A 57,671-nucleotide genomic window follows, 5' to 3' on the forward strand; every position below is an offset into this window, starting at 1 on the left:
CCTGCAGGAGTTACATGTGCGGGAGACCTTGCTAAAATGGGATACGAAATAACAGTATTCGAGGCGCTTCACGAGCCAGGCGGAGTTCTTCTTTACGGAATACCAGAATTCAGACTTCCAAAAGAAGACGTTGTAAAGCCAGAGCTTCAAAACCTTGAAAAGCTTGGAGTTAAAATAGAGACAAACGTAATAGTTGGAAGAACTATAACAATAGACCAGCTTCTTGGAGAAGAAGGATTCGACGCCGTATTCATAGGATCTGGAGCGGGGCTTCCAAAATTCATGGGAATAGACGGAGAGAACCTGAACGGAGTATTCTCGGCGAACGAGGTTCTTACAAGAAACAACCTTATGAAGGCGTTCAAAGAAGACTACGACACTCCAATAAGACCAGGAAAGAAAGTTGCAGTAGTGGGCGGAGGAAACGTTGCTATGGACGCTGCAAGAACTGCGCTAAGACTTGGAGCTGAAGTACACGTAGTGTACAGAAGATCAGACGCCGAGCTTCCAGCGAGAGCTGAAGAAGTGCATCACGCTAAAGAAGAGGGCGTAATATTCGACGTTCTTACAAACCCAGTTGAAATCCTCGGAGATGAAAACGGATGGGTTAAGGGAATGAAGTGCGTGAAAATGGAGCTTGGAGAGGCTGACGAGTCAGGAAGAAGAAGACCTCAGGTTATAGAGGGATCTGAATTCATACTTGACGTAGACACAGTAATAATGTCACTTGGAACATCTCCAAACCCACTTATAACAGACACTACAAAAGGACTTGATGTAAACAAGTGGGGCTGCATAGTTGCTGACGAGGCTGACGGACAGACTTCAAGAGAAGGAATATTCGCAGGTGGAGACGCTGTTACAGGAGCGGCTACAGTTATACTTGCAATGGGCGCTGGAAAAGCGGCTGCTGAAGCTATAGACAAATACGTAAAGAGCAAGTAGTGATTATTTAAGCGTGTAAAAAATAAATGTGTAATAAACAAAAGCCAGTCGGGTATTTATAAAAATATCCGGCTGGCTTTTGTTTTGTAGCAATATTGGTTACAATAATAGGGATATATTTACTCCATAGCTGCATGTAGTTCGTACAAAAACATACAAAATAATACTAAAACATATTAAAGGTGAAAAAACAGGGGCAATTGTATGTCAAAAATTTAAATGATATATACTATAAAAGAGGTGAAAATAAAATTGAATTATGAACATATCTTTAGAACCAAGTGTTTGCAAGGCGTTCGAGGATCGGATTAAAAGTGGATAAATGTCAAAAATATATGGCATTATTGCGGCATTTATATTAAAATATAATATGTTGCGTGATACATAAACATATTTTAAGGAGTGGTCATTTTGGCAACGAGTTCGAAATTCAATAGAAAAGACATAAATTCAAAAAATCCAATATTTTCACAGATAAGGACTACCATAGAGACTGCATTTTTGGGAAATAACATCATAGATTTAAATTCGCTCAAAGAGGCGTACAAGCTTGCAAAAAATTCACCAGGCACTGTAGTAACCGATATGCCCGTACACAATCCTGAGGATTTAGGGCTCGATCCAGATGCAAAGATACTTCTTTTCAATGACGGGGCTGTAAATGGAAGATGTGCAGCGGCAAGAAGGATAATAGGGGAGCATAATGTAAGCCAGGATGAATATGCCACAAAGCTGAGGGATGCAATATACAAGTCAAGATATAAAAAGCTCTACCATGCACAGGCCTACATAGGGCTTGACAAGGACTTTATGGTAAGGGCGCATCTTTTGGTTCCGGAAGGCCATGAAAACATAGCATACAACTGGCTTTTGAACTTCCAATATGTAACTGAAGAATATGTGGATATGTATGAGGCTTCAAAGATCATCGAAAATGAAGGTGACATATACGTATTTTCAGACCCTGACTGGCAGCACGATGAGCATCCGATGGGACTTACGCTGTTTGACCCTACGCACAACTGCGCTGCGCTTCTCGGCATGAAATATTTCGGTGAACACAAAAAAGGAACTCTGACACTTGCTTGGGGCTGTGCAAACAGGAATGGGTTTGCCGCATGCCATGCAGGCCAAAAGAGATATAACCTTAAAGCTGGGAAAAAATTCGTAGCAGGAGTGTTCGGACTTTCGGGTTCAGGAAAATCAACAATAACGCATGCAAAGCACGATGGAAAATACGATGTAACGGTGCTTCACGACGATGCATTTGTGATATCCACTGAAAATGGATCTTCAGTTGCACTTGAGCCATCATATTTTGACAAGACCCAGGACTATCCCCTTACATCTGATGACAACAAGTATCTGATAACGGTTCAAAACTGCGGAGCGGCACGGGATGAAGACGGCAAGATAGTCATAGTCACAGAGGACATAAGAAATGGAAACGGAAGGGCCATAAAGTCAAAGCTGTGGGCGCCAAACAGGGTGGACAAGTTTGAAGAGCCTGTAAACGCCATATTTTGGCTTATGAAGGATCCTACACTTCCTCCGGTTCTTAAAATAAAAAGCTCAGTGCTTGCAGCGACAATGGGGGCTACGCTTGCTACAAAGAGAACCACTGCGGAAAGGCTGGCTCCGGGAGTAGATCCAAATGCGATTGTAGTTGAACCATATGCAAATCCTTTCAGGACATATCCGCTGGAGAATGACTATGAAAAATTCAAGATGTTGTTTGAAAGCAGGAATGTTGAGTGCTATATACTGAACACGGGATTTTTCATGAACAGAAAGATTCCTAAGGAAGTAACCCTGGGCATACTTGAAGAGATAGTCGAAGAAAAAGCCAGCTTCAAAAACTGGGCGGAATTTTCAAACATAGACATACTTGAAATAGACGGGTTCATTCCAAACATGAAAGACAGCGACTATGTAAGCCAGCTTTCAAAAAGGATTCATGACAGAATCAAATTTCTTAATGCAAAGTCTGTAGAGGGCGGAGGGTTCGACAGGCTGCCTGAAGAGGCCGTTGACTCGCTTATAGACATTATGAACGAACTCAATAGCATGAGATAAAAAATAATATATTTACAACACATTGAAACAGGGGTATAATTATTTTTAAGAAGAGAATAATTTTGATTTTAGAGCTGGAGGAGCCTGTAAAGACAGGCTGAGAATGTGATGTTATCGCTTACTCCCACCACCTGATTTGGTTAATGCCAACGTAGGGAAGCTTGCTGTTTGTGTTGTCATGACATAACCAGGGCTTGCCGTTTGGCAGGCCCGTTTTTAATTTACAAAACTAAATAGAAATTGCAAAAAAACTGGAGGAGTCTGTAATTACAGTCTGAGAGTGCGGTGTTACCGCTTACTCCTATCACCTGATTTGGTTAATGCCAACGTAGGGAATGTTTTTATGAACGTTGTTTAAACAGGCCCTGGAGTCTGTTTTTTTATTGGAAAAAAATGAGAGGAGATGAAAAGGTGATTGTAAACGGCAAAAACATGGAATTCGATGGAGATATAAGTGTGAAGGACTTGCTGTCACATATGAACGTGGACGAAGACGTTGTAGTTGTAGAAGTGGATTTTGAAATACTGCCAAAGGACAGTTATGAAACTCATATCCTTGACGAGTCTTCAAGGGTTGAAATAGTTGCATTTGTGGGAGGGGGCTAAATGGAAAAGAAAATCAGGGAAAAACTTTCAGGATGCACAGTAGGCATAGGAGGCCTTGGGGGGCTAGGCTCGAGCATTGCCGTGCTGCTTGCAAGAAGCGGCATTGGAAGGCTAATACTTGCAGATTTTGACGTTGTGGACGAGAGCAATATATACAGGCAGCAGTACATTAAAACTCAGATAGGTATGAAAAAGACAGATGCAATAAGGCAGATAATCGAATGGATAGACGACAGGGTTCAAGTAGACACATTTGATGAAAAACTAAGCGGCACTCGCGCCTGCGAGATATTCGAGGATGCGGACATAGTCATAGAGGCTTTTGACAACCCAAAGAGCAAGGCCGACATGGTTGGGGCGGTTCTAAAAAACACAGGCAAAAAGATTGTCTGCGCATCTGGAATTGCAGGACACGGCCCGGGAGACGAGATAGTTTCCAAAAAGGTGCTTTCAAATCTTTATGTCGTAGGAGATGGGGGCAGAGGCATAGTAGAAGGCGAAAAGCTCATGGCTACAAGAGTTGCAATAGCTGCAAGCAAGCAGGCTCATCTAGCGGTGAGGATTATGATTGGCGAAGAGGAATAATGTTGTATAACAATGTATTATAGGCAAGCGGTGATATAAACGTCCGTACGTCTTTTGCTTTGGAGCTGCTTGACATCTCATTCTGCCTGACAGCCGGGAACCGTTTGAAACTCGCTACGCTCAAACAGTCAAAGGTTCCAGTCGGCTCGCGGGCAGAATTTCAATGAGCAGCTCTTCAAAGCTCCAGAAAGCCGGACTGATTCATACCACACACATGCCTTGCTGAAGTTTTGCAGTATAAAAAAATAGAGACTATAGGAGGATTAACATGGACAAGTTGAAAATAGGCGGAGTTGAGCTTGAAAACAGGCTTTTTATAGGAACGGGAAAATTTCCAAACAAGAACATGCTGAGCAGCGTGATAGAAAGCTGCAAAAGCAAGGTAGTGACAATAGCACTTAGAAGGGTCGACACAAGCAGGCAGGAAAACAACATACTAGAATATATTCCAAAGGATATGATACTCCTTCCAAACACGTCGGGGGCGAGAACTGCGGATGAGGCCGTTAGGATAGCGCGCCTTGCGAAGGCCATGGGCTGTGGAAACTGGATAAAGATAGAGGTCATATCAGACAACAAATACCTTCTTCCAGATAATGAAGAGACTATAAAGGCGACCAGAATACTTGCGCAGGAAGGTTTTGTTGTGCTTCCATACATGAATCCGGACCTCATGAGTGCCAAAAAGCTTGTGGAGGCGGGAGCCGCAGCTGTAATGCCTCTTGGAGCGCCTATAGGAACAAATAGAGGTATAAAGATGGAAGAGATGATAAGGATAATAATAGATGAAATAAACGAGGTGCCGGTAATAGTGGATGCCGGTATAGGGGCGCCTTCGCATGCGGCGCAGGCAATGGAAATGGGTGCGGACGCAGTGCTTGTCAACACGGCGATAGCGACGGCTAACGACCCGGCTGAAATGGCAAAGGCATTTTCAATGGCGGTTGAATCGGGAAGGATTGCCTACAGGGCCGGACTTGGAAGATCTTTGGCAAAGGCCGAGGCATCTTCTCCGCTTACAGGGTTCTTACACGAATAAGAGAAGGAGGGGTAGTAATGGGATTTTATGAAATTGTGTCAAAGTACAAGGAGTTTGAATACGAAAGGTTTTTTGAAGAAATAAAGCCTTCAGACATAGAGAGAATACTCCAAAAGGAGAGCATAGACGAACTGGAATTTCTTGCATTGATTTCACCTGTAGCAAAAAAATATATTGAGCATATGGCACAAAAGGCGAGGAGCATTTCGCTCAGGCATTTTGGAAAGGCAGTGCTTCTTTATGCTCCGATATATATATCCAACTACTGTGTGAACAGGTGCGCATACTGCGGATTCAACTGCAGCAACGACATAGGGCGAAAAAAGCTTTCAATGGAAGAAATTGAAAAAGAGGCCATAGAGCTTTCGAAAACAGGGATAAGGCATGTGCTTCTCCTGACGGGGGAATCTCCAAAGGATTCTCCAGTGGAATATGTAATAGAAGCTGCAAAGGTGATGGAAAGGCATTTTGACTCTGTGGCAATAGAGGTAAACCCTTTTACGGTTGAAGAATACAGAGCTGCAGAAAGGGCCGGAGTCGATGGAATGACCGTATACCAGGAGACTTATGACGAAGTAGTATATGACAGGGTACACCTGAGCGGGCCTAAAAAGGACTACAGATTCAGGCTGGACACTCCTGAAAGGGCATGCATGGCAAACATGAGGACAGTCAACATAGGAGCTCTTTTGGGGCTTTCGGACTGGAGAAGGGATGCCTTCATGGTAGGGCTTCATGCAAAATACCTACAGGAAAAATATCCCCATGTGGAGGTTGGTATATCGTTTCCAAGGATAAGACCCCATGCCGGAGCCTTTGAAGACGTCGCCGGGGTACATGACATAGAACTTGTACAGATAATGCTTGCGGCAAGGCTGTTTATGCCGCATGTTTCACAAAACATTTCAACAAGGGAAAGCAGGGAGTTTAGGGACAACCTCATACCGCTTGGCATAAACAAGTTTTCAGCGGGAAGCTGTACCGAGGTTGGAGGTTATTCTTCAAGTGATTCCGAGGTTGAAGCGCAGTTTCAAATATCGGATGAGAGAAGTGTAAAAGAAGTTGAAAATGCAATACTAGGCAGGGGGTACCAGCCACTGTACAAGAACTGGCAGAGGATATGATTGGAGATACGGGCATGATAATTGTGGTGTCAAGCAGCTCCATTTGCAAGGTGGATATTTCAAAGTGTCTTTTGGAGTCGGCAAAAGGCGGAGCTGATTATATCATGATAAGGGAAAAAAGACTAAGCAAAGAAGCACTCTTGGAGCTTTCACTTGAGGTTTCAAAGGCAATTGGGGAGCATGGAACAAAGCTCATAGTAAACTCCGATGTATATGCCGCAAAGCAGGTAGGGGCGCATGCTGTCCACCTTTCATTCGGAGATTTCATGAGTCTTGATAGAGACCGAATGATGAACATTAAAAAATTCATGAAAATAGGGGTGTCAATTCACTCAGCAGAGGAGGCCTCGAGAGCCGAGCATTTTGGGGCCGACTACATACTTGCCGGACACATATTCCATACAAACTGCAAAGCGGGCATTGAGCCGAGAGGGATTGAATTCATAAAGGATATAAAAGACATTGTAAACATACCCCTGTTTGCAATAGGCGGAATAAACAGCAGCAATATAACGAGTGCTATTGATGCAGGGGCTGACGGTGCCGCTGTAATGAGTATTGTGATGGAGTCAAATAGTCCGCGGGGCGAAGTGGAAAAGCTCAAAACTGCCTGCAGAGCATCGGGAAAAATAGACACAGCCAATGTGTAAAAACTTTCTTTTGGAGTATATATAGTATATGCAAATATATATGTACGGACATAATTGGCTGGGGGAATCCATATGTTTTACGAGGAAAAGACATTCGAATATCTTATATATACAATACTTACCCTAATAATAGTATTTCTTCTGGGAAGGCTTGACTTTGTCCTTATTCCGCTTAAGGATGCGGCATCTCTCATACTTGTCCCAATACTCGTGGGAGGGCTTTTTTACTATATGCTCAGACCCGTTGTGCATATGGTCGAAAAAAGGCGAATAGGAAGAAAGCATGCCGTTACGATAGTGCTTTTAGGCATGATGATAATACTTACGGGCATAGCCATATACGGGGGGAACTCAATAAGAAAAGAGTTTGCAGACTTTTACGATTATTTCAATGAGCAGATCAGCGGCGCAAGGCAAAGCACAAGGGGCATATTCGGGGAAGGAGACATACCGGTTTTATTGATTGAAAACATAACCGGATACATTGTGTCCATACTTGAAGTGATGTTTTCGAAATTCGGAAAGAACATACTAGGCCTTTTCCCGACAATCGCTGGAATAGGAACGCAGCTAATACTGATACCGTTTGCACTGTTTTACTTTTTAAAGGACGGACACAGGTTTTTGCCCATAATGCTGAATGTTTTTCCTGAAAGGCACAGGGACGATGCGAAAAAAATACTGATAGACATAGACCGGGTTATAGCTGGATATACCACAGGCCAGCTCATGGTAGCGTTTGTAATAGGGGTTCTCATGTATATAGGGTACATTATCATAGATCTTCCGAATGCGCTCGTACTTTCGATATTTGCAATGATAACCTCCATAATACCTTTTTTAGGCGCATTTTTAGGGGTACTGCCTGCACTTCTTGTCGGGATAACAATAGACATGTTTTATATAGTCAAAATAGGAATACTTTCTTTAGTGGTACAGCAGATAGAAAGCAAGTTCATATCACCCAATATAATAGGGACAAAGCTTGAGGTGCATCCTCTGACAATAATATTCATTATAATAATAGCAATATCACTTTTTGGAATCATAGGGGCTTTCATAGCGGTGCCGGCATATGCGGTAATAAAGATGCTTGCAAAATACTATATAAGAATTAAAAAGACTTCTAAGGAATAGGCGAATCGGCAAAAAAGCTGGTTTGCCTTTTTATGTTTGCGGGTATTTTTAATATGGTTTTAAAAGTACAGTTATGCCCATAAAAGGCATCTCATCCAGTGGAAATCGCAATATATAAATGTTTTATTAAATATAGACAGGAGTTAATGTTATAATATCATGAGAAATAGTATTGATTGGAGTGGTTGTATTTGCCAAATGAAATGCTTTTAAGCCAGAACAGGGACAGCATAAAGGCGTGGGAAAAATTCATAAAAAGTGATGAAATAGACAGCTCCCTTGTAAGGGATGAAATAGCGAAATCCTGGATAAGGAGCAAACAGCATGGGGTAAATCCTCATGGAAGCAACGAGGGATGCTTTTTAAGCAATGACGAATTCTTAAAGAGGCGTGAGATGTACGACCAGCTTTTGCATGCCGGCGTTCATTTTATGAAAATACTCCAAAAAACCGTGCTGGACAAGACTATAGTGATAAGGCTTACGGACAAGGACGGGTATGTGCTTGAATGCTTCAGTGAGCTTTACGAGAAGGATGAGAGCCTCATGGTGACAAAGGGCTGCAATATAAGCGAAAAATACATGGGCACGAATGCAATATCGCTTGCGCTCATAGAGGCAAGCCCTGTGCAGGTGCTTGGAGGAGAGCATTACTCCAAGGCATACCACGAGTGGACTTCGTCGGCTGCGCCCATAAGGGATGAAAACGGACGGGTGATAGGGGTCATAAGTGTTACGGGACCCTGCGACAAGGTGCATCCCCACACTCTCGGAATGGTTGTAGCCGCAGCCGAGGCAATAGAAAACGAGCTGATGCTTGAAGACATAAACAAGAGGCTCAAAATCACAAACAAGCACCTCTTTGCAATAATGGAATCGATATCAGAAGGTCTCATAGGAATAGACGAGCAGGGCATAGTGAAAGACATAAACCTGTTTGCAAGAAGGCTGCTGTCGCTTGAAGAGGCAGACATAATAGGAAATAGCATAGACCTTTTCATAAGTGAAAAGAAGTCTAGGCTTTTGAAGAATGTAATAAAAAGAGGTAAAAAGCATGAAGAAGTCGAGATGTACTTTAAAAATAAAAGAGCAAAAAAGGTGTACTGCATAGTGAGCTTCACCCCTATAATAGACTGTACTGCCGGAAATGTCGAAGGGGTGGTTGTGACATTCAGAAAGTCAAAGACAATACACAACCTTGTAAACAGGATAACGGGGGCAGAGGCGATATTCAGCTTTGACGACATTCTTGGGGAAAGCGAGCACATGCTCAGCGCAAAGAACATGGCGCTTAAGGCCGCAAAGTCAAACACTACCATACTTTTAAACGGTGAAAGCGGAACGGGAAAGGAACTGTTTGCTCATGCAATACACAATGAGAGCAAGAGGAAAAACAAGCCTTTTGTGACTATAAACTGCGGGGCCATACCTAGAGAGCTCGTGGCAAGCGAGCTGTTTGGATATGTGGAAGGGGCTTTCACAGGAGCAAAGAGGGGGGGGCATCCCGGCAAATTCGAACTCGCCGACGAGGGAACCATTTTCCTGGACGAGATCGGGGACATGCCCCTTGACGCCCAGACCAACCTTTTGAGGGTTCTCGAGACAAAAAAGATAGTCAGGATAGGGGACCACAATATAATACCGATAGATGCAAGGGTAATTGCAGCTACGCACAAGGACCTCGAGAAAGAGGTCGAAAAGGGGAATTTCAGAAAGGACCTTTACTACAGGTTGAATGTAATGCCTATAAACACCCCATCGCTCAGAAGCAGAAGGGAAGATATAAGGCTTCTCATAGATGTGTTCTTTGAAAAGTTTAATGCCAGCATGGGTAAACACTTAAAGGGAATAGACGAGAGCTTTTATTTGAGAATGAGAGGATATGACTGGCCGGGCAATGTCAGAGAGCTTCAAAACGTGATGCAGCTCGTAATAAACATGGCTGAAAGCGGAGAAATTATTACTGAAAAGCATATACCCGATAATATAAAAGGCGAGGCATTATCGGATAATGAGCAGGAAGAACAAAAGCTATATTCCCTTGAGGAAATAGAAAAGGCGGCGATAATAAACACGCTCAAAGGAACCGGTAAAAATATAGCCCTCTCCTCAAAAATACTGGGCATAGGCAGGAGCACTTTGTACAGGAAAATGGAGAAATACGGGATAGAATAGTAAAATATGCGTATCAAAATGAAACCTATGTATTGTTTTGATACGCATTATAAAAAGTATACAATGAACAATGCGTATTAAAATGACACGGATTTTACTATCTGCTTTTTACAAAAGCATTTGAAGATGTCTGATTAAAAAACAATTAAATTTATAATGGCGTGTATGCCGGCTTTGAGAGCTTTATACAAACAGCTTATCGAAGTTGGCATTATTTTTGCTATGTTATATATATACGGAATTTCAAATCAGATTTCAGCAGAATGTAATGGGCAGATTTGCAAAGCTTCCATAAATCCGAACTTCTCACACATGCACATGCCTCTAGCTGAGATTTTATATTATTCCAAAACGATATAACATTGAAGTCTGTGACATGAGTATAAAATTTTTGAAACAGAGGTGGCGCGCATGAATGATTTTTTGCTTGCAGTTCCAATAATAATACCATTTTTGATATTTGGATATATACTATTGAAAAAAGATATGGATTTTAAAAGAGCCCATAGGTATTCCCTTTCAGGCGGAGTAATCTGTATCGCAGCAATTCTTTTAATTATCTATTCTAATGACAAAATGCAGCTTGAAATACTCAAAACAGGGGAATTTTTCAAAATATATATAAATATTGACAAGATAGGGCAGCTGTTTTCAACGCTTGCATGCATACTTTGGATATTCACACTGATATATTCAATGGAGTACATGAGGGAGTATGAAAATGCAAAAATATTTTTTGCATTTTTTTCGGCAGCGCTGGGAAGCACGATCGGAATCGCATTTTCGGGAAATATGCTTACCATGTGCATATTCTACTTCATGCTTACCTTTTCTACATTTCCGCTCATGGCGCACAATGAACAAGACGGAGGAGGAATAAAATATCTGGCATATTCTCTAAAGGGAGGAGTGCTTATACTGGCTGGCATTATTGCAGTATACACGGTGAGTCCAAATATGGACTTTGCGGCCAGCGGAGTTTCGTATATTGAATCGCAAAAGCTGATACTGGCGATTGGGTTTGTTCTGATGTTTTTGGGATTTGGCGCAAAGGCGGCAATGGTTCCATTTCACTCATGGCTTGCACAATCTGCGAAGTCTCCAACGCCTGCCGGTTCTATATTCCATGCGGCTTTAGTAGTGCAGTCAGGCATATTTGCAATAATAAGGATTTCTTATTTCATATTCGGGGCAAAGCTTCTCAGGGACATGGATGTACAGTCAATTGCAATTTCGATGGCGGCTCTCACCGTACTAATGGGTTCATTTACCGCCCTTAAAAAGGAAAACCTCAAGGAAAGGCTGACATATTCGACAATAGGGCAGCTTGGATATATCCTTATTGGAGTGTTCATGCTTGATTCAAATGCCCTTACGGGAGGGATACTGCATCTTGTAAACCACGCCCTTATCAAGATAATACTTTTATTTTGTGCGGGAGCTGTGTATAAGAGCCTTGGAAAACAGGACGTGTCTGACATGAAAGGCGTAGGAAAGAAAATGCCTGTAACAATGGGATGTTTTTCAATAGCGGCTGTATCTCTAATAGGAATACCTCCGACAAACGGTTTTGTAAGCAAGTGGTATCTTGTGACGGCCAGCATAGACTCGGGAAAGACAATCGCAGCGGCGGTGCTTCTTGTAAGCGCATTTCTTACTGATTCATATTTGATGCCAGTGGTCATAAAGTCTTTCTTCTATGACTGTGAATGCAACGGTTGCAAAGAGAAAGGAGACTGCAAATTCGAGCAAAAATCGGATGAATGTGAGATGGGATTTGCTACTGTATTTTCGCTTGTGGCTTTGACTTTTGCCGCTGTGGCTATTGGAGTGTATCCTTCAGCGCTTGTAGGTTTTGTGAGTGCAATAGTAAGCGGAGTCGGACTGTAGTATTTTAAAGTTGATATTAGGGGGAGTGATATGAATATTTTTTTGATGATGTTTATACTGTTTTTTCCTGCAGCCATGGCACCTGCAGTATACTGGATTGGCAAAAGGAGCTGTGGACTTATGGATGCAGCAGTCATCGGATCTCTTGCAGCCGAAACGGCAGCTGCAGCATATATGCTTTGCGTGGTTAGATATTCTCAAATAGTATTTCATGCCCCGGGCATTATGACAACGGGTTTTGAAATGAAAATGGACAGCTTCAGGGCTGTATTTGTCCTGCTCGGAGCCTCAATGTGGCTGCTTTGCGGCATATACTGCATGTGGCATATGAAGGGGCAATCGGGAAATCAAAGGTTTTATGCATTTTACATGATGGCGCTGTCGGCGACTACGGGTGTTTTCATGTCGGAAAACGTCGTGAACATGTTTGCCTTTTTTGAAATCATGGCAATAACGTCATATGTGCTCGTAGTGCACAGCCAAGGCAAAAGCGCCCATGAATCTGGAAAGTTTTACCTTGCGGTATCAATAGTAACAGCTCTTGTGACACTGCTTGGAATAGTTGTTTTTTACACCCACTCGGGAAGCCTTTCAATAACCGATATTGAAAAGTCGACCGGGACCATGGGGAATGCAAAATATGCAGCTGCATTTCTAATGAGCTTTGGTTTTTTGGCTAAGGCATGCATATTCCCACTTCACATATGGCTTCCAAGCACTTACAGCCATTCACAAATGCCCGTTACAATAATACTTTCGACTGTGCTTTCGAAGGCGGGGATATTCGGGATAATGACAGTGGGATTCATACTCGGATGGGACAGGCATTTTTCACATGTGGTCATGGCGCTTGCACTTACAAGCATGCTGCTTGGGGGAGTGCTTGCCCTTCTTAAAACGGACGTCAAGGAGAAGCTTGCATACGGAAGCATGAGCCAGATGGGTTATATAACACTTGTAGTATCTACTGTAGGGCTTTCAGACTCTCACGGCGGAGAAGCCATTATGGCGGCTGTATACCACTGTGTAAACCATGCTCTTTTCAAAGGGGCGATATTTATGGCTTTTGGCATAATATGCGCTAAGGCTAAAAGTAGTAACGTAAACGATTTGAAGTTGACAGGAAAGGGGAACATATTCATCACGGCAACATTCATGTTCGCGGCGGCTTCGAACATGGGGATTGCAGGCAGCAGCGGCTTCGTAAGCAAAACAATGATTCACCATAGCCTGTCATACTATGAGGGCGGCATTAAGTATATGGGAACTTTTCTTGAGACGATATTCCTAATAAGCTCGGGCATCACGGCGGCGTATCTTATAAAGCTTTTCAGGGCAGTTTTCAGGCAGGATTTTGAAAGCGAGCATTCAGGGGAACATGAACCCTCGAAATCAAACGATTTGAAGTTTGCATATTTTCCTATGGCTTTGATATGCATGTTTATGATTGCAGTAGCTGTAAGGCCACACGCCATTTTGAACATTGCGGGAAGCAGCGTTATGGGAATGGATATACATCCTGGTAAAATTTATTTTTACAGCATTAAATCAGCAGCATATTCGCTGGTTGTATTTATAGTTGGAATTTTAATATATTCAATATCAAAACTAAAGACCGCTCACTTTAAAAATGGAGTCCGTATATATGTTGATCCCTCACAGGAGTGGATGCACATAAAAAATGACATCTATATGCCCCTGTGCAGGAATATTTTTTATATTTCAGACAAGGTATTTGGTGGAATAGACAGTGTTGAAATGTCTACAATAGGATTTGCTGAAAAGTGCATAGTAAAAATCAGCCAAAGGGGCAAGTTTTGCGAAAAGGCTTCAAATACGAAGAAATAGATTGATTTGGCAAGCACAGCATATTATTTCAGAATAAACCCGCTTGGATATGTGGCCTGCAATGAGGTATAATGAAATGTATAAATTGCATAAAGGAGGGGTTTATTTGAAAAACATAGTTGTGGAAAGTTTTACAATGGACCATACTGCAGTAGAGGCTCCTTTTGTCAGAAAATGCAGCGTTGTGAAGACTCCAAATGGGGATGTGATTACAAAATTCGACCTCAGGTTCATGCAGCCCAACAAGGAGGTCATGCCGACAGGTGCAATTCACGCAATAGAACATCTCATGGCCGGATTTATAAGGGAAGAGCTGGAAGGGGTTGTAGACATATCTCCTATGGGATGCAGGACTGGATTTTATTTAATTGTCGTAGGGGAGCTTAGCGAAGAAATGGTCGCAAAAGCTCTAATGAGTTCACTTGAAAAGATACTAAGATCGGAAGAAGTTCCGGCAGCAAATCCCGTCCAGTGCGGAAACTACAGGGATCTGTGCCTGTTTGGGGCAAAAGAGTATTCAAAAGAAGTGCTTCGAAAATTGAAGCAGAAATATAATGGATAAAAATACCAGAATAATATTATAATATGAATAATATGTCATCAGGGGGAAGTCGCAAAATGAATTATCCAGAGGATAAATGCAAGGGAATAGAAATACAAAAACTTAAAGCTTTAGAGCTTGAAAAAAGCATAAACGAACTTGAAAGCAGGAAAAGCTTAATTGAATGCGAAATCAAGGAGTTCAAGGGAGTATTCAGGCGAATAGAGGAAATGATGTTCGATTTGGATAAGCTCGGGGAGATAAGGGAAGACAAAAAAGCCGAGCAAGAGGGCAAAATGTTAATAGACAAGAAGGATTTTGAAGAACTTCTGGATATTTCAAAGAGGCAGCATATACTTGAAAATAGATTAAGGCGTATTGAAAAGGAAAATGACAGGGTCAAGGGCGAACTAAACGAGGCCGTGAAGACAATAAAAGAAAAGGACGAAGAGCTTGAGTGCAAGTCAAAGCTTAAAAAAGAGCTATATACGGCTACGGCAATGCTTAAAAAGACAGACTATCAGTTCAGGATGCTTTCAGATTTTTTAAAGTCCATAGATCAGTTTGGAAATGCCAGGGAGTTCATGCTCCAAACGGAAAAGGAAAAAAGCAAGGTGAAAAAATAGAAATAATGATAAAAAACAACTGTGTTAGATAAGCACAGTTGTTTTTTATCATTAAAAATATCTCATTCCAAGCCCTCTTAGTATTGCTGTCACAGTGTCCTCGTCTAAGGACAGTATTTGAGCTATTTCAAAGTCCAAAAGCCCCTGGGCGTGGTACTGGAGAAGTGCTTCGAATTCGTCCTGGCTTATCTCCTGTGAACATACCTTTGAATCGTTTTTCTTTTTTCTGTCGCTGTCTGAAAGTGCTCTGTACATGGTATTCCTCCTGTATGATAGTGTCGATACAATAATAATATCACAAAAAATTAAAGATAAAATATTGACATAATAAATTATATATTTTATAATCAATGTAAATTAGGATTTAAATATAATATTTACCAAAAGTTAAATATAGTTTTTATAAATTCTGTGAAGGAAAGAGTAGCATGCGAAATGGCGAAAGCGAGCCGGGGTAGGTGGGAGCCGGTGGTCAGGAAGAATGTGAAGTGCATTCCGGAGAAGGCTTTTTGAAAGAGAATCATGTAGGAAAGCCCGGCGAGGCCGTTAAACCGCAAAGAGAAGGTGCAGTGTGCATTTATGCATATATAATTTGCGCCAAAAAAAAGAGTGGAACCGCGAGCCAAAGCTTCGCCTCTTGCATATGCAGGAAGCGAGGCTTTTTTTAATGAAAAGTTCAGCTGATTGGAGCTGAATACGTGCTTTGGGACTTAAATAAAACTGAAAATACAATTTATAAATTCTGTGAAGGAAAAAAGTAGCATGCTAAATGGCGAAAGCGAGCCGGGATAGGTGGAAGCCGGCGGTCAGGAAGTATGTGAAGTGCATTCCGGAGAAGGCTTTTTGAAAGAGAATCATGTAGGAAAGCCCGGCGAGGCCGTTAAACCGCAAAGAGAAGGTGCAGTGTGCATTTGTGCATATGTGATCTGCGCCTGAAAAAGAGTGGAACCGCGAGACCCCCTTGCCTCTTTAATGGAGACGAGGGGTTATTTTATGTCATGGAGAGTATACGGTTCATTCGCAAGATGGACCAGCTACAAACATGAACGATTGAACACATTCACAAGAGACTATTTGAACTGAAACCAAAGGGATAATTACGGGAGGGTATAATATGATATACGAAAACATAACTAGACTTATAGGAAACACACCAATTGTAAAGCTTTCAAAAATGGCAGGAGAAGACAGCGCAGATGTGTATGTGAAGCTGGAAGGATTCAATCCAGGAGGTTCGATAAAAGACAGGATAGCACTCAATATGATAGAGGGAATGGAATCTGAAGGGGTTATAAAGCCAGGCTATACTCTTGTGGAGCCTACAAGCGGAAATACTGGAATAGGAATAGCTATGGTTGCGGCGATAAAGGGCTACAAGGTTGTCCTTGTAATGCCTGAGAGCATGAGTATGGAGAGAAGAAAAATACTTTCAGCCTATGGAGCGAATCTTGTGCTCACTCCGGCTGACAAGGGTATGAAGGGGGCTATAGAAAAGGCTCAGGAGCTTGTAGACCAAAATGAAGAATATGTGCTTGTAGGCCAGTTTGACAACAAGTTTAACCCAGATGCACACAGAAAGGCGACAGCGTTTGAAATAATAAGAGATATGGATGGAAAGCTTGACGCGTTTGTTGCAGGAGTTGGAACTGGGGGAACTCTTACGGGAACAGGGGAGGTTCTTAAAAAAGAGATAGAAGGCGTAAAAATAGTAGCTGTGGAACCTGACGATTCAGCTGTAATATCGGGAGATGCGCCAGGAGGGCACAAGATTCAAGGAATAGGAGCAGGGTTCATTCCAAAGAATCTTGATGTGGATGTAATAGACGAGGTTGCAAGGGTTACAAACGAGCAGGCATTTGAAACTGCTAGAAAGCTTGCAAAGGAAGAGGGCATATTCCTTGGAATATCTTCAGGAGCTGCGATAAAGGCTGCACTGGACGTGGCTAAAAGCCTTGGAAAAGGGAAGAAGGTCCTAGTTATAGCACCTGATGGAGGAGAAAAATACCTGAGCACTGAACTTTACTAATAATATGAACTTGGGAGGTAATGGGATGAGAGAATATATAAAAACATACATGGAGAAAGACCCGGCTGCAAACAGCGCGCTGGAAATACTGCTGACTTACCCGGGACTTCATGCTACACTGGTACACAGGTTTTCGCATTTCCTATACAAAAAGGGACTAAACTTCGTGCCTAGGGTGATTTCCATAATAATGAGGTTTTTAACGGGCGTGGAAATACATCCCGGAGCTCAGATCGGAAAGAGGCTTTTCATAGATCACGGCATGGGAATAGTAATAGGGGAGACCGCTGAAATAGGCGACGATGTTACTCTTTACCACGGAGTGACTCTTGGTGGAACTGGAAAAGACAAGGGGAAAAGGCATCCTACAGTAGGCGACAATGTAGTGATATCGGCGGGGGCAAAAGTGCTAGGGCCAATAAAAATAGGTGCCCACTCCAAAGTGGGGGCGAATTCTGTAGTGCTAAAAGAAGTGCCTCCCTACAGCACGGTAGTCGGAATACCTGGAAAGATAGTCAAAATAAATGGAATAAGAGTTTACGATGAAGTTGAGGCTGAAAAAAAGGCCATTGTATGAACAGATGATAAGAAATAAAAAAGCGACCTGCAAATCTTGCAGGTCGCTTTTTTGTCAGCTGTGAAGCTCATTATATATTGAAATATATTTTATGAGGTCTGTCTTTGAGAGTATTCCTATCAGGATATTATTTTCCATTACCATGAATCTTCCAAGCTCATTGCCTGCCATCATCCTAAGGGCGTTTTGGGCGGGCTCGTCGGGAGATATTATGAACCGTTTGTCAAGCGGCTCGTACACCTGCTGGACGAGTATGTCTTCCATGTCTTTTTCGTTTACGGACCTTAGGGATTTTAGCATTATAGCCCCGACTATCATGCCGTCATCCTCCACAGGGAAAAACGGGTGTTTGTAGTGATAGAAAAAATCCCTTAGAACATCAGATACGCTCATATGAAGGTCTACTGTAAGCACAGGAGACGTCATTATGTCCCTGACAGTGAGGTTGTTGAAAAGCTTTTCCAAAAGCGCATTTTGATATGATGTCTGCGATGACTGGCCTATGAATATACCTATGAAAATAAGCCATATCCCGTTTACAAGGTTGCCACCAAGAATATTAAGTATTCCAAGCATCATGAGGGCGTATGAAAATATTGTGCCCGAAGAGCCAGCGACTCTTGTGGCATACACCCTGTCCTTTTTTACCGCCCATATTATGGCTGTAAGTATGCGTCCGCCGTCAAGGGGAAGTGCCGGAAACAGGTTGAATATCGCCAGCACAATGTTCATCTGTCCTATGAAAAGCAAAGGAGCGGTGACTGTGTCGGGCATGCCTGCCGACTGCAATAGACTTCCTACAAGCGTGAACACTCCAAACAGGAAAACGCTCATAAGCGGGCCGGCTATTGCTATTAAAAATTCTTTTTTAGGAGAGTCGGCTTCCTTTTCGATATAGGCAAGTCCTCCAAATATGAAAAGAGATATCTTGGTCACGGGTATTCCATAGTGCATTGAAACCATGGAATGTGACAGCTCGTGAAGAAGGACTGAAACAAACAGCATTATTGCAAGAACTGCGCCTTCTACCCAGTAAAGAAAATTAGGCCAGTCTGGAAAATAAAATGGAAAGTAAAAATTTGAAAACATGAATGTAATCAAAAGGAATATGATTATCCAGTTGTAATTTATTTCTATGTCTATTTTTTTTATGCTTCCTATCCTTATTGAATTTGCCATGTCTATCCCCCCAGCATATTTATTTTAACCTGTATAGCTTATATACCCACAGGTGCTGTAAAACAATATTTATTTGGAAATGGGCGTGATTTGGGTAGATATATAATGGTAGAATATGGTGAAACTATGAAAGTAGGGGTGATACTGTGGAGAGCATAATCAGTGAAAAGGTCCAGGTTGGAATAAGCGCATGCATGTACGGCTGTGAAGTCAGGTACAACAAAAAGGGCTGGGACATGCTGACTTATTTTGGAAGGGAAAGGGAGGCATTCATATGGCACCCAATGTGCCCAGAGTGCATGTCGGGTCTTGGGGTTCCAAGAGACGCAATAAGGATTACAGGCGGAAATGGATTTGACGTCTGGAATGGAAAGGCAAGGGTTAAGACAAGCAGGGGAGAGGACATAACAGAAAAAGTCAAAAATGGCGCCAGAATATGCATGGAGACTCTTAAAAATGCAGGGGTATATGTATATGTGTTCATGGAGGGCAGTCCTTCTTGCGGCGTCTACAGGACAACGCTTAAAAACAAGAGGATAGGAAAGCCGCCCGGAGTATTCGGGGCGCTTCTTTTGAACGAGGGCTTTTTCCTGATCCCTGCTGCAGACATGCAAAGCCCTGTGAGGAGATGGGACTGGAGAAGGAGGCTGCATGCTTTCGTGTGGCTGAAAAATATGGAGTTGGATTCAACTGTAAAGCTTTATGACATGTGGCATATAATAAAGTTTTTATGCCAGGAAATAGACAATGAGCAGGCCAAAACAATAGGCCGGGAAATCGCAGGCATCAAGGGATTTGATGAGGAATTTGCACAGGACATAAAAAACAGGATACTCATGATCCTCAGAAGGCCTTCAAGCCTTGAGAGGATAAAGCACATGCTTTGGAAGAACTATTCATTTTACAAAAAGAAGGCAGGCGTTGAGGTGGAAGGGATAATGGAGCCTACCGGGCTGAGGAACATGACCCATATCGCAAAAGAGCTTATGGATATGGAAGTCAGGACCTATAAAGAAGGAACATTTTTCGGCTCCGCCCCAATAATATACAGGAGAGTGTAGCTATGTAGTTATATAGAATAGAAAAATGAAACCAAAAGCGGAACAAGCGAGCTCAAAATAACACCGTTTACAAAGGACACTATGACGACCCCTGGGGAGGTTGACCTTGATATAAGGGGAAGCGTCGTGTCCATTGAGGTTGCACCGGCTGGAGCTATGGCGCAGTAGTGCCCGAGATATTTTGCTATGAAGGGAATAGACACTACGGCAGTTACTTCGCGAAGTACATTTGTCAAAAAAGCTATAGTTCCAACCTGTGCATCCGCAAGGTTTGTAAGCATTATGCCAGAAAGGCTGTACCATCCGAATCCCGAAGCTATAGAAAGGCTTATATTGCTTGGAATGCCGAATATAATTCCGGCAGAAAGTCCGCCCATAAGGCTTCCGGCAACTATTGAAAGAGGGACTATAAGAGAAGCCCTTCCGCTGCTTTTGATGTCGTTTATTATGTTCTTGTTTGAGCCCACCTCTATTCCAACTAGGAGAAGCAGAATGTCAAGCGAAATTGTAGCCATGCTGTCAAGATGGGAAACCATGATATCGGGCAGCATGAATTTTCCGCAGAATATTCCGGCGATTATTGAAATCACTATTGTTAAAGTCAATTTAATCAGCCCCCTTCAAAAATTTAAGGCTAACCACGAACACGCATGCCACGCTGAAAAGCGAAGTGAGAAGCGCAAATGAAACTGATATCTTGCCTATTTTTGATATGTTTCTTATTATGTCATCATTAGCCCCGATTGAGCATCCCATGGAAAACAAAAGGAATACGACCCCAAGCTGTTGCATTTTGGAATTTAATTTTTTGCTTTTTTCATCAAGCCCCCTGAAATAGCCTATGGATATCCCTCCAAACAGGAATAGTATTATGGTCCACAAGTGTAATTCCCCCTAACATATATGATTTAACAACTATAATATACATAATAAAGCCTCCGTATGCAATACGAAGGCTTTAAGTTGACTAATGAAAAGATCACAATTCAAGTTGATTAGGGTCACGAGCCTATTGTTTTTTATTTTTATTCTGGAGTGCTTTCAAATCGGCCGGACAGGAAATTGTTTTTAACAAATGCGGCAACGGCAAACAGGGCCACTATTATGACTATTGAGATGTAAAATCCCCTCGAACCCACATGGGCGGACTGTGCGCCAAGGTTTGCATATGCGAATATCCCAGGGATGGTTCCCACCATTGTAGCGGCTATGAAATTTTTGAACTTAATCTTTGAAAGCCCTGCGCCGTAGCTTATAACGTCAAACGGAAAGAGAGGGATGAATCTCAAAAGAAGTATTATAAGGAAGGCATTTTTTTCAAGCTGCCTTTCAAACTTGGATATGTCGTGCTTTACAAGCTTCGCTATCACTCCTTTTCCAAGAAACCGTGCTATGCAAAAAGAAAGCGTGGCTCCGCAAAGCGCGCCTACCATTATAAGCAAGAATCCCTTGTAAATCCCGAATATAAGGCCTCCCGCTATTGCAAGTATTGAATCCGGAAAGAATGTAAGGGGAACAAGAGTAAACAGTATTATGAACACAACTGGAGCAAGCGGCCCGAATGAATCCACGTAATTTTTTATCTCTTCAGGCCCGAAACCTTTTATGACATTGAACTTGTTTAGAGCATAAAGCAGCATCAGAACAATTGAAACTGAAGCCGCAAATTTAACAATTGAAGATTTTTTATTGTTCATATTATACCTCCTAAATCCTGTCGACCAGAAGCTTGCCTTTGTACCTGTTTATCCATTTGCCAAGCAGCCCCGGCCTTTTTTGATCAAGCTCAAAAGCCTTTTCTGATGGGGGGAAAAGAATATCCAGCAGATGGAGAGTCTTGGCTCCTCCGATTTGCATCGATTCGGCACAGGCCTGGCAGTAAGTCAATATGCAGTCTGCGTCCGACTGCATGGCCCTTTTCTTCATCTGGCGCACTGCTATTGGTGGATTTGTAAGTCCGACCATTCCACCCTGCCCACAGCAAGGGGTTTTTGATCTGTTGCTTTCAAATTCCACTGTATTTATTCCTAGCTCGCTGCACAGTTTTCTGACTGAATCGTGAACCGACTCGAGACTTCTTGTAGGGCAGGGGTCATGTAGTGAAAACTTCAAGTCAGAAAAAAGGTCCGCACACGCAGCACCATCTGGAATGCCTTTTTCGGCCATGAACTCCCACAGGGATATTACATCAATGCCCGGGCTGTTTTTTGAAACGGTATTGTAGCAGTTCGGACAGGTCGTTATTACAGTAGTGCATCCGCAAGCTTTTATGGAATCTTCAAGCATTCCGTAATACTGCTTGAAAGAGTACTCGTCTCCGACTGAACTTGTGGGCTTTCCGCAGCAGTGGAGAAGTATTCCGCAGTCTTCAAAATTAGAGTGCATATAATTATATATTAGAGGAATGATATCCGGTCTGTATGAGACCAGACTGCAGCCAGGCATGAATCCCACTTTGAAATTTTTTGACCCAGATGCCCCATTCACAGAGGTGAATGGCTTTGAAAAGCTCAGTTTCTGGTGGTTTGCGACCGCCCTAAGCCCTTTTGAAAGAGTTTTTGACCTCGTACTTTCACAGGGGAGTATCTCTTTTCTCATGTGGAAGAAAATATCCTTGAAATCGAGGCCCTTGGGGCACACGCTCGAGCAGTATGTGCAAAGGACACATGAATAAGGCAGTGATATAGGCAGTTTTTCATCGCGTGCCATTTTACTCCAAAGCTCTTTGGGGGATGAGCAAAACTCATCCAGCATGGGGCAGTTTTTCATGCACAGCTTGCAGTCTATGCATTCATCTGCCGACCGGCATGCTTTTTGTATTATTTCTTTTGTAGAATTGAAAAAATCCATAGTCACAACCTCTTTTATAATATTAAATTAGTATAGAAATTTCTTATCAGTAGATACTGATGGATAAACCATTTCTATTGCGGCGCCATGCTTTAAAAATTAAAATTCACATTAAATCCAAGGTGAACCTGCAGCTGATAAATAAAATATTCATCCGAATACAAACCCAAAACCCAGGCAGGGGAAAAGGTAGGCAACTGTGATTCAGAGAAATGGATATTATGAGTATGTGCAACTTAATAATACACAAAAGAAAAAATAAGTCAAGAGCTAATTTGCTGTTGATTTTTGGTAAATGAGGGCATGTCATCATGCTAATATTTCATGTTGAAAAGATGTGATTTTTTTTATTATAATCAATGTTGTTGACAGGCATGTTTTGTTTAAATGTATTTCATTGCGGGTATGCGCTAATATTTTGGCTGTGAAGCCGATTGTATTCATCCATGGAATATAATATTCCATGGCATTTATTTTGACTGCTTGATGATAAAATTTATTAAATGATAATACCTTCTATATTATGGTTATTTGAAGGATTATTTTGAATAAAAAGAAAGGAGCTGAATATTTGTGAAAGGGAATGAAAAGAAACAATTATTCTTAAAAATAGGGATAATCGCTATTGCAATAGCGGCATACTTTTTGATAGAGCCGGTGAGGAGAAATATTAAGCAGGCGCTTTTCATAATGAAAAACGTAGATGTGGGACTTGTAAAAGGATACATAAAGTCATTTGGAATACTTGCCCCCACTGTTTCATTTTTACTTATGGTGCTCCAGTCAATAGTGGCGCCGCTTCCAGCATTTATAATAACATTTGCAAACGCGAGCCTCTTCGGCTGGGTGAAGGGGGCCATGCTTTCGTGGTCAAGCGCCATGGCTGGCGCAGTGCTGTGCTTTTACATAGCAAGGCTTTATGGAAGGGAAGTAGTGGAAAAGCTTACGAGCAAATTTGCGCTTGAAGGCATAGACAAATTTTTTGAAAGATATGGCAAATACGCAATACTAGTGGCAAGGCTGCTTCCGTTCATGTCATTTGACATAGTCAGCTACGGAGCAGGGCTTACTTCAATGGGATTTTGGGAGTTCTTCTGGGCGACAGGGCTTGGACAGCTTCCTGCCACGCTTATATATTCATATATAGGCGAGATGCTTTCTGGAGGAATCAAGAAGTTTGTATTTGCTCTACTGATGCTATTTTCAATGAGCATTATAATATTTTTATTTAAAAAGGTCTGGGAAGACAAAGCCAGACAGAAAAATTTGGAAGGAGATGAAAAAAAGTGCTTAAAAAGAAATTGCTAAGCCTTACGACGCTTATTATGGCTTTAATGCTTGTTCTTAGCGCATGTACAGGTTCCAAGCAGAGTACTTCTGACTCTGCGGATTCGCCTCAGGCTGGAGTGGATCTTTCAGTCTACAAAAACAGCGACATATTCATAACGCCTCAAGAGCTTAACGAAAAGCTTGGAGATGAGAATGTAATAATTTTTGATGGAAACAAGCAAGGTGCTTATGAAAAGGGGCACATACCAGGAGCCATAAACGTAGGTTTCCACTCATTCTCGAATGTAGAGGGAAAACCGGGAGATCCGCTTTGGGGAACTTCATTGAACAAGGAAGAGCTTGCAAAAAAGCTTGAATCATATGGAGTGACCAATGACAAGCTGGTTGTATTCTACTCGGACGTACTTCCAGGGCCGGGACCTGACGGTAGAAACGTATGGCAGCTTAGAATGGCGGGACTTGACAACGTAAAGCTTCTTTACGGAGGAATGCCTTACTGGAAAGAGCTTGGATACGAGGTTACAAAGGATGCTCCAGCTGAGGTTGCGCCTTCTACAGGGCTTGTGCTTAAGGATTTTGACGAGAGCTACAGGGCTACAAAGGAGCATATAGGCGAAAACCTTGAAAATACTGTTATAATAGACGTTAGAACAGAAAAAGAATTCAAGGGAAGCCAAAATGCCGGAGAGGCAAGAGGAGGACACATAAAGGGCGCGAAGCACCTTCTATGGTCTGACCTTCTAAACGAGAATGCAACTCCAAAGTCACCAGATGAAATAATAAAGATAATGGCAGATGCGGGAGTAACTCCTGAAGATGATTTCGTAGTTTACTGAACAATGGGCATAAGATCCGGATATGCATCCGCGGTCCTCAGAGCCGTTGGCTTTGAAAAGGCTAGAAACTACGAGGCTTCTATATACGAGTGGTCGGCAGACGCTCAAATGCCTATGGAGAAGTAGTTTGTGAATATTTGGCGCCGCAAGTTTGCGGCGCCTTTTACTTTTGGGGAATATGTTCATAAGTGCGTAATATGCAATGAAATAACTTGTGCGTAGGTATGTGAGGAATGAAAGTCCGGAATATTGCTCTCCTAAATGAGCCGCTTTTCGCCGGTTGTTGTAATAATGGGCTTTTAAATATATAATGTACATAGACAAAAGCTGTAAAAATACTAATATTTGGAGGTGTTTCATGTACAGGGAAGGATACAAGAAGCTTTTTTTGGGTATGGCTTTGGCGACATTTGACTTCAACAGGGGGAATATAAACTTTATTCCAGATTCGATAGGCTACATACTCGTTGTTATTGGACTTTCTATACTAGCTTCGCAGCATGAATTTTTCAAAAAGGCAAAAATGCCTGCGACGTTCTTGGCGGTGCTTAGCATAATAGACGTATACCATGCGCCAAACAGCCAGTACATAAACTTGTTTACAGGACTTATGTCTCCTGTGGCAACTGTTATGAGGCTGTGCATAATAGTTTTGAATGTGATGCTTGTATACTATGTATGCAAGGCCATAATTGAAATATGCGAATTTGAAGGAAGAAGCGTGCTTAAGGACAGGGCAGATTCGGTGGTGAAGTTTTATGTTGCAGCAAGCGTGGTGCTTTTTGTGATGCTTCCAGTGTCATACATGGCACAAAACATGTACAAGGGTGTAATAGTCATAATGACGATACTTGCGATAGGAATAAACGTTATGTTCATGGTTATTGTGAATAAAGCGGGGAACAGCATTGGAAACTGCGCATTCAACAAGTCGAAATCGTAAAGCAGACCGCATGACATGCGCCTTGTGAGGTGACTGCCGTAATTTGTGGATACTATTGGACACAGCTTGAGGTGATGTGCATGAAAAAAATAAATATCCCGCAGGAAGTGCAGTCCATAATTGACAGAATAAGAGTAGCCGGGCATAAGTCTTATATTGTCGGAGGCTGCGTGCGGGACAGCATTCTGGGAAGGGATATAAACGACTGGGACATATGCACCAGCGCAAGGCCTGAAGATGTCATGGACATATTCGGCGTGGAAAAGGATTTCAAGATAGTCCCTGTGGGCCTGAAGCATGGAACGGTAATGCTCGTGTACAGGGGCAGTGCCTACGAAGTCACCACATTCAGAATAGACGGTGAGTATATGGATGGAAGAAGGCCCTCGAAAGTATCTTTTACAGGCGATATAGAAAAGGATCTTTCAAGAAGGGACTTTACTGTAAATGCAATGGCATACAGCGACGACGAGGGTCTTATAGACCCTTTTAAAGGCCTTCAAGACATAAAAAGATCTCTTATAAGATGTGTGGGAGACCCACAAAAGAGGTTCGAGGAAGACGCACTCAGGATGCTAAGGGCAATAAGGTTTTCAGCGCAGCTAGGCTTCGATATAGAAAAAGAAACATTTGACGCCATATGCAAAAACTGGAGGCTTGCGCAGAATATAAGCATTGAGCGCATAAGGCAGGAATTTGGAAAGATAATGGTTAGCGACAGTCCTTCAAGAGGGATAAGGCTTCTAATGGATACAAAGCTCATGAACTTCATATCGCCGCAGCTTTATGAAATTGTAGGATTTGACCAAAAAAACCCTTATCACGACAAGGACGTTTTCGAGCATACCATGAATGTGATTGAGAGCACACCCAAAAGGCTGAATGTAAGGCTTGCGGCACTGTTTCACGATATTTCAAAGCCGCGGTGCATGTTTTTGGATGACGGGGGAATGGGACATTTCTACGAGCACGACTCAGTCGGAAGCGAAGTTGCAGCTGACATATTAAAAAAGCTCAAGTATGATAACAGGACAATAAGGTCGGTGTCGATGCTCATAAGGGAGCACATGATAAATCTGGATCACTTCACTGAAAAGGGAATAAAAAGGTTCATAAAGAGGATAGGAAGTGAAAACCTCGAGGATTTTTTCGACCTGAGACGTGCGGACATAAAGGGGTGCGCTGGCCCTTTTGACTTTGGCGATCTTGAGGCTTTCATGGAAAATGTACACGCAATAATAAACAGAAAGGAACCCCTGGGAATAAAAGATCTGGCCATAGGGGGAAATGACCTTATAGACATAGGATACAGCGAGGGGAAAGAGATAGGAGATGCACTCGCATGGCTGCTTGAAATTGTACTCGAATACCCGGATGTGAACACAAAGGAGAAGCTTATCCAAAAGGCTTTGGAAAGACTTGAACATAGAAAAACTGAAAACACATTATGACATGAAGCCTGCCGCATGCAGGCTTTTTATGTTCAAAAATAAATTTAGATTAATTGAATTAAGCCCTGCGTCGAATGGTTTGGAAATTTTTTTTATTTACCTTTGCAGTGTGGGTATATATCATACAGACACATAATAAAGAATTTTTTAGGGGGGATAGATATGAAACCTTTAATAGGGATAACTACAAATTTCATGATGGCGGAAAAAGGTCTCTTGTCCGGGCAGGAGAGATATTTTCTTGAAAGCGACTATGTAAAGGCCATTGAAAATGTCGGAGGAACCTGCATACTTTTTCCTCATACCTCTGATGTTGAAAGCTTTGTGAGATATCTTGACCTTGTTGACGGGATAGTCATTTCGGGAGGAATAGACATAAATCCCATGTTCTACGGGGATGAGCCAATGGAAAAGACTGGATACTTCAACACCAAGCAGGACTTTTTCGATGTGGAGCTCACAAAAAAAGCCATACAGTCCCATGTGCCTATATTAGGACTCTCCAGGGGGATACAGATTATAAATGTAGCCCTTGGAGGAACGCTTTATCAGGACGTGAGCTATATGGAAAAAAGGGCTTTAAAGCATATGCAAGAGTCAAAGCGCAGTGAAAAGTCGCACTGCATATCAATAGAAAAGGATTCGAAGCTTTATGAAATATTCGGCGAAGAAAAAATATTTGTAAACAGCTTCCACCATCAGGCTATAAAGGATATTGGCAAAGGGCTCAAAGTCAGTGCAAGGGCTTCGGACGGAGTCATAGAGGCTGTGGAGCTTGAAGGTGAAGATTTCGTAATGGGAGTACAGTGGAATCCTGAATTCATGGCTGATGAGTATGAAGAGCAGGAGGGCATATTTAAAAAATTCGTTGAAATGACTGTGCAAAGCAGCAGATAATAGTGGTATAATCTATACTAAGAAGTAATAAGCCTATGCTACGTAAAGGCGATATCCTTTAAAATAAGACAGGAGGAGATTTTAATATGAGCAATATAATAGAAAAAGCAAAAGAAGTAAGACAGACGCTAGACAAAATGGAACTAATGGACAGCATGGATGAGAATGTCAAAAAATTTGCCAGCAGTTACCCTAAAGCTCACATAGTGCTAAAATGCGTTAATCCAAATGAAGATGTCGACCTTACAAAGGAATATGAGGTTACAGTAGAGGACATAGAGTTCATAGCAAAGGCTAAAAAAGAAGCCACTGTGACAAAGCTAAACGAGCTTATAAAAGAATAGTGCCAGGCCGTACATATGACAGCGGCATAATCTATTTTGAGGAGCATGCACTGCGCTTAAAAATTCAAAATGGTAAAAATATGCATGTCTGATTAAATTTATATTGACAATCGGTGCTGTGATGTTATAGAATGAAGTTGTAAAAATTAAATAAGCTATTTTTCTTCGGGGAAGGGTGTGAATCCCTACCGGCGGTATAGCCCGCGAACCGCTTATGCGGTTGAACTGGTGTAATTCCAGTGCCGACAGTTATAGTCTGGATGAGAGAAGATCACTTGCAGCCATATTGGTCTGTATGCATAGAATATATTCCCCTGAAGCATTGCTTCAGGGTTTTTTATTTAAATGCACAGCCGAATAAATGTCAGATGCACAATAAGAATAAGACGTGCAAGGCTGAAGTTTACATAATACTACTCATAAATCCCGAAGAGACTCGGGATTTTTTTATTGTATTAATATGGATTTGGAATATAAAGGCTGTGTGAGGAGGGATTTTGTGAAGGAAGCAGATATGCTTTACATGAAAAAGGCTCTGGAGCTTGCGATGCTGGGATGGGGATGGACAAGTCCCAACCCTCTTGTAGGAGCAGTGGTGGTCAAAGGCGGAGAAATAGTGGGAAGTGGATACCACAAGATATGCGGAGGGCCCCATGCGGAGGTCAATGCCATAAATGACGCCGGCGAAAAGGCAAGGGGAGCGTGCATATACGTAAACCTTGAGCCCTGCTGCCACTACGGCAAGACGCCCCCTTGCACGGATTTGATAATAAAAAGCGGAATAAAGAGGGTTGTAGTGGGAATGAAGGACCCGAACCCTCGGGTTGCCGGGAATGGAATAAAAAAGCTCGTTGATGCTGGAATAGAGGTTGAAGCTGGAGTGCTTGAAGCACAGAGCATAGCTTTAAATGAAATATTCATAAAGCACATAAGGGAAAAAAGCCCTTTCGTAATACTAAAGACAGCCGTAACCATGGACGGAAAGACAGCCTGTGAAAACGGTGACTCTAAGTGGATAACATGCGAGCAGTCAAGACAATATGTGCACAGGCTAAGAGGAAGGGTTTCTTGCATAGTCACCGGTGTAGGCACTGTGCGTGCGGACGACCCGCTTATGAATGTAAGGCACGAAAAAGGGATGAAAGACCCTGTGAGAGTGGTGCTGGACAGCAGCTGCAGCATACCCCTCCATTCAAATGTGCTTGTGGATTCGCCTGAAAGCACAATAGTGGCAGTAACGGACAGCGCAGACAGTGAGAAAATAAAGGCTGTCGAAAATACGGGGGCCGAAGTGATGGTACTACCTAAGGGAGACAAAGGTGTGGACATAAAAAGCCTTGTATCAGCGCTTTCAGATAGAGGATTTGACAGCATACTTGTAGAGGCAGGAGTAAACGTGAATGCGAGCTTTTTAAATGAAGGCCTGGTAGACAAGGTATACATGTTCATGGCTCCCAAAATACTCACGGGCAGAGATTCAATGGGGAGCTTCGGGGGAGATTCGCCTCACAAAATGGCAGATGCGGCCAGAATATACGACATGAAAGCTGAAAGCATAGGGGACGACATACTCATAACAGGATACACGAAGGAGGGGATGCAGTGTTTACAGGTATAGTTGAAGAAATGGGAAGAGTAAAGCAGATTGCCAAAAGAGACAAGGGAGTACGAATTGTGATAGAGGCAAAAAAAGTGATTGAGGACGTACAACTCGGAGACAGCATAGCTGTAAATGGAGTCTGCCTTACCGTGACCGAATTTGGAAGTGATTTTTTCTGTGCGGACGTAATGAGCGAGTCACTTGGAAGGAGCAACCTTAAAAGCTTGACGTCAGGGTCAAGGGTCAACCTTGAAAGGGCCATGGCCATGGGGAAAAGGTTTGGAGGCCACATTGTAAGCGGCCACATAGACGCCGTGGGAACAATAGAAGGCATAAGAAAAGAAGGCATATCAAGGATATACAGGATAAAGGCGCCGGCGGAAGTCATGAAATATACTGTAATGAAGGGCTCTGTTGCGATAGACGGCATAAGCCTTACAGTGAGCGCCGTGCATGACGGGGCCTTCGAGGTTTCGATAATACCCCATACAACAGAAAACACAACACTGAGCATAAGGTCTGAAGATGACATGGTCAATCTTGAGGCCGACATAATAGGAAAGCACGTTGAAAATCTCATGGGATTCTCAAAGCGGGAGCAGGAAAAAAAGAAGAGCTCTCTAAGTACATCGTTCTTAGGAGAACACGGATTTTTATAGATTGTATGTATCGCATAATACTTTGCAACCTGACTGGAGGAGATTTGTATGTTTAGCAGCATAAAGGACGCAATTGAAGACATAAAGATGGGAAAGATGGTAATAATAGTTGACGATGAAGACAGGGAAAACGAAGGGGACTTTTATATACCGGCAGAATACGCTACCCCGCAGGCGATAAATTTCATGATAACCCACGGAAAGGGCCTTGTGTGCATGCCTATAAGAAAAGACATGGCAGACAGGCTGGGATTTGAAAACATGGTAGCTAACAATACCGACAGGAAAGAGACTGCATTTACAATATCTGTGGACCATGTGGATGCCACGACTGGAATATCGGCATATGAAAGATCCCTTACCATAAGAACTATAATAGATGCGGACTCTAAAAAAGAGGACTTTACAAGCCCTGGACACATATTCCCTCTTATAGCAAAGGAAAAGGGAGTTCTTGAAAGAAGAGGGCATACGGAAGCCTCGGTTGACCTTTCAAGACTTGCAGGTTTCAAGCCAGCGGGGGTCATATGCGAGATAATAAAGGAAGACGGAAGCATGGCAAGGGTGAACGATCTTTTCGAGATGGCCAAGGAATTCGATATGAAGATAATAACAATAGAAGACCTTGTAGAGTATATAAAGCAGACGGAGGCTCTTGTAAAAAGAGTGGCAAGCGCAGACATGCCTACAGAGCACGGAACATTTGAAATAGTGGGATATGAGGATCTGGTAAGCGGCAAGGAGCACATAGCCCTTGTGAAAGGGGATGTGGCAAACTGCACTCCAATAGTGAGGATACATTCGGAATGCCTTACAGGGGACGTATTAGGGTCGTTAAGATGCGACTGCGGAAAACAGCTTGAAATGGCAATGAAGGAAGTGGAGAAAAACGGCTGCGGAGTGATAATATACCTGAGGCAGGAAGGCAGAGGCATAGGGCTTTTGAACAAGCTTAAGGCCTACAGTCTTCAAGACGATGGAATGGACACTGTAGAGGCCAACTTGGCGCTTGGATTCGACGAGGACCTGAGGGAATACGACATAGCCTACTCGATACTAAAAGACCTTGGGGTGGAAAAGATAAGTCTTATGACAAACAACCCTGAAAAGGTTGAGGGTGTCCAAAAATACGGAATGCAGGTTGAGCAGATAAAAGGAATAGAGATAAAAAGCTGCAGCCACAACCATTTCTACCTGAAGACCAAGAAGGAAAAGATGGGCCATACTCTTAAGGAAGTGTAAAATACATTAACACGCCTTTTGTTGAATTAGGGCCATAAAAATCACATTTTGAAATTGAATATAAAAAACTAAAATCTGGAGGGAATATATTATGAAAATCTATGAGGGAAATTTAATAGCAAAAGGAAAAAAATTCGTAGTGGTTGCTGCAAGGTTCAATGAGTTCATAACTTCAAAGCTTCTTTCAGGATCTATAGACTGCCTTAAAAGACACGGAGCTACAGAAGAAGACATAGAAGTACTTTGGGTTCCGGGAGCATTTGAAATACCTCTTGTTTGCAAAAAGCTTGCTTCGTCTTCAAAATATGACGCAATAATAGCACTTGGAGCTGTAATAAGAGGGGCGACTTCGCACTACGACTATGTGTGCAGCGAGGTTTCAAAGGGAGTGGCAAGCGTATCTCTTGAAAAAGAGATTCCGATATCTTTCGGAGTAATAACTACGGAAAACATAGAGCAGGCCATAGAAAGAGCGGGAACAAAGGCCGGCAACAAGGGCTGGGACGCTGCAATGTCTGCAATAGAGATGGCGAACATAATGGACAGCATAGGGAAATAAACATTTAAAAAATATAGGTGAACCATAAAAATAATTTTTTACAAGTTGACAAAAATAATATATATATATTACAATGAGCGTATAGTTCAATTATGAGACAATTCAAAAACTAAAAACTACTGTTCAAATAATAATAATAGAGGAGCAGCATTTAAGAGTACCTCAGCAGAGTAAAGCACAATGAAGCTTTGGAAAAGGAAATGTTGCCGAAATATATGGCTGACGCTTTAAGGCCATATGTTGGGCCTGCATAGAATATGTGCAGGACTGTCACAGGTTATTGTGGAGGGCTATTATTCGAATTGGAAAGGCAGTCTGGATTTTTTCAGGCTGCGCGCAGACGTGCACATTCTAATCTCCGAATAATCTTTCGGAGATTTTATTTTTTTCTGGTTTGAAATATGGTTTTCCTCCGTAGAGCGGTTACAGTTTTTACCAAAAAACAAAAAGGAGGACTAAACATGAAAAAGAGAAACATCACAGCAATTTTAACCATCATATTAGTACTTGCCATGACGGGAAGCGCATTTGCGGTAGACCCAGAGGTGGCGCAGGCGAATGCAGACAAGTTCGGAATGTGGACTATAATCCCTCCGCTTGTTGCAATAGTGCTTGCGTTCGTAACTAAGAACGTCGTACTTTCACTTTTCATAGGCGTTTTTTCGGGAACGTTCATGATAGGGCTTAATGGCTCAAACATAATTATGGCAATATTCAACGGTTTCATGATGATAATAGACCAGGTGCTTGGGTCGCTTTCAGACAGCTGGAATGCGGGAATAATACTTCAGTGCCTTACAATAGGAGGCCTTATAGCGCTCGTATCAAAGATGGGTGGAGCAAAGGCCGTTGCAGAATCACTTGCAAAAAAGGCGAAGTCTCCAACGAGCGCCCAACTTATAACCTGGGCTCTTGGAATGCTTGTATTCTTTGACGACTACGCAAACTCGCTTATAGTTGGACCTATAATGAGGCCTGTTGCCGACAAGATGAGGATTTCGAGGGAAAAGCTTGCATTCGTAATAGATGCAACGGCTGCACCTATATCGGGAATAGCGCTTATATCGACTTGGGTCGGATACGAGCTGAGTCTTATAAAAGAAGCGTATGATGGAATAGGACAAAGCGTAAATGCATACGGCATATTTGTTCAGACAATACCATACAGATTCTACAATATACTTATACTTCTTTTCATAATGTTTACGGCGGTAATGCTTAAGGAATTCGGCCCTATGTACAAGGCTGAAAAAAGGGCGAGAGAGACAGGAAAGCTTCTTCCAGACGGAGCAAAGCCTATGGTTTCAGACGAGACTACAGAACTTGAGCCTAAAGCGGGAATAAAGCTGAGCATATGGAATGCGATAATACCAATAGGAGTTCTTATAGGATCTGCATTCGTAGGCTTCTACTACAACGGATACCTTGCACTTTCACCGGAGATGCAGGCAGCGGTAATGGAAAAGCCATTTTCGTTTATAGCGATAAGGGAGACATTCGGGGCTTCTGACGCCAGCATAGTTCTTTTCCAAGCTGCGCTTATAGGAAGTATAGTTGCAATGGCAATGGGATTGAAGCAGAAGATATTCTCGCTTTCAGAGGCTATAGACACTTGGGTTCACGGAATGAAGTCTCTTGTAATAACAGGGGTAATACTTCTTCTTGCATGGTCGCTTTCAGGAGTTATAAAGGAGCTTGGAACTGCGAAATTCCTTGTGTCAATTCTTTCAGGCTCGATACCGAAGTTCCTTCTTCCAACGATAATATTCATACTTGGATCTATAATATCATTTGCAACTGGAACATCTTATGGAACAATGGGTATACTTATGCCCCTTACAATACCACTTGCATATGCGATATCTCCTGAAAACAGCTATGTTGTAATGAGCGCAGGAGCGGTTCTTACAGGAGCGATATTCGGAGACCACTGCTCTCCTATATCTGATACTACAATACTTTCATCAATGGGTTCTGCATGCGACCATCTTGAGCACACGAGAACCCAGATGGTCTATGCACTTACAGTTGCGGGAATATCAATAGTATTTGGATATATACCTGCAGGACTTGGGGTTCCTATGGTAATAGTAATGCCTGTTTCGATAATAGCTACGGGACTTACAGTATTCTTCCTAGGAAAGTCGGTTAAGGATTTTGAGCTTCAGACTGGGGAAATAACTGAAGAAAAAGTAATATAATAAATTAGACGATATAAAATAGAGGGGGCGTAAGCCTCCTCTATTTTTTTGAATTAAATTATTCATTTTTATAGTATGAGAGTATAAACTTGTGTAATATAAGCAGATAAATGCATTCTAGCAGGGATTCCAGACATACAAAAGAAAGGAACAGCTGCTGTCCCTTTCTTTTGCATATTTTATTGAGTAGAATTTGCTTATTTACACTGTTTAAATATAGTAGCATTCATGTATTCTCTTATGGAGTCGAGCATTGATACTGCTTTTTTGTTATCCTTATGGTATGTTCCGCAGTATTCGGCAAGAGCCCAGCAAATTATTCGCTGCTCTTCAATGTCTTCTATGATAATCTTATTGTCTTCAATTTTCATAAGAACTCTCCTTGTGATGTTTTAATTGGCCTACAATTCCATTATATGCCAAGTGCGGAATATATTCAATGAAAATTAAAAAATATTTAAAAAAATAATAGTAAAATCAAAATAAATAGTATCAAAGGCCAAAATGCCATTGAATATGATTTGTTTAAAGTCTTTTTATTTTGAGTATTAATATATAAAAGGGGGAATGAACCGATGGATGAAAAAAGACTTTTACTGCAGCTTGTAATATTTGGGGTTATATTTTTTTCTGTGCTTTCTATAATGGGTTCATTCAGTTTTAGCAGGGAGAGCGAAAGGCTTTACAAGGTTCAAAAGGAACTTCTAGAAGGGATGGACAACTTGGCGATTCGCAATTACATAGAATACTTTGAAAAGAGAAGGCTCAATATAACAACAGAGCACAAAGAGATGATGATAGAGGCGTTTGAAGTTGTTGAATGTTCAAAAGACATCAGCGACGACCTGAAAAAAAAGTTCGAAGAGATGATGCTGGAAAAGGGAATACCTGTATAGGAGGCAGACTTATGAAAAAAATATATTCACTACTCATGGCAGCGGCTATTCTTGTCTTTACAGGAACCGCTGTTTTTTCGCAGTCAGGCATAAAAGACATCGACAAAAGCGAAATGGTGGGGATAAGGGAAGGGGAAAAAATTGAAAAAGACCTTTTCATAGCAACAGGGGCGTTTACAAACAAGGGAGAAGTACGAGGGGAGCTTTTTTGCGCTTCAAACAGCTTTTACAATTTCGGAATAGTGAGTGGAGACATAATTGCAGCAGCAAGCTATATAAGAGTTGACGGAAGTGTCGGAGCAGATGTCAGGCTTGCAAGCGAAAGAGTTGAGGTAGGAGGGATCATTGCGGAGGATGCGACTATATTCGCAAGAGCTGTTGAAATAGACGGGACTATAGGAAGGACCCTTTCGGTAGCGGGCAAGGAGCTCAGCATGAATGGGAGCATAGGAGGTGATATCAGGGGCGCGGTTAAGACCTTAGTGATAGATGGCGTTGTAAATGGAGATGTCGGTATTGAAGCGGATAACATAAGATTTGGGCCAAAAGCGAGAATCGAAGGCGACTTCATATACAGAAGCAATGCTGAAATAAGTATCCCGGAAGGCGTGGTGATTGGAAAAGTCGAAAGAAGGGCGCCTATATTTGATGGAAATGTGGATATGGACAAGTTTGAGAGGGAGTCAAGAAAATATTCTATGGTATCCAAAATACTTTTCGGGCTCGGATATGTTGTTGCCACAATGGTATTTTATGGACTTTTCAGGCCATTTGTAGAAAGTACATCTGAAAATATAATCAAAAAGCCTTGGTATTCAATGGGGCTGGGCTTTGCGGCAATTATAGTGATTCCGGTTGCAGCAATAATACTATTGGTGACTATTATAGGAATGCCTTTGGCTGTTTTGACTTTTATAGGATATGGAGTGCTTCTTTACATTTCAAAAATACCGGCTGCACATGTGCTTGGGAAATTCATTTTTTCAGGAAAAAGCTCTTATGCATCATTTTTTACAGGAATGGCCATAATAATGCTTATTGCTAATATACCTTATGCAGGAAAGTTGATGTCGCTTATTGTAGTTGTTTTGGGAATTGGGTCATTCTTTTTAACGGCTTTTGGAAAAGACAATGGAAATAATGTGAATAGAGAAAAAATACCGCCATTGGGGGAATAGTAAAATGAAAAAGCATATAACGTGGTATGAGTACCAGAATTTCATGAATGAAATTGACCCGGACAACAAATATGACTATGCATTTTCAGGCATACATGCAATCAGTCAGGATGAACTCGTACAGAAGGTGAAGGAACATATAATTGAAAAAAACGGACAAGGAATTCCAAAGGGAATTGAAGAGGCCCTAAGGCCTGAAAACAACTATACTTTCGAAGAGCCCGGGTATTACGACTATATGAGAAACAAAAAATTGTCATCAAAGATAATGATATATCCAATTCAAAGGATATACGAGGACATTTACAAGAAGGCGAGCGGATACGACTTTTTAAGAAAAGAGATATCCAATGACGACTGGTATTCCTACATGAAGCTGCTGTCTCACATTGATTCTGACTATGTAAAGTTCCAAAGGGGATCGAGAATATACGCAAGGGATTCCATAGAGCTAAAGCAAAAGACAAAAAAATATTTGAAGGCAAACTGCAGGCATTTCCTCAAAGAGGAGTTCATAAAAATATCACAGTTTTATGACTACTTCGTGTGCAAGGGCTATTATGATTTGAACTACGAGATTATGAATCCAGACATAATACGGGGGAGGGGAAATAAAATTATAAATTCCAAAATAATTTTTGTAATGCCCATAAAAGAAATCTACGAAACATACAAAACTGAATACATGGAAAAGCTATCCAGGGGAACCGATTAACTTCAATAAATATTTTAAAATGGCTTACATATTGACTGGAATGATAAAAAATAAATTAAATTTTTATTGAAAAAATATCAAAAAAATACGATTAGAAAAGATTTGTCAAGGTATATATAGACTAAATACAAAAAATAGCAATGTGGAACAAAGAACTTGAAAATGAGTCGGTTCCACAAAAATCTCGGGGTTACCGAGAGAGGTGATGCCCATGAAAAATCTTTTGTTTTTTTTAAAAACCTGTACAGGAAAGAAGACAACAGGCGAAGAGGGACAAGGCCTTGTCGAGTATTCGCTGATAATATTACTTATAGCAATAGCGGTGATTGTGGCGCTGAGGGTATTTGGCGTCGACCTGGGAGGCATATATGAGAATATCAAGGATGCCATAGAAGCATTATTATGATTGCAATATCCAGGGAGAATTTTGCAGAAAATACAAGAGATTGATGTATGTATATAATGTTATATTAATTAAAGGAGGGGTAACCATGTTGAGGACATTGATGAATTATTTCGGATATTATGTAAACGACGAAAGAGGACAGGGGTTAGTTGAGTACGCATTGATAATCGTATTGATAGCAATAGTTGTAATAGCAGCTCTTACACTTACAGGAACCAGTGTTAGCGCTATTTTTGAAAGCATAGCAGACTCGCTTGGATTATAATAATAAAAAATAGTGGTGAAAATCAGATCAGCCTTGCCTTAATATTAAGGCAAGGCTTTATTTTAGATATGGATAGACATGGCGAAAATTGCATTTGGGAAAAAATACTTTATATACGAGGGGTGGTGACTATGTCAAAGGATAAATGGGTAAAAAATAGAAAAGGTCAAACACTTATCGAACTTGCGCTGGTTTTGCCAATACTTCTCATGCTGGTATTTGGAATAATAGAGTTTGGAAGGGTTTTTAACGCATATGTACTTGTGTCCAATGCATCAAGAGAAGGTGCAAGGCAGGCTTCAGTCGGGAAAGCCGACTCTGATGTAAGGACTAAAGTCAAGGATGTAGCCTCCTCACTGGGACTGGAAGAGGGGGATATAAACATAAATCCAGGCAAGGGGTCAAGAGATTATGGGGATCAGGTTACAGTCACCGTAAACTATGAGCTTCCAATTATAGCCCCACTTATAGATGTAATACTTGATCCTGATGGTGACGGGAACTATCAGCTTCAGGTTTCAACTTCCATGAGGGTGGAGAAAGAGTAGGGGGTGGGCTTTATGAAGACAAAAATCCTAAATGAAAGGGGAAGTGCGATAATATTCATTGCAATATCCATGGTAGTTCTTATTGGATTCGGAGCTCTTGCAGTTGATGTGGGACTTATGACATACCATAAGGGAAAACTTCAAAACGCAGTGGATGCGGCGGCACTTGCGGGCGCCCATGAGATACCTGAAAGCACAACGCAGGGAGGCAGTGTTGCTCAGGAGTATCTGGCGAACAATGGCGAGGATGTAGCCAGCCTTGTGAGCCACAACATATACTTTGAACAGTCTAACAAAAAGATAGTTGTGGAAGCGACATACAGGGTCGACTTCTTCTTTGCAAAGGTTCTTGGAAAAGATTCGGCAGATGTCTCGGTAAGGGCGGCGGCAATAAATGCTCCGACTGAAAAAATGAGTGATGGACTGAGACCTTTCGGGGTTTTGTATGAGGATACCAAAAAATCAGGACTGGTGCATCTGCAGATCAATCCCCCGGGAGGAGACAAAGACAAAGACGGGGAACCGGATGAAGTCGGACCCGGAAACACCGGAACAGTCGGTCTTGACTATAACGGCAAAGACACGGGTAATGCAATTGAAGATGCCATCCACTATGGAACTACAAAAGCATATTCTGTAGGTGATTTCATAAACACCGAACCCGGCGTTAGCGGAGGTAATATGAAAAAAGGTCTTGAAGGCTTGTTTGACGACTATGGAGACGAAGTCATAATAACTATTCCTATAGTTAATACACTTGGCGTTGCGGGTAGAAGTGAGACGGTTAAAATAATAGGATTTGCAGGATTCAGAGTGAGAAAGGGAGACAATCTTCCGTATGGAAAGATAGTGGTAGGAGAGTTTGTAGACTACGTATTGGCGACAGGTGTTGGAGATATGGGTGGAACTGATTATGGCGTAAGGTCGGTAAATCTTGTTGAATAAGGGGGGATTTTCTTGAAAACGGACAAAAGAATTATGATTTTATCAGTTGTGGTGGCGTTTATTACAACTTTTGCAATATACAGGTATATGGATAATTTGATAAGCGCAAATGACGAGGCGAATTTTAAAGAAGTCTGGGTTGCAAACCAGGAGATTCCTATGAAGACAAAGATAACTGGGGAAATGCTGGAGAAAAAGAAGGTAAGAGCGGATCTTATGGCAAATGGGGCAGTTACAAACGAAAATGACGTCCTGGGCAAATATGCGCTTTACAGTCTTGTCGAAGGAGAACAGGTTGTAGATTCAAAGGTTGCAGATGTTGAAAAGACTTATTTTTCATTCAACATACCCAAAAATCAAAGGGCTATAACAGTTGAGGTGGATCAGGTGAGCGGCGTTGCTGATCTTATAAGGCCTGGAGACTATGTGGACGTATTGGTTTTATTTGAAGAATATGAAACCACTGCCGGGGGATTTAAGAGCGTGCATCCGGACACTTCGAAGGATATGCTTCAAAAAGTACTTGTGCTTTCAGTGGATAAAAATTTCGAGTTCGGAAGTGAAGCACCGGCAGCCGAGGTTGAAGATTCTGAAAGAAAAAGACGAATAACACTTTCTGTGAATGCCTGGGATGCAGAAAAGGTGGTTATTGCACAGGAAGAGGGAAAGGTACATCTTGCACTTAGAAATCCTGAAGACAACGACATACAAGAGACTAATGGAGCAGTAAAACAGGATATAGTAAATAGATAGGGGGGATTCAGATGAAAAAGAGCATTAGGCTTTTGCTTGCAGACAGCACTTATGAAGCTGGGGACAGCATGAAAAGGAGTCTTATGAAAGAGGGCAATATCGAGGTGGTTGGGAGAGCTGAAAAGGGAGACCAAGTAGTGGAAATGTCTAATGAACTGAATCCAGATGTAATTCTTCTGAACCTTGAAATAGAAGGTATTGATGCAGTCGAGGCGGCAAAGATGCTTCTTAATGAAAACCCGAGAACTATTGTGATAATGGTATTCACGGAAAAAAATAAAAACCATATTAAAAGGGCTATGACGGCAGGGGTTAGGGATTATATAGTAAAGCCATTTACGATCAACTCTCTTATAGATACGATTGTGAACCTCTATGAAATGGAGAACAAAAGAAGAGGGGCGCTGAAGCAGGATGAAGATTTTCAGATTAAATCAGGCTCTCAAATAACGCCTCAAATAGACTCCAAAGTGGTAACTGTTTTTAGCACAAAGGGAGGGGTGGGAAAGAGCATACTTGCAATAAACATTGCGGTATCACTTGCAGAAAAGACAGGAAAGAACGTGGCTCTTATAGACCTTGATCTTTCTTCTGGGGATGTTGCAATAATGCTCGATCTATATCCGAAGAGGACAATATCAGAGCTTATAAAGGATCTTCCAAGCCTGGACTCTGAAATAATGGATGAATATCTTGTGAGGCACAGCTCGGGTATAAGCGTGCTTCCGGCGCCGGTGACCCCTGAACAGGCTGAATATATAACTCCAGTAAATATTGAAAAGATAGTTAAGGTTCTAATAAACAGGTATCACTATATTGTAATAGACACCGGCCCGTCTTTTAGAGACATAAACCTTGCGGCGCTTGACATGTCGGACAGGATACTGTTTGTGACAACTCTTGACGTAGCTACTGTAAAAAATGCAAGGATTGGACTGGATATAATGAGAAAGCTCAACTACGAAGACAATAAAATAAGCATGGTGCTTAACAGATACCATAAAAAATTTGGAATAAGCATAAAGGACCTTGAAAAGACGGCGCAAAAGGACATATCTGCAATAGTTCCTATGGATGACAGAACTGTCATAAACTCTATAAATACTGGAGAGCCCTTTGTAGTGAAGCAGTCGAAAAAGCCTGTTTCGAAGAGGATATCCCAGATTTCAGACTTTATAATAAAAGGTTAGTGGAGGTGGTCTTATGGGACTTATTGACAGACTGGGCAAAGTAAATTCGGAAGATACCACTTTGGAAAAGGGTAAAGAGACTTTTGAACGATCTGAAAAACTATATTCGATAATAGACAATATTCAGGCGATTCTTATAAAGGCGACAGAGAAAAAGGACATGCATGAAATTGAAATAAAAGAAAAGGTAGTTGAAATACTGGAAAAAATAATGGAAGAGGAAAATTCGTTTTTCAATAAAAACGAGAGGGACGTAATAGTTCGCCGCGCTATGGATGAGATAGTTGGATATGGACCAATAAGTCCGCTTATAGAAAATCCTGAAATTACAGAGGTTATGGTGAATGGTCCCGATTATGTTTATGTTGAAAAAGAGGGAAGGATAGAAAGGACTGACATAAAATTTAGAAATGAAAGGCAGCTTATGCATGTCATAGAAAAAATAGTAGTTCCACTTGGAAGGCGTATAGATGAGGCTTCGCCAATGGTTGATGCAAGGCTTCCGGACGGGTCGAGGGTTAATGCAATAATACCTCCGCTTTCGCTGAATGGACCGGTGCTCACAGTCAGAAAATTCGCAGAGGACCCATTTACGGCTGCCGACCTTGTAAGTTTTGGAACTATGACTCCTCAAATTGTAGATTTTTTAAAGGCCTGCGTGGAGGCCAGGCTAAACATACTTATATCAGGAGGAACCGGAAGCGGAAAGACTACTACGCTCAACGTGGTTTCGTCATTCATACCGTCGGATGAGAGGATAGTTACAATAGAGGATGCGGCGGAGCTTCAGCTTCATCAGGACCATGTTGTAAGGCTTGAGTCCAGGCCGGCCAACATAGAGGGAAAAGGAGAGGTTTTGATAAGGGATCTTGTGAAAAATACCCTTCGTATGAGGCCGGACAGGATAATAGTTGGAGAGGTCCGTTCGGGAGAAGCTTTGGACATGCTCCAGGCAATGAATACAGGTCACGACGGTTCGCTAACTACGGGACACGCCAATTCACCAAGGGACATGCTTTCAAGGCTTGAGACAATGGTCATGATGGCGGGAATGGATTTGCCACTTAAGGCGATAAGGGAACAGGTGGCTTCTGCCATAGATCTGGTAGTTCAGCAGTCAAGGCTTAAGGACGGAAGCAGAAAGATTGTCAGCATAGTGGAAATACAGGGAATGGAAAATGATGTCGTTACACTTCAGGAGATATTCAGGTTTAAAACTTATGGTAAGGATCCAAGGGGAAGAATAAGGGGGGAACTTGTAAGTACCGGAATAAAGCCTAAAGTCTTGGATAGCATAAGAGAGGCTGGAGTTAAGATAAACGAGGACATATTTAAATGATGCTCTAAAAGGGGGCGGGCATATGATTTATGCTGTAACTGCTGTGATTTTTATAGAAATTTTAATATTGTCGTCCGTGGTTTTGGGGCATATCATGTATAAAAAGCCGATAATAAGGCTCAACAGATACCTTGAAAAAAGCCACTATATTGAATTGGATGAAAATAAAAATTCGGACAAACATTGGAATCTGAAAGAGTTCAAAAACTACAGGCAAAGGCTTGAAGGATCAGCGGAGAATATAGGTTTTTTAAGGCAGAAAAGAGAAAAGCTTGATAACAAACTTGCAATGGCGGGAATACTTTTTACCGTTGAGGAGTTCCTGTTGGCAAGCTTTGGAGCAGTTTTACTTTCACTTTACTTGGGATATAAGATGTCGTCAAGCATAATAGGAGGCATTGTACTTTCACTGGTTGTAGTAATATCAATAGTAATGATTGTAAAGCTGAAGGAAAAGAAGAGAATAGAAGAGTTTAACAGGCAGCTTGGAGATGCGATGGATATGATGTCCGGAACACTAAGGGCAGGCTACAGCTTCATGCAGGCCATGGATACTGTTGCAAGGGAAATGCCAAAACCGATATCAAGAGAGTTTTCAAAGGTCATAAGGGAAATGCAAATGGGAATGCCCCTTGAAAAGGCATTTGAAGACCTTTTGGGCAGGGTCAGGACTGACGATCTTGAACTCCTTGTAACATCAGTTCTTATCCATCGGCAAATAGGAGGAAATCTTGCTGAGATACTTGAAAATATTTCATCTACAATAAGAGAAAGAATAAAACTCAAAGGGGAAATAAAAGTTATGACAGCCCAGGCAAGGGCTTCTGGGATTGTAGTTTCACTTCTTCCATTTGGATTTGCGGTAATAATAACAATGATAAATCCAAATCACATGGCTACGCTATTTAGTGACAGATTAGGGATAATAATGGTAATGATGGCGATTTTGGGCCAGTTTGTAGGATTTTTAATTGTGAGAAAAATAATGGACATAAAATATTAAACTATAGTACTGCTGTTGGGAATCATGGACATTGGGGAGGTGAAGCTCATGGGCGACTGGACCTTTGTGGTTACAGGATTGGGAATGAGTTATATATGCTATATGGTTTTGGGGGCTGTGCTTTCTCCCGCTATAAGCATAAAAAGAAGAATGGAGCATATTGACAGGGCATACGGAGAACATGCTGAGATAGATGACGAAAGGAAGCTTCCTTTTGCTGAAAGGATAATTGAACCGCTGAAGAGAAGGCTTAGGGATGAGATAAGGAAAAAGACTCCAAAGGGATTTATAGAGCAACTTGAGTTGAAAATAGAAAAGGCAGGAAGACCTTACAACTTTGGAATTTCAGCATGGCTTGTAATGAAATTTGCCATTTCAGTTTTACTTCCACTTTTTTTGGTTACCTTCATATTCAAGGGAGAATCTGTACTTTCTAATAAGTTTTTGCTTTCAGGGGCTACAATTATAATATGCATAGCATTTCCAAAAGTCATGCTGAATTCAAAAATAAAGATGAGAAGAAAGCTTGTGACCAGCCAGCTTCCTGACGTACTTGACATACTCACTGTAAGCGTCGAATCAGGACTTTCATTTGACAGTGCACTTGCAAAGGTTGTGGAAAAAAACTATGGAGAGCTTGCGAAGGAATTTGAAAAGGTCTTAAATGAAGTGCAACTCGGGAAGACGAGGAGGGAAGCACTCAAGAACATGGCGACAAGGTGTGATGCAGATGATGTGAGGCTTTTCATATCTTCGATAATACAGGCTGAGCAGATGGGAGTCAGTACTGGAAAGGTTCTGAGGATTCAAGCGGGCCAAATGAGGATAAAGAGAAAGCAAAGGGCTGAAGAGCTTGCATTAAAGGCTCCGGTGAAGATGATAATTCCACTTGTTTTTTTCGTATTTCCGGGGCTGTTCGTGGTTATACTCGGTCCGGCATTCATACAGATAAAAAACATGCTATTAAGGTGATTATATGAGACTTTACAATGTTTCCAAAGAATGCAAAATAGCCTCAAAAGCAAATATGGCAGACAGTTTCTTTAAGAGGCTTAGGGGTCTCATGGGAAAAAGGGGGCTTGGAAAAGAGGAATGCCTTATAATAACACCTTGCAACAGCATACACACATTCTTCATGAAGTTTCCGATAGATGTGATTTTTGTAGACGGAGAATGCAAGGTTGTGAAGCTCATCAGGGGCATTGCCCCTAAAAAAATGGTGATGCCGGTTAAAGGCGCATATTTCATAGTGGAATTTGACTCAAGGAATGAAATGACATGTGAAATTGAAGAAGGAGATATTTTGAAAATTGAAAAAATGTAAAAGCCCTTTATGCAAGTCTGTCAGACTTGCATAAAGGGCTTTTACATTTTTTGCAGAAGATGTGAACTTAAAAAAAGATGAAATTATAGCGCTTGGTCTAGACTTGTAAGGGCTTTTATTTCACCTCTCAGCTTGTACGGCATGCTTACAAATTCAAGGCCGCTTCTGTAGTAAGAATCCCTTTGTTTGCTCCACATGACCTTGGCCATTATCTTGTATGTGGAAAGGCCGAAATTCAAATCAAATATGAGTACAAATCCGCTATTAAGAGGTTGCCTGGATCTAAGGCCGACACCTCCAGCGGAGATATCAACTACAAAGAGCTCAATGGGCTGATCAAGCTCTATAAGCTCCTCCATATTATAATACCTGTAGCAAAGAGCACGATCTTCGTGCCTTACACGTTTGTGATGCCTGTCTTTTTTACCATATGGCATGATGCTGACCCCCTTTTTGTAACAATATAATTTATATGCCGAGATTGTCATATATTTTTTAAGGTATAAATAAAAAAATGCTTATAAATAAAATACCCTTGAGAGGACATGTGAAAACGGCTATATGGCATTGTTTTGAAATTGAATTGAAAATATTTGGAAAGTGAGGGATGAGTATGAAAAAGGCCATGTTTTATGAGAAAAGAGGAGAAAACGCAGCATGCAAGCTGTGTGCACACGGCTGCGTTATAAAGCCTGAAAGGACGGGGCTTTGCGGGGTCAGAAAGAACATAGGCGGGGAGCTTTACACACTCAACTACGGAAAGCTTTCGGCTATAAACATAGATCCGGTTGAAAAGAAGCCGCTGAAGCATTTCATGCCGGGGACAAAGACTCTTTCAATAGGAAGCTACGGCTGCAATTTTTCATGTCTTTATTGCCAGAACTATCACATAGCCCATGAAATGCCTTCATACCTTGTGGAAAAAACTCCGGAGGAAATAGTGGATATGACTGTTGAAGAGGGATATCCTTCGATATCCTACACATACAACGAGCCCACCGTATTTTATGAATTCATGCTGGATACTGCAAAACTGGCCCATGAAAAAGGGCTTAAGAACATAATGGTGACAAATGGGTTCATACAAAGAGAACCGCTGGAGCTTTTGCTTGAATATATTGATGCGATGAATATAGACCTTAAGACTTTCAGAGAAGACACATACAGATCAATATGCGGCGGAAGGCTGGATCCTGTAAAAGAGACCATAAAGCTTGCGGTTAAAAAATGCCATGTTGAAGTCACAACGCTCATAGTTACAGGGATGAATGACAATGAGCAGGAGCTTACAGAGCTTTTCGAGTGGCTGGCGGGAGTGGACAAGGGAATACCGCTTCACATAACAAGGTATTTTCCGGCATATAAGTATAATGAGCCTCCCACTGACGTTGAGTTCATGAGAAGTATGCATGAAAAAGCTAAAAAACACCTCGACAATGTATACCTGGGGAACATATGGTAGGGCATTGGTTAATAAAACAGCAGCAGGATTTCAACAGCTAGAATACGAAAAGACAAATGAAATATATTGAAAACTTCTACTTCTAAGCTAGATTATTGAAAGGAGGTAAAGGAATATGAATTTGAAGGGAGTGGCATTTTCGCCTCATCCCCCCATAATAATACCTGAAGTTGGAATGGGTGAGGAAAAAGGGGCGTCAAAGACCATAGAGGGAATGGAAAAAATGGCAAAGGATGTGGCTGTCAAAGCGCCGAAGGTTATAGTGCTTATAACGCCGCACGGAAATGTGTTTTCAGATGGACTTTGCATACTTGACGATGAGGTCTTAAGGGGGGATCTTGGAAAATTTGCAAGGCCGGATGTGAGATTTGAAAGACAGGTTGACCAAGATCTTCAACATGTTATAAGGGAGCAGTTCGAAAAAGATAAAGTACAGCACATATTTATTGACGGTGAAAAAGCACAGGAGTACATGGTTGACATGGAAATAGACCACGGATGCGCTGTGCCGCTTTATTACATCCAAAAGGAATATAATGAATTCAAGATAATACACATGACGATAGGAATGCTGAGCATAATGGATATGTACAGAGCAGGCGTTTCGCTTGCAAAGGCTATTGAAAAGTCAGGCAGGGATACGGTAATAGTTGCAAGTGGAGATCTTTCGCACAGGTTAAGCTCTACGGGGCCTTATTCATATAATCCAAAAGGGGCTGTATTTGATGGGAAGATAGTGGATGCCCTTAGACATGGGGATTTTGAAAGAGCGATTTCAATACCAAGGAGCGTATATGAACCGGCTGGGGAATGTGGATACAGGTCCATAGCCATGGCTCTTGGGTCTGTTGATATGGCGGATGTGGATGTGAAAATATATTCCTATGAGGGGCCGTTTGGAGTCGGATATATGACGGGTTTTTTGGATGTCAAGGGAGAGAAAAAGGATAGCCTTTTGGACATGCTGGAACGCAGGGATTTGGCCGAAATGAAGGCGCAAAGGCAAAGTGAGGATGACTATATAAAGCTTGCAAGACACGCTGTTGAAAGCTGGGTAAAAGAAGGGCGGACAATAGATTTGGATTATGCAGGTGATTCAATCGGAATCGATACTGAATCTATGGAAATGAGAAAGGCCGCGGCGTTTGTATCAATATACAAGGAAGGGATGCTCAGGGGATGTGTGGGGACAATGGAGCCCGTTATGGAAAATGTAGCCCATGAGATAATAAAAAATGCCATAAGTGCGGCTTCGAATGATCCGAGATTTTCTCCTATAAGGTCCGATGAGATTGAAAGACTCGATATAAAGGTTGATGTGCTTGGAGATCCTGAACTGGTACAGTCAAAGTCGGAACTTGACGAGAATGATTACGGCGTCATAATTGTCTCGGGGAGCAAGAAGGGAGTGCTTCTTCCGAAACTAGAAGGAGTAGATTCAGTTGAAAGGCAGATTGAAATAGTGAAGAAAAAGGCGGGAATAGAAGAAGGCGAAAAATATGACATATACAGATTCAAAGTTGAGAGGCACGAGCATGTAGATTATGAATAAAAAAAGCCTATCAAAAAAGGCCTTATGATAATAAAAATCATAAGGTTTTTTTTGAATGATATTGACAAGCAGTAATATAAGGGGTAATATATGAGTGAAAGTGAATATACTAATATTGTATAGAGAGATACCTATTGAACTATATATGGAGCGTTTTAACAATAAAGTATGAGCATTATAATTCTGACTGGAGGTTGATGGGATATGGAGATAAAGATACTTGGAACAGGCTGCGACAAATGCAACAAGCTTGAGGCAAATGCAAAAAAAGCAGTTGAAGAACTGGGCATAGAGGCAGATGTAATTAAAATTGACGACCTTGTGGAGATAATGCAGCATGGGGTGCTCAATCCTCCGGCTCTAGTTATAGACGGAGAGGTCAAGGTTGCGGGAAAATCTGTTGACGTTAAGACCATAAAGAAGTATATAACTTCAAAATAATAGGCAAAGAAACTCTGATTGAATGAGATGTGTGAGTATAGTAATATATTGAATATATCGCGGGAGGATTTTACGATGGAGAATAAAAGTAAAAAACTATATCTGTTAACTGGATTTTTGGGCGCAGGGAAAACGACATTTTTGAAAAGTGTAATAGACAGCCTTTCGGACCAAAAAGTTGGAATAATAATGAATGAGTTTGGAAAGACAGGAATAGACGGAACTCTTGTAAAAAAAGACGGTATAACTCTTACCGAAATAGACAGGGGTTCGATATTTTGCTCTTGCCTTAAGATATCATTTGTACAGGCCATGGTTGAAATGTCAAACCAGGATATAGACTATCTGTTTGTGGAGAGCTCGGGGCTTGCAGACCCTTCGAACATAGACGAAATAATGGATGCGGTTAGAAGGCTTGCAGGAGACGACGCATACGACTACAGGGGAGCAATATGTATTGTTGACGGAAGAAACTTCCTTGAGCAGCTTGACGAACTTGAAACCATAAAAAGACAGGCGCTGTATAGTAACCTTGTTGTGATAAACAAGTCAGACCTTATAGACCAACCTACAATTGAAAGCATAACAAAGAGGGTTAAGGAGATAAATCCTTATGTGGATATCCACCCCACGTCTTTTGGAAAGATAGACAGGTCTTTCCTTGAAAAAGACCTTGTAAAGGAAAAATGGATTGAGTCTCAAGATACTACAAACACTACAGAGAACAAGCCAAGAACTTTCACTCTTAGATACAAGGGAGATATACCTAAGGAAAACCTTACTAAATTTCTAGACGCTGTTTCACCTAGCACATTCAGGATAAAGGGATTTTCAAAGCTTGACGAAGGTTGGAACCAGGTCGACGTTGTAAATAGCAAGATAGATTACAAGGAGTTTGAATCGGAGGCTCCGGATTCAAGCATAGTTTTCATATCTAAAATAGGAATAGGGATAATAAAGGAAATAGCTGACAACTGGGAAAACATAGTTGGAGTTGAAATGAAACTTAGATAATTTAGATAATTTAGATATGTGAATGGCGCCCTTATGGTTTGGGCGCCATTTGTTGTACAAATAAAACCACCTGCTAGGATGGCTTATTATTATTTGACAAGATTTATAACCCTAAGACCGTGGTCCTCTAGGCTTGTTCCACCAGTTCCAAGTGTTGTGAACTCTACAAAAGCACCTTTTATCTCCGCTGTTTCTGTTTTGACCTTGTCTTTTCCTTCTCCTTCCTCTTCTTCTGAAAAATTTGCTTCAGATACTTTAAAAGCTGCAAATCCGGTTATATTTAAAGGCTTATGGCCATTCATATCCAAACTCTCAACAAGGGGTATGTAGATTGTTACAGGAGTTCCTTCATTTTCAAAAAGCCTTTCCATTCCATTTTCTGTCGGACCGACCATGTTCCCTGTCTCAGTGTATATGGTGTCTCCGATTTTCAGTTTTGTACTATTACCTTTAACTATTGTATCCTCATATACTTTAGCACCGGATTCAAATTTGCCGTCAGGTTTTTTGTTGATTTGAACAGCACCGAAATTGCCAGGTCCCAACTCGGGATTTCCTCCTTTTGTCTTGGATGAATACTTGAGCGTATATGTTTCGCCGGGCTTGAATTTTCCTTTATCATCAACGGGATCCCATTTTAACGCAAACGGCCTCGCTTCTCCAAGCACCTGCTCTGCTGGTGCATTTATGGCTGAAGCTTTTGCTGATATACCTGAAGAATTTACTCCGATGATTGAGGCAAACAAAAAATCCATATTATAACTTGCTGAGACAATCACCTTGCAGTTATCTTCTTCAAAATCTATGGAATACGCCAGCTCGTTCAAATCAAAACCATTGCTGGCAATGTATTGCTTGGCAATATCTATGGCAGAAGAGGTATCTTCAGGGATTTCCTGGGCTGCGGCAAGTGATGCGGCATCAACCGCATTTTGGAGCTTTGATTTGTTGTACACAAGCAGGCCAATATCAACGGCAAAAGATACGAACATCAGCATTATGCTCAAAGTCAGCGAAATAAATATGATTGTACTGCCGCGGTTGTTTTTAATAATAGTTAACATGCTATTCCTCCTGTCTGTTTTGGATTTTTATATTAAAAAGTGAGTATGGGGTGTTTTTCGTGTTATTAACTGATTAAAACAAGCTTTAGTTTTGTTTATACCGAAAAATATATTCTTATAAAATCTTACCCTGGAATTTACATATTATTCAAATAAGGTGCGGGGATATATAGGGTTTATTATGATTTATCCAAATTTTTAATTAAGGCAATATGGATTTTTATTATTTACCGGTGATATACTCAAATTAAAACAGATGCACAGGGGTATAAAAACGAAAGAGGAGGGGATCTTATGAAAGGCGACAACAAAGTATTTGAAACGCTTGAAATGCTTGGGATAAATTATGAAAAATACGAACATCCTCCAGTATATACGGTAGAAGAGGCAAATCGGTACTGGGGTGACTTAGATGGAATGCACTGCAAAAATTTGTTTCTCAGGGACAAAAAAGGGAAAAACCACTATCTTGTGGTCATGAATGAAAACAAAAAGCTGGATTTTGAAGACATTGCGCGAAAGATCAATTCGGACAAGTTGAGTTTTGGATCCGAAAAAAGGCTTGAGAAATATTTGGGGCTTGAGCGAGGGGCTGTATCGCCTTTTGGGATAATAAACGATGAAGATAACGAGGTTGTGGTCATAGTGGATGAAGAAATCAAAAGTGCAGATTCAGTTAATTTTCATCCAAATGTAAATACTGCCACAGTGAACATAAGCGTGTATGATTTTATTAAATTTCTTGACTGGTCGGGAAACAATGTAATATGGGCAAGGTTGTAAACTGAAAGGAAAGTGATGCTATATGGATGACAAGATTTTTATAGAGGTTGAAAAGGAAAGCCTTGGAAAGTTCAAGACTCTGTGTAGACACATGGGAAAAAGCACCCATGAAGTGGTGACGGAGTACATAGACCATGTGGTAGAACAAAATCCAATTATATTCATAAGCAAAGATGAGGACAATGATGAGAAGAAAGAGCTTGTAATAAAAATAGACAGCGAAAAGGCTGAAAAGCTGAGGGATTACTGCAAGCGCAAGAACATAACGGTACAGATGCTTCTTGAAAACTTCATACAGAACCAGGTGGGCTCGATGGATATTGCCTGATAACAGCTGGCAGTTCGGTTTTATTATATTGAAAAAGGGCAGGCGCTTTTTTGCGCCTGCCTCTTCCTTAGTCGATATCTATGGCTCTTTCTTCTTTCTTTTCCTCTTTGGATTTTGGAAGTACTATTGTGAGAACCCCGTGTTCAAATTTTGCCGATATTTCGTCTTCTTTGATGTTTTCAAGGAAAAAAGATCTTTTAAGGCTTCCGTAGCTTCTTTCCTTTCTTATATATCCTTCTGCACTCTCTTCGATTTCCTGTTTTTTTTCGGCTGAAAGTATAAGGTAGTTGTCTTTTATTTTGATTTTCACATCATCTCTTGTAAACCCGGGAAGATCGGCCTCGAGAATATATTCCGTTTCGGTCTCTCTTATATCCGTTCTTATGAAGCCTTCAGTGAAAAAATCAGGTGTTGGAAAGTTCCAAAAATCTTCTTCAAATACCTTGTCGAAATACCTCATGAGACTTTCTTTTTTTCGATCAAAAGGTGTTGGCAAATACATAAAAATCCCTCCTTAAAACATATATGTGAAAATTTGCTGAGTATATTATACCCTTGATTGCGTTTTGTAATCCGCCATGCAAATACAGAAAATTCAAAATAATATGCAGCACTTGACAAATTACACGATATTCAATATATTTAAATAAGGTAAATTTTTTGTTTGAAATTTTTGAAAAATTAAAACTGAATTTTCAAAAAGGCTTTGAAAAGGACAGTAGAAGGGAATACGCTTTAAGAGAGAGAGCCATTTGCTGAGAGGCTCTTAGCACAGTTTCTTTTGAATATCACCTTTGAGCCGGACGGCTGAAATCATGCAGTTCCATGAGAATAAGCTTTCACGATAGGGATGCGTTAAATCCCAAGAGTGTCAAATTGTGTATATGAGGATTTGCAGCAGAGCAGATTCCAGCATGCATGGTTTTTCATTTGGGTGGTACCGCGAAAATATTCGTCCCAAGCCGTAAGGCTTGGGATTTTTTAATTTTATCAAGTAAAATCAGAAAGGGTGAATTGTATGAGTAAATTTGAATCCCTGTGCAGTCATGTAAATGAGACTGAAAAGAAGATAAGAGGATTTTGGGATGATGTGGATATACTAAATGAGAGTATAAAGGCAAGAGAGGGAAAGGCTCCTTTCGTATTCTACGAGGGGCCTCCTACTGCAAATGGAAATCCTGGAATACACCACGTAATGGCAAGGACGCTTAAGGACTCAGTATGCAGATACAAGACAATGAGCGGATACCAGGTTAAGAGAAAAGCGGGATGGGACACTCACGGACTTCCTGTTGAGATAGAGGTTGAAAAGCAGCTTAGCCTTTCGAGCAAGCAGGATATAGAGGAATATGGAATAGAGAAGTTCAACGAAAAATGCAGGGAGTCAGTATTCACTTACGAGAAACAGTGGAGAGAAATGACCGAGAGAATGGCCTATCTTATAGACCTTGACAACCCATATATAACACTTGACAACAACTATATAGAGAGTGTCTGGCACATACTTGACAAGTTCAACAAGGAAGGTTATATATACGAAGGGCACAAGATACTTCCATACTGCTCAAGATGTGGAACGGGGCTTGCTTCTCACGAGGTTGCACAAGGTTACAAGGAGATAAAGACCGATACTGTAATAGTTGCGTTCAAGAGAAAAGACGTAGACGAGTACTTCCTTGTATGGACAACTACGCCTTGGACACTTCCTTCAAACGTAGCGCTTACTGTAAACCCTAAAGAGACATACCTTAAGGTAAAAGCTCAGGGAAATGTATTCTATGTAGTTGAGGCTCTTGCGGGGAAGGTGCTTGGCGAAGACTTCGAGGTTATAGAAAAGCTAAAGGGAAAAGACCTTGAATACATGGAGTACGAACAGCTTATGCCGTTCATACAGCCGGACAAGAAGGCGTTCTTCGTGACTTGCGCCGACTACGTAACTGTGGAAGACGGAACAGGTATAGTTCACACTGCTCCTGCATTTGGAGAAGACGACTACAACCTTGGAAGAGCATACGGACTTCCAGTAATACAGCCTGTAGACGAGACAGGAAAATTTGTCGACACGCCATGGAAGGGCACATTCGTAATGGACGCGGACCTTGACATAATAAAATGGCTTAAAGCTGAAGGAAAGCTTTTCAAGAAGGAGAAGGTTGCCCACAACTATCCTCACTGCTGGAGATGCAGCACTCCGCTTCTATACTACGCTAAGCCAAGCTGGTATATAGAGATGACAAAGCTTAAGGACAAGCTTATAGAAAACAACAACACTGTAAACTGGTATCCTGGATACGTTGGAGAAAAGCGTTTTGGAAACTGGCTTGAAAACCTTAACGACTGGGCTCTTTCGAGAAGCAGATACTGGGGAACTCCTCTAAACATATGGAGATGTGAGTGTGGAGAGCTTGAGTCTATAGGATCGAGAGCAGAGCTTGCAGACAGAGCCATAGAAGACATAGACGACAGCATAGAGCTTCACAGACCATATGTTGACGATGTTCACATAAAATGCGGCAAATGCGGCGGCACCATGAACAGGGTTCCTGATGTAATAGACTGCTGGTTTGACTCGGGAGCAATGCCTTACGCTCAGCACCACTATCCTTTTGAAAACGCTGAAAACTTCGATGAAGAGCTGTTCCCGGCAGACTTCATATGCGAGGGTATAGACCAGACAAGAGGTTGGTTCTATTCGCTTCTTGCAATATCTACATTCATGAAAGGAAAGGCGCCTTACAAGAACGTTCTTGTAAACGACCTTCTGCTTGACAAGGAAGGAAAGAAGATGTCCAAGTCGAGAGGAAACACTGTAAACCCATTCGAGCTGTTCGACGAGTACGGAGCGGATGCGCTGAGATGGTACCTTCTTTACGTGTCTCCGGCATGGTCGCCTACAAAGTTTGACATAGACGGACTTAAAGAGGTTCAAAGCAAGTTCTTCGGAACAATAAAGAACGTGTACAACTTCTTTACTCTTTACGCCAACACTGACGGAATAGACCCGAGAGAGTTCTTCGTGGAGTACAGTGACAGACCTGAAATAGACAGATGGATACTTTCAAGATTCAACAGCCTTAAAAAGGCAGTTGAAGAAGAATGGGATGTATTCGACCTTACCAAGGTTGTAAGAAAAGTACAGGAATTCACAAACGAAGACCTTTCAAACTGGTATATAAGAAGATCCAGAAGAAGATTCTGGGAGCCGGAACTGACGCAGGACAAAAAGGCCGTATACAATACGACTTACGAGATACTTACACAGCTTGCACAGATGATAGCGCCAATAGCTCCATTCATATCAGAGGAGATATACAAAAACCTTACTGGGGAGACTTCTGTTCACACAAGCTACTATCCAAGATCAAACAGCGAGCTTATATTTGAAAAGCTTGAGGAAAAAATGGATCTTGTAAGAAACCTTGTAACTCTTGGAAGAGCTTCGAGAGAATCTGTAAGGATAAAGGTTCGTCAGCCAATACAAAAGGTTATAGTAGACGGAAAATACGAAGATACAATATCTGACGTGGTTCCTCTTATAAAGGAGGAGCTTAACGTGAAGCAAGTTGTATTCGAGAAGAACCTTGGCGAGTTCATGAACTTCAGCCTTAAGCCTAACTTCAAGGTGGTGGGGTCGATTCTTGGAAATAAAGTCAAGTCGTTTGGAAAGGTTCTTTCAGAGCTTGACGCTTCTCAAGCAGTTCCAAAGCTTGAATCTGGAGAAAAGATAAGCGTGGAGCTTGAAGGCGAAATCTTCGAGTTTGAAAAAGAGCACGTGATGATAACAATATCGGCAAAAGAAGGCTTCAACGTAATAATGGAAAACAACCTGTTCGTAATACTTGACACTGTTCTTTCTCAAGAACTTATAGACGAAGGATATGCAAGAGAGTTCATATCTAAGGTTCAGCAGATGAGAAAGTCAAACGGATACGACATGCTTGACAAGATAAAGGTATTCTTCGATGGAAACGAAGAAATAAGCAAGGCCGTGGCGGCGCACAAGGACTATATAATGTCTGAAACGCTTGCAGAGTCTGTGGAAGAGTCAAAGCTTGAGGGAATGGAAGTTCAAAACCTTAACGGACATGACACAGGAATAAAGCTTGAAAAAATGTAAATAGTTAATTTGAAAAATTCAAATCATAAATTTAAAACCCGCCGGATATTCCGGCGGGTTTTTGTTTGCAATCTTCCATTTGGGTATTAATAGAAGAAATGGCTTTGGGAGGGGTGCAGATTGAAAATAGGTATGATAGGGCTTGGAAAGATGGGTCATAATCTGGCTCTGAATATGAAAGATAATGGCATAGACGTTGTTGCATACAGCAGGTCGCCTGAAAAGGTGGACATGATGAAAGAAGAAGGCATTCAGGGCGTATACACAATAGATGAGCTTTGTGAAAGCTTTGAAGAGCAAAGGGTGATATGGCTCATGGTGCCGGCTGGAGAAATTGTAGACAACGTCATAAGCCAGCTTGAGGGCAATTTGAGTAAAGGAGACATAATAATAGACGGAGGGAATTCCCACTACAGGGATTCGATAAGAAGATACGAGAAGCTGGCGAAAATCGGAGTGAGATTTATTGACATTGGAACAAGCGGAGGAATGGAAGGGGCCAGGAGCGGGGCATGCATGATGATAGGAGGCGACGATGAGGCGTTTGAAAAGCTTGAAGAAGTATTCTGGAAGATTTGCGTACGGAACGGATATTCATATATTGGAAGAAGCGGAAGCGGCCACTACGTCAAAATGATCCACAATGGCATAGAATACGGAATGCTCCAGGCGATAGGAGAAGGGTTTGAAATAATACAAAAGAGCGATTTTGACATAGACTTTGAGGATCTGTCAAAGGTGTGGAGTCACGGCTCTGTAATAAGGGGATGGCTCATGGAGCTTTGCCGAAGGGCATTTGAGAAGGACCCTTGCCTTGAGGGTGTGAGGGGGGTGATAGATTCGTCGGGAGAGGGTCTTTGGACCTTAGAGGAGGCGCTAAGGCTTCAGGTGCCCGCTTCTGTAATGGCGCAGTCCCTTTTTGCAAGATACTATTCAAAGGATGCGGACTCATTTTCGGCAAAGGTAATAGCGTCGCTTAGGAATGAGTTCGGCGGCCACAGTGTAACCAAAAGGCAGGGGTGATGATATGTGTCTGATTGTATTGTTTGGTGGAAGCGGCGACCTCAGCAGAAAAAAGCTCATGCCCTCCCTTTACAATCTCCAGTGCCAGGGGAAGCTTTCTGAAGACTGCCATGTATTTGCAATAGGAAGAAGGGAACGAAATGAAAAGGAGTATATTAAAGCTCTCAAGGAAGGGGCTTTTTCAAATTCAAGGCTTGGCGGGGACGAAAGGGCCTGGAAAAGCCTTTCGTCAAGGATATACTACAGGAATTTTGACTTCGGGGACGGGGCGGCTTATGAGAGACTTGAAGCTGAAATGTCAAAGCTCGAAAATGAAAAGGGGCTGAGCGGGTCGCGGATATACTATATGGCGGTATCTCCAGACTATTT

At 41.6% G+C, this 57,671-nt stretch carries 60 protein-coding genes, 4 riboswitches and 3 other annotated features (1 of these 67 running past the window's edge); of the genes, 50 read left to right on the top strand and 10 right to left on the bottom strand.

The window, feature by feature from the left end:
* The 13 genes from BUQ87_RS04525 to BUQ87_RS04585 all read left to right on the top strand — a co-directional run.
* Positions 1 to 945 (top strand): FAD-dependent oxidoreductase (locus BUQ87_RS04525; RefSeq protein ID WP_074210041.1); only part of this gene is annotated, 945 nt, incomplete at its 5' end.
* Positions 946 to 1,356: 411 nt separating this feature from the next.
* A complete protein-coding gene (locus BUQ87_RS04530) occupies positions 1,357 to 3,021 on the top strand; it encodes a phosphoenolpyruvate carboxykinase (ATP) (RefSeq protein WP_038267493.1) in 1,665 nt (554 codons plus the stop codon).
* 66 nt (positions 3,022 to 3,087) lie between these two features.
* Positions 3,088 to 3,196, top strand: a riboswitch (TPP riboswitch).
* A gap of 68 nt (positions 3,197 to 3,264) precedes the next feature.
* A riboswitch (TPP riboswitch) is annotated at positions 3,265 to 3,374 on the top strand.
* Positions 3,375 to 3,414: 40 nt separating this feature from the next.
* On the top strand, positions 3,415 to 3,627 hold the full coding sequence (gene thiS / locus BUQ87_RS04535; protein ID WP_242943773.1) for a sulfur carrier protein ThiS: 213 nt from the start codon (positions 3,415 to 3,417) through the stop codon (positions 3,625 to 3,627).
* Entirely contained in the window at positions 3,628 to 4,212 is a 585-nt protein-coding gene (gene thiF / locus BUQ87_RS04540) for a sulfur carrier protein ThiS adenylyltransferase ThiF (RefSeq protein ID WP_052636339.1), read from the top strand.
* 268 nt (positions 4,213 to 4,480) lie between these two features.
* Complete coding sequence (locus BUQ87_RS04545) at positions 4,481 to 5,251, top strand: thiazole synthase (protein WP_038267496.1); 771 nt, start codon at positions 4,481 to 4,483, stop codon at positions 5,249 to 5,251.
* A gap of 17 nt (positions 5,252 to 5,268) precedes the next feature.
* Positions 5,269 to 6,375 carry a 2-iminoacetate synthase ThiH gene (thiH, locus tag BUQ87_RS04550; protein ID WP_038267498.1) on the top strand — a complete coding sequence of 369 codons (1,107 nt, stop codon included), beginning with the start codon at positions 5,269 to 5,271 and terminating at the stop codon, positions 6,373 to 6,375.
* A 14-nt stretch (positions 6,376 to 6,389) separates the two neighbouring features.
* Positions 6,390 to 7,025 carry a thiamine phosphate synthase gene (locus tag BUQ87_RS04555; RefSeq protein ID WP_074210048.1) on the top strand — a complete coding sequence of 212 codons (636 nt, stop codon included), beginning with the start codon at positions 6,390 to 6,392 and terminating at the stop codon, positions 7,023 to 7,025.
* 72 nt (positions 7,026 to 7,097) lie between these two features.
* Positions 7,098 to 8,162: an AI-2E family transporter gene (locus BUQ87_RS04560; RefSeq protein WP_038267501.1), complete on the top strand. Its 1,065-nt coding sequence runs from the start codon at positions 7,098 to 7,100 to the stop codon at positions 8,160 to 8,162.
* Between the two features lie 191 nt (positions 8,163 to 8,353).
* Positions 8,354 to 10,336, top strand: a complete 1,983-nt coding sequence (locus tag BUQ87_RS04565) for a sigma-54-dependent Fis family transcriptional regulator (RefSeq protein WP_052636345.1) — start codon at positions 8,354 to 8,356, stop codon at positions 10,334 to 10,336.
* 411 nt (positions 10,337 to 10,747) lie between these two features.
* Positions 10,748 to 12,226: a complex I subunit 5 family protein gene (locus tag BUQ87_RS04570; RefSeq protein ID WP_052636348.1), complete on the top strand. Its 1,479-nt coding sequence runs from the start codon at positions 10,748 to 10,750 to the stop codon at positions 12,224 to 12,226.
* 30 nt (positions 12,227 to 12,256) lie between these two features.
* Positions 12,257 to 14,074 (top strand): complex I subunit 5 family protein, encoded by a 1,818-nt coding sequence (locus BUQ87_RS04575; protein ID WP_038267503.1) that lies wholly within the window; start codon positions 12,257 to 12,259, stop codon positions 14,072 to 14,074.
* Between the two features lie 106 nt (positions 14,075 to 14,180).
* The gene (locus tag BUQ87_RS04580) at positions 14,181 to 14,636 is read left to right on the top strand and encodes an S-ribosylhomocysteine lyase (RefSeq protein WP_278309035.1); all 456 of its coding nucleotides are present in this window, start codon (positions 14,181 to 14,183) and stop codon (positions 14,634 to 14,636) included.
* A 56-nt stretch (positions 14,637 to 14,692) separates the two neighbouring features.
* The gene (locus BUQ87_RS04585; RefSeq protein ID WP_038267506.1) at positions 14,693 to 15,241 is read left to right on the top strand and encodes a V-type ATP synthase subunit I domain-containing protein; all 549 of its coding nucleotides are present in this window, start codon (positions 14,693 to 14,695) and stop codon (positions 15,239 to 15,241) included.
* Positions 15,242 to 15,292: 51 nt separating this feature from the next.
* On the opposite strand, the gene BUQ87_RS04590 is transcribed toward BUQ87_RS04585, so the two are convergent.
* A complete protein-coding gene (locus BUQ87_RS04590; protein WP_038267508.1) occupies positions 15,293 to 15,496 on the bottom strand; it encodes a hypothetical protein in 204 nt (67 codons plus the stop codon).
* 147 nt (positions 15,497 to 15,643) lie between these two features.
* Positions 15,644 to 15,882 (top strand) — a binding site (T-box leader).
* Positions 15,883 to 15,976: 94 nt separating this feature from the next.
* Positions 15,977 to 16,213: a binding site (T-box leader), on the top strand.
* A gap of 142 nt (positions 16,214 to 16,355) precedes the next feature.
* Between BUQ87_RS04590 and cysK the strand changes: the two genes are divergently transcribed.
* Both cysK and epsC read left to right on the top strand, forming a co-directional pair.
* Positions 16,356 to 17,267, top strand: a complete 912-nt coding sequence (gene cysK, locus BUQ87_RS04600; protein WP_038267511.1) for a cysteine synthase A — start codon at positions 16,356 to 16,358, stop codon at positions 17,265 to 17,267.
* 25 nt (positions 17,268 to 17,292) lie between these two features.
* Positions 17,293 to 17,844, top strand: coding sequence for a serine O-acetyltransferase EpsC (gene epsC / locus BUQ87_RS04605; RefSeq protein ID WP_052636354.1), 552 nt, complete (start codon positions 17,293 to 17,295; stop codon positions 17,842 to 17,844).
* A 54-nt stretch (positions 17,845 to 17,898) separates the two neighbouring features.
* Here the strand turns inward: epsC and BUQ87_RS04610 are convergent, their stop codons facing one another.
* Positions 17,899 to 19,023, bottom strand: a complete 1,125-nt coding sequence (locus BUQ87_RS04610) for a site-2 protease family protein (protein WP_038267513.1) — start codon at positions 19,021 to 19,023, stop codon at positions 17,899 to 17,901.
* 146 nt (positions 19,024 to 19,169) lie between these two features.
* On the opposite strand from BUQ87_RS04610, the gene BUQ87_RS04615 reads away from it, so the two are divergent.
* Positions 19,170 to 20,084, top strand: coding sequence for a 2-thiouracil desulfurase family protein (locus tag BUQ87_RS04615; protein WP_052636357.1), 915 nt, complete (start codon positions 19,170 to 19,172; stop codon positions 20,082 to 20,084).
* 8 nt (positions 20,085 to 20,092) lie between these two features.
* Here BUQ87_RS04615 and BUQ87_RS04620 read toward each other — a convergent pair whose 3' ends face one another.
* The 4 genes from BUQ87_RS04620 to BUQ87_RS04635 form a co-directional block, all read right to left on the bottom strand.
* Positions 20,093 to 20,689 carry a LysO family transporter gene (locus BUQ87_RS04620; RefSeq protein WP_038267516.1) on the bottom strand — a complete coding sequence of 199 codons (597 nt, stop codon included), beginning with the start codon at positions 20,687 to 20,689 and terminating at the stop codon, positions 20,093 to 20,095.
* Between the two features lies 1 nt (position 20,690).
* A complete protein-coding gene (locus BUQ87_RS04625; protein WP_038267518.1) occupies positions 20,691 to 20,966 on the bottom strand; it encodes a LysO family transporter in 276 nt (91 codons plus the stop codon).
* Between the two features lie 143 nt (positions 20,967 to 21,109).
* The gene (locus BUQ87_RS04630; RefSeq protein WP_038267521.1) at positions 21,110 to 21,781 is read right to left on the bottom strand and encodes a TVP38/TMEM64 family protein; all 672 of its coding nucleotides are present in this window, start codon (positions 21,779 to 21,781) and stop codon (positions 21,110 to 21,112) included.
* A 10-nt stretch (positions 21,782 to 21,791) separates the two neighbouring features.
* The gene (locus BUQ87_RS04635; RefSeq protein WP_038267523.1) at positions 21,792 to 22,934 is read right to left on the bottom strand and encodes a (Fe-S)-binding protein; all 1,143 of its coding nucleotides are present in this window, start codon (positions 22,932 to 22,934) and stop codon (positions 21,792 to 21,794) included.
* Positions 22,935 to 23,507: 573 nt separating this feature from the next.
* On the opposite strand from BUQ87_RS04635, the gene BUQ87_RS04640 reads away from it, so the two are divergent.
* The 12 genes from BUQ87_RS04640 to BUQ87_RS04690 all read left to right on the top strand — a co-directional run bounded on the left by BUQ87_RS04640 (position 23,508) and on the right by BUQ87_RS04690 (position 34,956).
* Entirely contained in the window at positions 23,508 to 24,242 is a 735-nt protein-coding gene (locus tag BUQ87_RS04640) for a TVP38/TMEM64 family protein (RefSeq protein WP_038267525.1), read from the top strand.
* On the top strand, positions 24,221 to 25,060 hold the full coding sequence (locus tag BUQ87_RS04645; RefSeq protein WP_242943774.1) for a sulfurtransferase: 840 nt from the start codon (positions 24,221 to 24,223) through the stop codon (positions 25,058 to 25,060). Before BUQ87_RS04640 ends, BUQ87_RS04645 begins: the two co-directional genes overlap by 22 nt.
* A gap of 3 nt (positions 25,061 to 25,063) precedes the next feature.
* Entirely contained in the window at positions 25,064 to 25,186 is a 123-nt protein-coding gene (locus tag BUQ87_RS15525) for a rhodanese-like domain-containing protein (RefSeq protein ID WP_242943775.1), read from the top strand.
* 232 nt (positions 25,187 to 25,418) lie between these two features.
* A complete protein-coding gene (locus BUQ87_RS04650; RefSeq protein ID WP_038267528.1) occupies positions 25,419 to 26,003 on the top strand; it encodes a hypothetical protein in 585 nt (194 codons plus the stop codon).
* An 80-nt stretch (positions 26,004 to 26,083) separates the two neighbouring features.
* Positions 26,084 to 27,454, top strand: coding sequence for a CCA tRNA nucleotidyltransferase (locus BUQ87_RS04655; protein ID WP_052636360.1), 1,371 nt, complete (start codon positions 26,084 to 26,086; stop codon positions 27,452 to 27,454).
* Between the two features lie 162 nt (positions 27,455 to 27,616).
* Positions 27,617 to 28,351 carry a gamma-glutamyl-gamma-aminobutyrate hydrolase family protein gene (locus tag BUQ87_RS04660; protein WP_038267532.1) on the top strand — a complete coding sequence of 245 codons (735 nt, stop codon included), beginning with the start codon at positions 27,617 to 27,619 and terminating at the stop codon, positions 28,349 to 28,351.
* A gap of 86 nt (positions 28,352 to 28,437) precedes the next feature.
* The gene (locus BUQ87_RS04665; protein ID WP_038267534.1) at positions 28,438 to 28,695 is read left to right on the top strand and encodes a hypothetical protein; all 258 of its coding nucleotides are present in this window, start codon (positions 28,438 to 28,440) and stop codon (positions 28,693 to 28,695) included.
* 157 nt (positions 28,696 to 28,852) lie between these two features.
* A riboswitch (FMN riboswitch) is annotated at positions 28,853 to 28,971 on the top strand.
* A 223-nt stretch (positions 28,972 to 29,194) separates the two neighbouring features.
* Positions 29,195 to 30,313, top strand: a complete 1,119-nt coding sequence (gene ribD / locus BUQ87_RS04670; RefSeq protein ID WP_038267539.1) for a bifunctional diaminohydroxyphosphoribosylaminopyrimidine deaminase/5-amino-6-(5-phosphoribosylamino)uracil reductase RibD — start codon at positions 29,195 to 29,197, stop codon at positions 30,311 to 30,313.
* The gene (locus BUQ87_RS04675; RefSeq protein WP_038267541.1) at positions 30,298 to 30,954 is read left to right on the top strand and encodes a riboflavin synthase; all 657 of its coding nucleotides are present in this window, start codon (positions 30,298 to 30,300) and stop codon (positions 30,952 to 30,954) included. The genes ribD and BUQ87_RS04675 overlap by 16 nt, the downstream gene beginning before the upstream one ends.
* Before the next feature lie 48 nt (positions 30,955 to 31,002).
* The gene (locus BUQ87_RS04680) at positions 31,003 to 32,196 is read left to right on the top strand and encodes a bifunctional 3,4-dihydroxy-2-butanone-4-phosphate synthase/GTP cyclohydrolase II (protein ID WP_038267543.1); all 1,194 of its coding nucleotides are present in this window, start codon (positions 31,003 to 31,005) and stop codon (positions 32,194 to 32,196) included.
* 91 nt (positions 32,197 to 32,287) lie between these two features.
* Positions 32,288 to 32,755 carry a 6,7-dimethyl-8-ribityllumazine synthase gene (ribH, locus tag BUQ87_RS04685; protein ID WP_038267545.1) on the top strand — a complete coding sequence of 156 codons (468 nt, stop codon included), beginning with the start codon at positions 32,288 to 32,290 and terminating at the stop codon, positions 32,753 to 32,755.
* A 129-nt stretch (positions 32,756 to 32,884) separates the two neighbouring features.
* A riboswitch (Lysine riboswitch) is annotated at positions 32,885 to 33,056 on the top strand.
* Positions 33,057 to 33,156: 100 nt separating this feature from the next.
* Positions 33,157 to 34,956 (top strand): Na+/H+ antiporter NhaC family protein, encoded by a 1,800-nt coding sequence (locus BUQ87_RS04690; RefSeq protein ID WP_330391252.1) that lies wholly within the window; start codon positions 33,157 to 33,159, stop codon positions 34,954 to 34,956.
* 197 nt (positions 34,957 to 35,153) lie between these two features.
* On the opposite strand, the gene BUQ87_RS15135 is transcribed toward BUQ87_RS04690, so the two are convergent.
* Positions 35,154 to 35,327, bottom strand: coding sequence for a hypothetical protein (locus tag BUQ87_RS15135; RefSeq protein ID WP_159434267.1), 174 nt, complete (start codon positions 35,325 to 35,327; stop codon positions 35,154 to 35,156).
* A gap of 204 nt (positions 35,328 to 35,531) precedes the next feature.
* Between BUQ87_RS15135 and BUQ87_RS04695 the strand changes: the two genes are divergently transcribed.
* The 13 genes from BUQ87_RS04695 to BUQ87_RS04755 all read left to right on the top strand — a co-directional run bounded on the left by BUQ87_RS04695 (position 35,532) and on the right by BUQ87_RS04755 (position 45,518).
* The gene (locus BUQ87_RS04695) at positions 35,532 to 35,852 is read left to right on the top strand and encodes a hypothetical protein (RefSeq protein WP_038267549.1); all 321 of its coding nucleotides are present in this window, start codon (positions 35,532 to 35,534) and stop codon (positions 35,850 to 35,852) included.
* 11 nt (positions 35,853 to 35,863) lie between these two features.
* Positions 35,864 to 37,030, top strand: a complete 1,167-nt coding sequence (locus BUQ87_RS04700) for a DUF8173 domain-containing protein (protein ID WP_038267553.1) — start codon at positions 35,864 to 35,866, stop codon at positions 37,028 to 37,030.
* A 4-nt stretch (positions 37,031 to 37,034) separates the two neighbouring features.
* Positions 37,035 to 37,745 carry a hypothetical protein gene (locus BUQ87_RS04705; RefSeq protein ID WP_038267554.1) on the top strand — a complete coding sequence of 237 codons (711 nt, stop codon included), beginning with the start codon at positions 37,035 to 37,037 and terminating at the stop codon, positions 37,743 to 37,745.
* Between the two features lie 211 nt (positions 37,746 to 37,956).
* Positions 37,957 to 38,151 (top strand): hypothetical protein, encoded by a 195-nt coding sequence (locus tag BUQ87_RS04710; RefSeq protein WP_038267556.1) that lies wholly within the window; start codon positions 37,957 to 37,959, stop codon positions 38,149 to 38,151.
* A gap of 85 nt (positions 38,152 to 38,236) precedes the next feature.
* Positions 38,237 to 38,416: a Flp family type IVb pilin gene (locus tag BUQ87_RS04715; protein WP_038267558.1), complete on the top strand. Its 180-nt coding sequence runs from the start codon at positions 38,237 to 38,239 to the stop codon at positions 38,414 to 38,416.
* 131 nt (positions 38,417 to 38,547) lie between these two features.
* Complete coding sequence (locus BUQ87_RS04720; protein ID WP_038267560.1) at positions 38,548 to 38,964, top strand: TadE/TadG family type IV pilus assembly protein; 417 nt, start codon at positions 38,548 to 38,550, stop codon at positions 38,962 to 38,964.
* A gap of 12 nt (positions 38,965 to 38,976) precedes the next feature.
* A complete protein-coding gene (locus BUQ87_RS04725) occupies positions 38,977 to 39,909 on the top strand; it encodes a pilus assembly protein TadG-related protein (protein ID WP_038267562.1) in 933 nt (310 codons plus the stop codon).
* 12 nt (positions 39,910 to 39,921) lie between these two features.
* Positions 39,922 to 40,662 carry a Flp pilus assembly protein CpaB gene (cpaB, locus tag BUQ87_RS04730; RefSeq protein WP_038267566.1) on the top strand — a complete coding sequence of 247 codons (741 nt, stop codon included), beginning with the start codon at positions 39,922 to 39,924 and terminating at the stop codon, positions 40,660 to 40,662.
* Positions 40,663 to 40,673: 11 nt separating this feature from the next.
* Positions 40,674 to 41,852 carry a response regulator gene (locus tag BUQ87_RS04735; RefSeq protein ID WP_074210044.1) on the top strand — a complete coding sequence of 393 codons (1,179 nt, stop codon included), beginning with the start codon at positions 40,674 to 40,676 and terminating at the stop codon, positions 41,850 to 41,852.
* Between the two features lie 13 nt (positions 41,853 to 41,865).
* Positions 41,866 to 43,191 (top strand): TadA family conjugal transfer-associated ATPase, encoded by a 1,326-nt coding sequence (locus BUQ87_RS04740; protein ID WP_038267567.1) that lies wholly within the window; start codon positions 41,866 to 41,868, stop codon positions 43,189 to 43,191.
* 22 nt (positions 43,192 to 43,213) lie between these two features.
* A complete protein-coding gene (locus BUQ87_RS04745; RefSeq protein ID WP_052636363.1) occupies positions 43,214 to 44,194 on the top strand; it encodes a type II secretion system F family protein in 981 nt (326 codons plus the stop codon).
* A gap of 24 nt (positions 44,195 to 44,218) precedes the next feature.
* Positions 44,219 to 45,166, top strand: coding sequence for a type II secretion system F family protein (locus BUQ87_RS04750; RefSeq protein WP_077216634.1), 948 nt, complete (start codon positions 44,219 to 44,221; stop codon positions 45,164 to 45,166).
* 4 nt (positions 45,167 to 45,170) lie between these two features.
* Positions 45,171 to 45,518, top strand: a complete 348-nt coding sequence (locus tag BUQ87_RS04755) for a DUF192 domain-containing protein (RefSeq protein ID WP_038267572.1) — start codon at positions 45,171 to 45,173, stop codon at positions 45,516 to 45,518.
* Between the two features lie 83 nt (positions 45,519 to 45,601).
* Here BUQ87_RS04755 and BUQ87_RS04760 read toward each other — a convergent pair whose 3' ends face one another.
* Positions 45,602 to 45,955 carry a PilZ domain-containing protein gene (locus BUQ87_RS04760; RefSeq protein ID WP_038267574.1) on the bottom strand — a complete coding sequence of 118 codons (354 nt, stop codon included), beginning with the start codon at positions 45,953 to 45,955 and terminating at the stop codon, positions 45,602 to 45,604.
* Between the two features lie 176 nt (positions 45,956 to 46,131).
* Here BUQ87_RS04760 and amrS point away from each other — a divergent pair, with 176 nt between their 5' ends.
* The 4 genes from amrS (at position 46,132) to BUQ87_RS04780 (ending at position 49,987) form a co-directional block, all read left to right on the top strand.
* Positions 46,132 to 46,980 carry an AmmeMemoRadiSam system radical SAM enzyme gene (gene amrS, locus BUQ87_RS04765; RefSeq protein ID WP_200774441.1) on the top strand — a complete coding sequence of 283 codons (849 nt, stop codon included), beginning with the start codon at positions 46,132 to 46,134 and terminating at the stop codon, positions 46,978 to 46,980.
* Between the two features lie 115 nt (positions 46,981 to 47,095).
* Positions 47,096 to 48,532, top strand: coding sequence for an AmmeMemoRadiSam system protein A (amrA, locus tag BUQ87_RS04770; RefSeq protein ID WP_038267579.1), 1,437 nt, complete (start codon positions 47,096 to 47,098; stop codon positions 48,530 to 48,532).
* Positions 48,533 to 48,736: 204 nt separating this feature from the next.
* Complete coding sequence (locus BUQ87_RS04775; protein ID WP_038267581.1) at positions 48,737 to 48,973, top strand: thioredoxin family protein; 237 nt, start codon at positions 48,737 to 48,739, stop codon at positions 48,971 to 48,973.
* A 75-nt stretch (positions 48,974 to 49,048) separates the two neighbouring features.
* On the top strand, positions 49,049 to 49,987 hold the full coding sequence (locus BUQ87_RS04780) for a CobW family GTP-binding protein (protein WP_038267583.1): 939 nt from the start codon (positions 49,049 to 49,051) through the stop codon (positions 49,985 to 49,987).
* Between the two features lie 89 nt (positions 49,988 to 50,076).
* On the opposite strand, the gene BUQ87_RS04785 is transcribed toward BUQ87_RS04780, so the two are convergent.
* Positions 50,077 to 51,051, bottom strand: a complete 975-nt coding sequence (locus tag BUQ87_RS04785) for a TadE/TadG family type IV pilus assembly protein (protein ID WP_038267585.1) — start codon at positions 51,049 to 51,051, stop codon at positions 50,077 to 50,079.
* A gap of 294 nt (positions 51,052 to 51,345) precedes the next feature.
* Here BUQ87_RS04785 and BUQ87_RS04790 point away from each other — a divergent pair, with 294 nt between their 5' ends.
* Positions 51,346 to 51,834, top strand: coding sequence for a prolyl-tRNA synthetase associated domain-containing protein (locus BUQ87_RS04790; protein ID WP_038267588.1), 489 nt, complete (start codon positions 51,346 to 51,348; stop codon positions 51,832 to 51,834).
* A 22-nt stretch (positions 51,835 to 51,856) separates the two neighbouring features.
* Positions 51,857 to 52,162 carry a hypothetical protein gene (locus BUQ87_RS04795; RefSeq protein WP_038267590.1) on the top strand — a complete coding sequence of 102 codons (306 nt, stop codon included), beginning with the start codon at positions 51,857 to 51,859 and terminating at the stop codon, positions 52,160 to 52,162.
* 67 nt (positions 52,163 to 52,229) lie between these two features.
* Here BUQ87_RS04795 and BUQ87_RS04800 read toward each other — a convergent pair whose 3' ends face one another.
* Complete coding sequence (locus BUQ87_RS04800; protein ID WP_038267593.1) at positions 52,230 to 52,664, bottom strand: Hsp20/alpha crystallin family protein; 435 nt, start codon at positions 52,662 to 52,664, stop codon at positions 52,230 to 52,232.
* A gap of 195 nt (positions 52,665 to 52,859) precedes the next feature.
* Positions 52,860 to 53,125, top strand: a binding site (T-box leader).
* A gap of 55 nt (positions 53,126 to 53,180) precedes the next feature.
* Here BUQ87_RS04800 and ileS point away from each other — a divergent pair.
* The 3 genes from ileS to zwf form a co-directional block, all read left to right on the top strand.
* On the top strand, positions 53,181 to 56,279 hold the full coding sequence (gene ileS / locus BUQ87_RS04805; RefSeq protein WP_038267595.1) for an isoleucine--tRNA ligase: 3,099 nt from the start codon (positions 53,181 to 53,183) through the stop codon (positions 56,277 to 56,279).
* Positions 56,280 to 56,399: 120 nt separating this feature from the next.
* The gene (gene gnd / locus BUQ87_RS04810) at positions 56,400 to 57,302 is read left to right on the top strand and encodes a phosphogluconate dehydrogenase (NAD(+)-dependent, decarboxylating) (RefSeq protein ID WP_038267597.1); all 903 of its coding nucleotides are present in this window, start codon (positions 56,400 to 56,402) and stop codon (positions 57,300 to 57,302) included.
* 4 nt (positions 57,303 to 57,306) lie between these two features.
* Positions 57,307 to 57,671, top strand: the start of a protein-coding gene (zwf, locus tag BUQ87_RS04815; RefSeq protein ID WP_038267600.1) for a glucose-6-phosphate dehydrogenase. The gene runs 1,105 nt beyond the window's last position; 365 of the gene's 1,470 nt are visible here — the first part of the coding sequence; the start codon lies at positions 57,307 to 57,309; its stop codon lies beyond the right edge, outside the window.

Origin of the sequence: Peptoclostridium litorale DSM 5388 (assembly GCF_900141635.1) — a bacterium.
Lineage (GTDB): Bacteria > Bacillota > Clostridia > Peptostreptococcales > Peptostreptococcaceae > Peptoclostridium > Peptoclostridium litorale.

Coding starts and splice junctions, on each gene's coding strand:
- thiS (WP_242943773.1), top strand. CDS start 3,415: ATGAGAGGAGATGAAAAGGTGATTGTAAACGGCAAAAACATGGAATTC.
- thiF (WP_052636339.1), top strand. CDS start 3,628: ATGGAAAAGAAAATCAGGGAAAAACTTTCAGGATGCACAGTAGGCATA.
- BUQ87_RS04545 (WP_038267496.1), top strand. CDS start 4,481: ATGGACAAGTTGAAAATAGGCGGAGTTGAGCTTGAAAACAGGCTTTTT.
- thiH (WP_038267498.1), top strand. CDS start 5,269: ATGGGATTTTATGAAATTGTGTCAAAGTACAAGGAGTTTGAATACGAA.
- BUQ87_RS04555 (WP_074210048.1), top strand. CDS start 6,390: ATGATAATTGTGGTGTCAAGCAGCTCCATTTGCAAGGTGGATATTTCA.
- BUQ87_RS04560 (WP_038267501.1), top strand. CDS start 7,098: ATGTTTTACGAGGAAAAGACATTCGAATATCTTATATATACAATACTT.
- BUQ87_RS04570 (WP_052636348.1), top strand. CDS start 10,748: ATGAATGATTTTTTGCTTGCAGTTCCAATAATAATACCATTTTTGATA.
- BUQ87_RS04575 (WP_038267503.1), top strand. CDS start 12,257: ATGAATATTTTTTTGATGATGTTTATACTGTTTTTTCCTGCAGCCATG.
- BUQ87_RS04585 (WP_038267506.1), top strand. CDS start 14,693: ATGAATTATCCAGAGGATAAATGCAAGGGAATAGAAATACAAAAACTT.
- BUQ87_RS04590 (WP_038267508.1), bottom strand. CDS start 15,496: ATGTACAGAGCACTTTCAGACAGCGACAGAAAAAAGAAAAACGATTCA.
- cysK (WP_038267511.1), top strand. CDS start 16,356: ATGATATACGAAAACATAACTAGACTTATAGGAAACACACCAATTGTA.
- epsC (WP_052636354.1), top strand. CDS start 17,293: ATGAGAGAATATATAAAAACATACATGGAGAAAGACCCGGCTGCAAAC.
- BUQ87_RS04610 (WP_038267513.1), bottom strand. CDS start 19,023: ATGGCAAATTCAATAAGGATAGGAAGCATAAAAAAAATAGACATAGAA.
- BUQ87_RS04630 (WP_038267521.1), bottom strand. CDS start 21,781: ATGAACAATAAAAAATCTTCAATTGTTAAATTTGCGGCTTCAGTTTCA.
- BUQ87_RS04635 (WP_038267523.1), bottom strand. CDS start 22,934: ATGGATTTTTTCAATTCTACAAAAGAAATAATACAAAAAGCATGCCGG.
- BUQ87_RS15525 (WP_242943775.1), top strand. CDS start 25,064: ATGGGCATAAGATCCGGATATGCATCCGCGGTCCTCAGAGCCGTTGGC.
- BUQ87_RS04650 (WP_038267528.1), top strand. CDS start 25,419: ATGTACAGGGAAGGATACAAGAAGCTTTTTTTGGGTATGGCTTTGGCG.
- BUQ87_RS04655 (WP_052636360.1), top strand. CDS start 26,084: ATGAAAAAAATAAATATCCCGCAGGAAGTGCAGTCCATAATTGACAGA.
- BUQ87_RS04660 (WP_038267532.1), top strand. CDS start 27,617: ATGAAACCTTTAATAGGGATAACTACAAATTTCATGATGGCGGAAAAA.
- BUQ87_RS04665 (WP_038267534.1), top strand. CDS start 28,438: ATGAGCAATATAATAGAAAAAGCAAAAGAAGTAAGACAGACGCTAGAC.
- BUQ87_RS04680 (WP_038267543.1), top strand. CDS start 31,003: ATGTTTAGCAGCATAAAGGACGCAATTGAAGACATAAAGATGGGAAAG.
- ribH (WP_038267545.1), top strand. CDS start 32,288: ATGAAAATCTATGAGGGAAATTTAATAGCAAAAGGAAAAAAATTCGTA.
- BUQ87_RS04690 (WP_330391252.1), top strand. CDS start 33,157: ATGGTTTTCCTCCGTAGAGCGGTTACAGTTTTTACCAAAAAACAAAAA.
- BUQ87_RS15135 (WP_159434267.1), bottom strand. CDS start 35,327: ATGAAAATTGAAGACAATAAGATTATCATAGAAGACATTGAAGAGCAG.
- BUQ87_RS04695 (WP_038267549.1), top strand. CDS start 35,532: ATGGATGAAAAAAGACTTTTACTGCAGCTTGTAATATTTGGGGTTATA.
- BUQ87_RS04700 (WP_038267553.1), top strand. CDS start 35,864: ATGAAAAAAATATATTCACTACTCATGGCAGCGGCTATTCTTGTCTTT.
- BUQ87_RS04705 (WP_038267554.1), top strand. CDS start 37,035: ATGAAAAAGCATATAACGTGGTATGAGTACCAGAATTTCATGAATGAA.
- BUQ87_RS04710 (WP_038267556.1), top strand. CDS start 37,957: ATGAAAAATCTTTTGTTTTTTTTAAAAACCTGTACAGGAAAGAAGACA.
- BUQ87_RS04715 (WP_038267558.1), top strand. CDS start 38,237: ATGTTGAGGACATTGATGAATTATTTCGGATATTATGTAAACGACGAA.
- BUQ87_RS04720 (WP_038267560.1), top strand. CDS start 38,548: ATGTCAAAGGATAAATGGGTAAAAAATAGAAAAGGTCAAACACTTATC.
- BUQ87_RS04725 (WP_038267562.1), top strand. CDS start 38,977: ATGAAGACAAAAATCCTAAATGAAAGGGGAAGTGCGATAATATTCATT.
- BUQ87_RS04735 (WP_074210044.1), top strand. CDS start 40,674: ATGAAAAAGAGCATTAGGCTTTTGCTTGCAGACAGCACTTATGAAGCT.
- BUQ87_RS04740 (WP_038267567.1), top strand. CDS start 41,866: ATGGGACTTATTGACAGACTGGGCAAAGTAAATTCGGAAGATACCACT.
- BUQ87_RS04745 (WP_052636363.1), top strand. CDS start 43,214: ATGATTTATGCTGTAACTGCTGTGATTTTTATAGAAATTTTAATATTG.
- BUQ87_RS04750 (WP_077216634.1), top strand. CDS start 44,219: ATGGACATTGGGGAGGTGAAGCTCATGGGCGACTGGACCTTTGTGGTT.
- BUQ87_RS04755 (WP_038267572.1), top strand. CDS start 45,171: ATGAGACTTTACAATGTTTCCAAAGAATGCAAAATAGCCTCAAAAGCA.
- BUQ87_RS04760 (WP_038267574.1), bottom strand. CDS start 45,955: ATGCCATATGGTAAAAAAGACAGGCATCACAAACGTGTAAGGCACGAA.
- amrS (WP_200774441.1), top strand. CDS start 46,132: ATGAAAAAGGCCATGTTTTATGAGAAAAGAGGAGAAAACGCAGCATGC.
- amrA (WP_038267579.1), top strand. CDS start 47,096: ATGAATTTGAAGGGAGTGGCATTTTCGCCTCATCCCCCCATAATAATA.
- BUQ87_RS04775 (WP_038267581.1), top strand. CDS start 48,737: ATGGAGATAAAGATACTTGGAACAGGCTGCGACAAATGCAACAAGCTT.
- BUQ87_RS04780 (WP_038267583.1), top strand. CDS start 49,049: ATGGAGAATAAAAGTAAAAAACTATATCTGTTAACTGGATTTTTGGGC.
- BUQ87_RS04785 (WP_038267585.1), bottom strand. CDS start 51,051: ATGTTAACTATTATTAAAAACAACCGCGGCAGTACAATCATATTTATT.
- BUQ87_RS04790 (WP_038267588.1), top strand. CDS start 51,346: ATGAAAGGCGACAACAAAGTATTTGAAACGCTTGAAATGCTTGGGATA.
- BUQ87_RS04795 (WP_038267590.1), top strand. CDS start 51,857: ATGGATGACAAGATTTTTATAGAGGTTGAAAAGGAAAGCCTTGGAAAG.
- BUQ87_RS04800 (WP_038267593.1), bottom strand. CDS start 52,664: ATGTATTTGCCAACACCTTTTGATCGAAAAAAAGAAAGTCTCATGAGG.
- ileS (WP_038267595.1), top strand. CDS start 53,181: ATGAGTAAATTTGAATCCCTGTGCAGTCATGTAAATGAGACTGAAAAG.